Annotated in this window: 56 protein-coding genes and 2 tRNA genes (2 of these 58 only partly in view); 33 read left to right on the top strand and 25 right to left on the bottom strand. The window is 67.8% G+C overall.

Annotation, left to right across the window (positions count from 1 at the left end):
- Positions 1-1,000, top strand: the 3' portion of a protein-coding gene (locus tag ACFVJ5_RS25855) for an acetyl-CoA C-acetyltransferase (protein ID WP_379223810.1). 221 nt of this gene lie to the left of the window's left edge; 1,000 of the gene's 1,221 nt are visible here — the last part of the coding sequence; its start codon lies beyond the left edge, outside the window; its stop codon occupies positions 998-1,000.
- 56 nt (positions 1,001-1,056) lie between these two features.
- Here the strand turns inward: ACFVJ5_RS25855 and ACFVJ5_RS25860 are convergent, their stop codons facing one another.
- Both ACFVJ5_RS25860 and ACFVJ5_RS25865 read right to left on the bottom strand, forming a co-directional pair.
- Positions 1,057-1,914, bottom strand: a complete 858-nt coding sequence (locus ACFVJ5_RS25860; RefSeq protein WP_266293143.1) for a Bax inhibitor-1/YccA family protein — start codon at positions 1,912-1,914, stop codon at positions 1,057-1,059.
- Positions 1,915-2,064: 150 nt separating this feature from the next.
- Positions 2,065-3,213, bottom strand: a complete 1,149-nt coding sequence (locus ACFVJ5_RS25865) for a class I SAM-dependent methyltransferase (protein WP_379223812.1) — start codon at positions 3,211-3,213, stop codon at positions 2,065-2,067.
- Between the two features lie 402 nt (positions 3,214-3,615).
- On the opposite strand from ACFVJ5_RS25865, the gene ACFVJ5_RS25870 reads away from it, so the two are divergent.
- From ACFVJ5_RS25870 to ACFVJ5_RS25910, 9 genes are all read left to right on the top strand, one after another.
- Positions 3,616-4,197, top strand: a complete 582-nt coding sequence (locus ACFVJ5_RS25870) for a hypothetical protein (protein ID WP_379223814.1) — start codon at positions 3,616-3,618, stop codon at positions 4,195-4,197.
- Between the two features lie 48 nt (positions 4,198-4,245).
- The gene (locus ACFVJ5_RS25875) at positions 4,246-4,770 is read left to right on the top strand and encodes a hypothetical protein (RefSeq protein WP_379223816.1); all 525 of its coding nucleotides are present in this window, start codon (positions 4,246-4,248) and stop codon (positions 4,768-4,770) included.
- Positions 4,771-4,835: 65 nt separating this feature from the next.
- A complete protein-coding gene (locus ACFVJ5_RS25880; protein ID WP_379223817.1) occupies positions 4,836-5,435 on the top strand; it encodes a DUF305 domain-containing protein in 600 nt (199 codons plus the stop codon).
- Positions 5,436-5,590: 155 nt separating this feature from the next.
- Positions 5,591-6,130, top strand: a complete 540-nt coding sequence (locus ACFVJ5_RS25885) for a hypothetical protein (RefSeq protein ID WP_379223819.1) — start codon at positions 5,591-5,593, stop codon at positions 6,128-6,130.
- 108 nt (positions 6,131-6,238) lie between these two features.
- Positions 6,239-7,525, top strand: a complete 1,287-nt coding sequence (locus ACFVJ5_RS25890) for a serine hydrolase domain-containing protein (RefSeq protein ID WP_379223821.1) — start codon at positions 6,239-6,241, stop codon at positions 7,523-7,525.
- Between the two features lie 108 nt (positions 7,526-7,633).
- Positions 7,634-8,365 (top strand): GntR family transcriptional regulator, encoded by a 732-nt coding sequence (locus ACFVJ5_RS25895; RefSeq protein WP_378993109.1) that lies wholly within the window; start codon positions 7,634-7,636, stop codon positions 8,363-8,365.
- Positions 8,366-8,450: 85 nt separating this feature from the next.
- Positions 8,451-8,726 (top strand): hypothetical protein, encoded by a 276-nt coding sequence (locus ACFVJ5_RS25900; protein ID WP_379223823.1) that lies wholly within the window; start codon positions 8,451-8,453, stop codon positions 8,724-8,726.
- Positions 8,727-8,884: 158 nt separating this feature from the next.
- On the top strand, positions 8,885-9,040 hold the full coding sequence (locus tag ACFVJ5_RS25905) for a DUF6131 family protein (protein ID WP_170112138.1): 156 nt from the start codon (positions 8,885-8,887) through the stop codon (positions 9,038-9,040).
- Between the two features lie 35 nt (positions 9,041-9,075).
- Positions 9,076-9,288 carry a hypothetical protein gene (locus tag ACFVJ5_RS25910; RefSeq protein WP_378993115.1) on the top strand — a complete coding sequence of 71 codons (213 nt, stop codon included), beginning with the start codon at positions 9,076-9,078 and terminating at the stop codon, positions 9,286-9,288.
- Between the two features lie 36 nt (positions 9,289-9,324).
- On the opposite strand, the gene ACFVJ5_RS25915 is transcribed toward ACFVJ5_RS25910, so the two are convergent.
- Together ACFVJ5_RS25915 and ACFVJ5_RS25920 are read right to left on the bottom strand one after the other, a co-directional pair.
- The gene (locus ACFVJ5_RS25915; RefSeq protein ID WP_379223826.1) at positions 9,325-10,122 is read right to left on the bottom strand and encodes an MHYT domain-containing protein; all 798 of its coding nucleotides are present in this window, start codon (positions 10,120-10,122) and stop codon (positions 9,325-9,327) included.
- 187 nt (positions 10,123-10,309) lie between these two features.
- The gene (locus ACFVJ5_RS25920) at positions 10,310-10,756 is read right to left on the bottom strand and encodes an SRPBCC family protein (RefSeq protein WP_379223828.1); all 447 of its coding nucleotides are present in this window, start codon (positions 10,754-10,756) and stop codon (positions 10,310-10,312) included.
- 163 nt (positions 10,757-10,919) lie between these two features.
- Here ACFVJ5_RS25920 and ACFVJ5_RS25925 point away from each other — a divergent pair, with 163 nt between their 5' ends.
- From ACFVJ5_RS25925 to ACFVJ5_RS25950, 6 genes are all read left to right on the top strand, one after another.
- Positions 10,920-12,407, top strand: coding sequence for a peptide MFS transporter (locus ACFVJ5_RS25925; protein WP_379223830.1), 1,488 nt, complete (start codon positions 10,920-10,922; stop codon positions 12,405-12,407).
- A 51-nt stretch (positions 12,408-12,458) separates the two neighbouring features.
- A complete protein-coding gene (locus ACFVJ5_RS25930; protein WP_379223832.1) occupies positions 12,459-13,970 on the top strand; it encodes an APC family permease in 1,512 nt (503 codons plus the stop codon).
- A gap of 116 nt (positions 13,971-14,086) precedes the next feature.
- Positions 14,087-14,160 (top strand) — tRNA-Leu (locus ACFVJ5_RS25935).
- A gap of 101 nt (positions 14,161-14,261) precedes the next feature.
- Positions 14,262-14,789 carry a hypothetical protein gene (locus ACFVJ5_RS25940; RefSeq protein ID WP_379223834.1) on the top strand — a complete coding sequence of 176 codons (528 nt, stop codon included), beginning with the start codon at positions 14,262-14,264 and terminating at the stop codon, positions 14,787-14,789.
- Between the two features lie 159 nt (positions 14,790-14,948).
- Positions 14,949-15,497, top strand: coding sequence for a carboxymuconolactone decarboxylase family protein (locus tag ACFVJ5_RS25945; protein ID WP_379223836.1), 549 nt, complete (start codon positions 14,949-14,951; stop codon positions 15,495-15,497).
- 179 nt (positions 15,498-15,676) lie between these two features.
- Positions 15,677-16,921, top strand: coding sequence for a hypothetical protein (locus tag ACFVJ5_RS25950; protein ID WP_379223838.1), 1,245 nt, complete (start codon positions 15,677-15,679; stop codon positions 16,919-16,921).
- 27 nt (positions 16,922-16,948) lie between these two features.
- On the opposite strand, the gene ACFVJ5_RS25955 is transcribed toward ACFVJ5_RS25950, so the two are convergent.
- The gene (locus ACFVJ5_RS25955) at positions 16,949-17,398 is read right to left on the bottom strand and encodes a cupin domain-containing protein (protein ID WP_379223840.1); all 450 of its coding nucleotides are present in this window, start codon (positions 17,396-17,398) and stop codon (positions 16,949-16,951) included.
- Positions 17,399-17,886: 488 nt separating this feature from the next.
- Here ACFVJ5_RS25955 and ACFVJ5_RS25960 point away from each other — a divergent pair, with 488 nt between their 5' ends.
- Together ACFVJ5_RS25960 and ACFVJ5_RS25965 are read left to right on the top strand one after the other, a co-directional pair.
- Positions 17,887-18,444 (top strand): hypothetical protein, encoded by a 558-nt coding sequence (locus ACFVJ5_RS25960; RefSeq protein ID WP_379223842.1) that lies wholly within the window; start codon positions 17,887-17,889, stop codon positions 18,442-18,444.
- Positions 18,441-18,998: a hypothetical protein gene (locus ACFVJ5_RS25965; RefSeq protein ID WP_379223843.1), complete on the top strand. Its 558-nt coding sequence runs from the start codon at positions 18,441-18,443 to the stop codon at positions 18,996-18,998. The genes ACFVJ5_RS25960 and ACFVJ5_RS25965 overlap by 4 nt, the downstream gene beginning before the upstream one ends.
- Positions 18,999-19,110: 112 nt before the next feature.
- Here the strand turns inward: ACFVJ5_RS25965 and ACFVJ5_RS25970 are convergent, their stop codons facing one another.
- The 3 genes from ACFVJ5_RS25970 to ACFVJ5_RS25980 are packed head-to-tail and all read right to left on the bottom strand — an operon-like array spanning position 19,111 to position 22,241.
- Entirely contained in the window at positions 19,111-20,337 is a 1,227-nt protein-coding gene (locus tag ACFVJ5_RS25970; protein WP_378636123.1) for an acyl-CoA dehydrogenase family protein, read from the bottom strand.
- A gap of 52 nt (positions 20,338-20,389) precedes the next feature.
- The gene (locus tag ACFVJ5_RS25975; RefSeq protein WP_379223845.1) at positions 20,390-20,968 is read right to left on the bottom strand and encodes a TetR/AcrR family transcriptional regulator; all 579 of its coding nucleotides are present in this window, start codon (positions 20,966-20,968) and stop codon (positions 20,390-20,392) included.
- A 31-nt stretch (positions 20,969-20,999) separates the two neighbouring features.
- Complete coding sequence (locus ACFVJ5_RS25980) at positions 21,000-22,241, bottom strand: cytochrome P450 (RefSeq protein ID WP_379223847.1); 1,242 nt, start codon at positions 22,239-22,241, stop codon at positions 21,000-21,002.
- Positions 22,242-22,336: 95 nt separating this feature from the next.
- Here ACFVJ5_RS25980 and ACFVJ5_RS25985 point away from each other — a divergent pair, with 95 nt between their 5' ends.
- Both ACFVJ5_RS25985 and ACFVJ5_RS25990 read left to right on the top strand, forming a co-directional pair.
- Positions 22,337-22,603, top strand: a complete 267-nt coding sequence (locus ACFVJ5_RS25985) for a YdeI/OmpD-associated family protein (RefSeq protein ID WP_379223849.1) — start codon at positions 22,337-22,339, stop codon at positions 22,601-22,603.
- 60 nt (positions 22,604-22,663) lie between these two features.
- On the top strand, positions 22,664-23,680 hold the full coding sequence (locus tag ACFVJ5_RS25990) for a hypothetical protein (protein WP_379223851.1): 1,017 nt from the start codon (positions 22,664-22,666) through the stop codon (positions 23,678-23,680).
- A 62-nt stretch (positions 23,681-23,742) separates the two neighbouring features.
- On the opposite strand, the gene ACFVJ5_RS25995 is transcribed toward ACFVJ5_RS25990, so the two are convergent.
- The 8 genes from ACFVJ5_RS25995 to ACFVJ5_RS26030 all read right to left on the bottom strand — a co-directional run bounded on the left by ACFVJ5_RS25995 (position 23,743) and on the right by ACFVJ5_RS26030 (position 32,967).
- A complete protein-coding gene (locus ACFVJ5_RS25995; protein WP_379223853.1) occupies positions 23,743-24,702 on the bottom strand; it encodes an exopolyphosphatase in 960 nt (319 codons plus the stop codon).
- A 45-nt stretch (positions 24,703-24,747) separates the two neighbouring features.
- On the bottom strand, positions 24,748-25,263 hold the full coding sequence (locus tag ACFVJ5_RS26000) for a DUF501 domain-containing protein (protein ID WP_379223855.1): 516 nt from the start codon (positions 25,261-25,263) through the stop codon (positions 24,748-24,750).
- Entirely contained in the window at positions 25,260-25,835 is a 576-nt protein-coding gene (locus ACFVJ5_RS26005) for a septum formation initiator family protein (RefSeq protein WP_379223856.1), read from the bottom strand. The genes ACFVJ5_RS26000 and ACFVJ5_RS26005 overlap by 4 nt, the downstream gene beginning before the upstream one ends.
- 23 nt (positions 25,836-25,858) lie before the next feature.
- Complete coding sequence (gene eno, locus ACFVJ5_RS26010; protein ID WP_379223858.1) at positions 25,859-27,145, bottom strand: phosphopyruvate hydratase; 1,287 nt, start codon at positions 27,143-27,145, stop codon at positions 25,859-25,861.
- Positions 27,146-27,259: 114 nt separating this feature from the next.
- The gene (locus ACFVJ5_RS26015; protein ID WP_378993148.1) at positions 27,260-27,976 is read right to left on the bottom strand and encodes a lytic transglycosylase domain-containing protein; all 717 of its coding nucleotides are present in this window, start codon (positions 27,974-27,976) and stop codon (positions 27,260-27,262) included.
- 100 nt (positions 27,977-28,076) lie between these two features.
- Positions 28,077-30,530, bottom strand: coding sequence for an ATP-binding cassette domain-containing protein (locus tag ACFVJ5_RS26020; protein ID WP_379223860.1), 2,454 nt, complete (start codon positions 30,528-30,530; stop codon positions 28,077-28,079).
- The gene (locus ACFVJ5_RS26025; protein WP_379223862.1) at positions 30,527-31,456 is read right to left on the bottom strand and encodes an ABC transporter permease; all 930 of its coding nucleotides are present in this window, start codon (positions 31,454-31,456) and stop codon (positions 30,527-30,529) included. Before ACFVJ5_RS26025 ends, ACFVJ5_RS26020 begins: the two co-directional genes overlap by 4 nt.
- Positions 31,457-31,461: 5 nt before the next feature.
- Complete coding sequence (locus tag ACFVJ5_RS26030) at positions 31,462-32,967, bottom strand: ABC transporter substrate-binding protein (RefSeq protein WP_379223864.1); 1,506 nt, start codon at positions 32,965-32,967, stop codon at positions 31,462-31,464.
- Between the two features lie 304 nt (positions 32,968-33,271).
- Here ACFVJ5_RS26030 and ACFVJ5_RS26035 point away from each other — a divergent pair, with 304 nt between their 5' ends.
- From ACFVJ5_RS26035 to ACFVJ5_RS26055, 5 genes are read left to right on the top strand one after another with little or no spacing between them, the layout of a single operon-like run.
- Positions 33,272-34,372 carry a TauD/TfdA family dioxygenase gene (locus tag ACFVJ5_RS26035; protein ID WP_379223866.1) on the top strand — a complete coding sequence of 367 codons (1,101 nt, stop codon included), beginning with the start codon at positions 33,272-33,274 and terminating at the stop codon, positions 34,370-34,372.
- Positions 34,344-35,354 (top strand): ornithine cyclodeaminase family protein, encoded by a 1,011-nt coding sequence (locus tag ACFVJ5_RS26040; RefSeq protein ID WP_379223868.1) that lies wholly within the window; start codon positions 34,344-34,346, stop codon positions 35,352-35,354. Before ACFVJ5_RS26035 ends, ACFVJ5_RS26040 begins: the two co-directional genes overlap by 29 nt.
- Complete coding sequence (locus ACFVJ5_RS26045; protein WP_379223869.1) at positions 35,345-36,790, top strand: Y4yA family PLP-dependent enzyme; 1,446 nt, start codon at positions 35,345-35,347, stop codon at positions 36,788-36,790. Before ACFVJ5_RS26040 ends, ACFVJ5_RS26045 begins: the two co-directional genes overlap by 10 nt.
- Positions 36,791-36,826: 36 nt before the next feature.
- Positions 36,827-37,861 (top strand): PLP-dependent cysteine synthase family protein, encoded by a 1,035-nt coding sequence (locus ACFVJ5_RS26050; protein WP_379223871.1) that lies wholly within the window; start codon positions 36,827-36,829, stop codon positions 37,859-37,861.
- Between the two features lie 37 nt (positions 37,862-37,898).
- Positions 37,899-39,290, top strand: a complete 1,392-nt coding sequence (locus tag ACFVJ5_RS26055; protein WP_379223873.1) for an MATE family efflux transporter — start codon at positions 37,899-37,901, stop codon at positions 39,288-39,290.
- A 56-nt stretch (positions 39,291-39,346) separates the two neighbouring features.
- Here ACFVJ5_RS26055 and ACFVJ5_RS26060 read toward each other — a convergent pair whose 3' ends face one another.
- The 4 genes from ACFVJ5_RS26060 to mfd form a co-directional block, all read right to left on the bottom strand.
- On the bottom strand, positions 39,347-39,922 hold the full coding sequence (locus ACFVJ5_RS26060) for a TerD family protein (RefSeq protein WP_378636082.1): 576 nt from the start codon (positions 39,920-39,922) through the stop codon (positions 39,347-39,349).
- Between the two features lie 38 nt (positions 39,923-39,960).
- Positions 39,961-40,446, bottom strand: a complete 486-nt coding sequence (locus ACFVJ5_RS26065) for a hypothetical protein (RefSeq protein WP_379223875.1) — start codon at positions 40,444-40,446, stop codon at positions 39,961-39,963.
- Between the two features lie 203 nt (positions 40,447-40,649).
- Positions 40,650-41,345 carry a MazG family protein gene (locus ACFVJ5_RS26070; protein ID WP_379223877.1) on the bottom strand — a complete coding sequence of 232 codons (696 nt, stop codon included), beginning with the start codon at positions 41,343-41,345 and terminating at the stop codon, positions 40,650-40,652.
- 8 nt (positions 41,346-41,353) lie between these two features.
- Positions 41,354-44,968, bottom strand: a complete 3,615-nt coding sequence (gene mfd / locus ACFVJ5_RS26075) for a transcription-repair coupling factor (RefSeq protein ID WP_379223878.1) — start codon at positions 44,966-44,968, stop codon at positions 41,354-41,356.
- 217 nt (positions 44,969-45,185) lie between these two features.
- Between mfd and ACFVJ5_RS26080 the strand changes: the two genes are divergently transcribed.
- A complete protein-coding gene (locus tag ACFVJ5_RS26080) occupies positions 45,186-46,469 on the top strand; it encodes a hypothetical protein (RefSeq protein ID WP_379223880.1) in 1,284 nt (427 codons plus the stop codon).
- 90 nt (positions 46,470-46,559) lie between these two features.
- Positions 46,560-47,183 carry a TIGR03085 family metal-binding protein gene (locus ACFVJ5_RS26085; RefSeq protein WP_379223882.1) on the top strand — a complete coding sequence of 208 codons (624 nt, stop codon included), beginning with the start codon at positions 46,560-46,562 and terminating at the stop codon, positions 47,181-47,183.
- Between the two features lies 1 nt (position 47,184).
- On the opposite strand, the gene ACFVJ5_RS26090 is transcribed toward ACFVJ5_RS26085, so the two are convergent.
- Both ACFVJ5_RS26090 and ACFVJ5_RS26095 read right to left on the bottom strand, forming a co-directional pair.
- Positions 47,185-47,832, bottom strand: coding sequence for a TetR/AcrR family transcriptional regulator (locus ACFVJ5_RS26090; RefSeq protein ID WP_358071707.1), 648 nt, complete (start codon positions 47,830-47,832; stop codon positions 47,185-47,187).
- 160 nt (positions 47,833-47,992) lie between these two features.
- Positions 47,993-48,631, bottom strand: a complete 639-nt coding sequence (locus tag ACFVJ5_RS26095) for a TetR/AcrR family transcriptional regulator (protein WP_379223884.1) — start codon at positions 48,629-48,631, stop codon at positions 47,993-47,995.
- Positions 48,632-48,858: 227 nt separating this feature from the next.
- Here ACFVJ5_RS26095 and ACFVJ5_RS26100 point away from each other — a divergent pair.
- From ACFVJ5_RS26100 to ACFVJ5_RS26125, 6 genes are all read left to right on the top strand, one after another.
- A tRNA-Gln gene (locus tag ACFVJ5_RS26100) sits at positions 48,859-48,929 on the top strand.
- 93 nt (positions 48,930-49,022) lie between these two features.
- Positions 49,023-50,513: a bifunctional UDP-N-acetylglucosamine diphosphorylase/glucosamine-1-phosphate N-acetyltransferase GlmU gene (gene glmU / locus ACFVJ5_RS26105; RefSeq protein ID WP_379223886.1), complete on the top strand. Its 1,491-nt coding sequence runs from the start codon at positions 49,023-49,025 to the stop codon at positions 50,511-50,513.
- On the top strand, positions 50,510-51,490 hold the full coding sequence (locus ACFVJ5_RS26110; protein ID WP_379223888.1) for a ribose-phosphate diphosphokinase: 981 nt from the start codon (positions 50,510-50,512) through the stop codon (positions 51,488-51,490). Before glmU ends, ACFVJ5_RS26110 begins: the two co-directional genes overlap by 4 nt.
- A gap of 216 nt (positions 51,491-51,706) precedes the next feature.
- Positions 51,707-52,333 (top strand): hypothetical protein, encoded by a 627-nt coding sequence (locus ACFVJ5_RS26115; RefSeq protein ID WP_379223890.1) that lies wholly within the window; start codon positions 51,707-51,709, stop codon positions 52,331-52,333.
- Positions 52,334-52,420: 87 nt separating this feature from the next.
- Positions 52,421-53,086: a DUF2461 domain-containing protein gene (locus ACFVJ5_RS26120; protein ID WP_379223892.1), complete on the top strand. Its 666-nt coding sequence runs from the start codon at positions 52,421-52,423 to the stop codon at positions 53,084-53,086.
- A 65-nt stretch (positions 53,087-53,151) separates the two neighbouring features.
- Entirely contained in the window at positions 53,152-53,532 is a 381-nt protein-coding gene (locus tag ACFVJ5_RS26125) for a hypothetical protein (protein ID WP_379223894.1), read from the top strand.
- 60 nt (positions 53,533-53,592) lie between these two features.
- On the opposite strand, the gene egtD is transcribed toward ACFVJ5_RS26125, so the two are convergent.
- The 3 genes in view from egtD to egtB are tightly spaced (each overlapping or abutting the next) and all read right to left on the bottom strand, a layout consistent with a single transcriptional unit that may run on beyond the window.
- Positions 53,593-54,564: an L-histidine N(alpha)-methyltransferase gene (egtD, locus tag ACFVJ5_RS26130; protein WP_379223895.1), complete on the bottom strand. Its 972-nt coding sequence runs from the start codon at positions 54,562-54,564 to the stop codon at positions 53,593-53,595.
- Positions 54,561-55,403, bottom strand: a complete 843-nt coding sequence (egtC, locus tag ACFVJ5_RS26135) for an ergothioneine biosynthesis protein EgtC (protein WP_379223897.1) — start codon at positions 55,401-55,403, stop codon at positions 54,561-54,563. The genes egtD and egtC overlap by 4 nt, the downstream gene beginning before the upstream one ends.
- On the bottom strand, positions 55,403-55,831 hold the end of the coding sequence (gene egtB, locus ACFVJ5_RS26140; RefSeq protein WP_379223899.1) for an ergothioneine biosynthesis protein EgtB. The gene runs 906 nt beyond the window's last position; only the last 429 of its 1,335 coding nucleotides appear in the window; its start codon lies off the right edge, out of view; the stop codon is at positions 55,403-55,405. The genes egtC and egtB overlap by 1 nt, the downstream gene beginning before the upstream one ends.

The raw sequence follows: 55,831 nt of genomic DNA on the forward strand, positions 1-55,831 counted from the left end.
CGAGCTCGGCCTCGACGTCGTCCCCGGCACCACCGTGCAGCGCTACTGTGCGTCGTCGGTACAGACCACCCGGATGGCCTTCCACGCGATCAAGGCAGGCGAGGGTGACGTGTTCATCTCCGCCGGCGTGGAGACTGTCTCGCGCTACGCCCGTGGCTCGGCCGACAGCTCGCCCGACACCAGGAACACCATTTTCGACGAGGCCGTTGCCCGTACCGCCAAGGCCGCCGAGGGTGGCGCCGGTGTCTGGCACGACCCGCGTGAAGACGGCCTGCTCCCCGACGCCTACATCGCGATGGGCCAGACCGCCGAGAACGTCGCGTCGCTGACCGGCATCTCGCGCGAGGACCAGGACCGCTGGGGCGTGCGCTCGCAGAACCGTGCCGAAGAGGCCATCAAGGCCGGCTTCTTCGAGCGTGAGATCACCCCGGTGACCCTGCCCGACGGCACGATCGTGAGCAAGGACGACGGGCCGCGCGCCGGCGTCACCTACGAGGCGGTCAGCCAGCTCAAGCCGGTGTTCCGTCCCGACGGCACCATCACCGCCGGTAACTGCTGCGCGCTCAACGACGGCGCCGCGGCGCTGGTGATCATGAGCGACACCAAGGCCAAGGAGCTGGGCCTGACCCCGCTGGCCCGCATCGTCTCCACCGGCGTCTCCGGCCTGTCGCCCGAGATCATGGGCCTCGGCCCGGTCGAGGCCGTCAAGCGTGCGCTGGCGATCGCAGGCAAGTCGGTCTCCGACATCGACCTGTTCGAGATCAACGAGGCCTTCGCCGTGCAGGTGCTCGGTTCGGCGCGTGAGCTCAAGATCGACGAGGACAAGCTCAACGTCTCCGGTGGCGCGATCGCGCTGGGCCACCCGTTCGGCATGACCGGTGCCCGCATCACCACCACCCTGCTGAACAACCTGCAGACCTACGACAAGCAGTTCGGCGTGGAGACCATGTGCGTCGGCGGCGGCCAGGGCATGGCATTGGTCATCGAGCGTCTCAGCTGAGATAGACCGAAAAAAGCGGCCCACCTCGATGAGGTGGGCCGCTTTTCGTGCTCGGATCAGTCGCGCTGGAAGTAGCTCAGCAGGCGAAGGATCTCGATGTAAAGCCAGACCAGGGTGATGGTGAGGCCGAGGGCCACGCCCCACGCGGCCTTTTCGGGGGCCTGGGCGCGGATCAGCTGGTCGGCGGCGTCGAAGTCGAGCAGGAAGCTGAACGCGGCGATCGCGATGCAGACCAGGCTGAACACGATCGCCAGCGGGCCGCCGTCGCGCAGGCCGAAGCCGCCGTCGGTGAAGAAGCTCGCGATCAGGTTGCCGACCATCAGCACCAGCACACCGACCATCGCGCCGATCAGCATGCGGGTGAAGCGCGGGGTCACGCGGATCGCGCCGGTCTTGTAGACGACGAGCATGCCGAAGAACACGCCGAACGTGCCGAGCACCGCCTGGCCGATCAGGGCGCTACCGCCCACACCGCCGAAGGTGACGTCGGTGAACATCAGCGACAGCGCGCCGAGGAACAGACCCTCGAAGGCCGCGTACGCCAGCACGATGGCCGGGTTGTCCATCTTGCGACCGAAGGTCGCGATCAGGACGAGCACCAGGCCGATGATGCCGCCGCCGATGACGAACAGCGGGGCCAGCGACGGATTCGCGCTCGACAGCGCGAAGGAGATGATCGCCGAGACGGTCAGCACCGCGAGGGTGATGCCGGTCTTGGTCACCACGTCGTCGATGGTCATCGCGCGGGTGGCAGGGGCCTGCTGGAATTGCTGGCCGTACTGCTGCCCGTATTCGCCGTACTGCTGGTTACCGAGCTGGCCCGCGCCGGCTACGCCCGAACCGAAGTTCGCGTAACCGCCGACACCTTCCTGGCGGGGAAGGTTCTTGAACACCGGATTCGATGAGGTACGCACCGTGCGCCTTTCCTGGAGTTACGAGTCGCTACAGAAGCTCCAACTGCCCTGTTCAACGCGTCACGATCGGACAAAGTTCCCAGCGATCCGGTCCATGACCACACCGCCCGTTCGTTCGGACAAATCGGACTCTACCGCTTTCGGGTCGTCCTATCGTTGTACGTCGCGCAGACCACGAACGGACCGCGTGACCGTGAACTTCTGGTTCCGGCCGATCACATCGGTGCGCCCGACCATCCGCTCCACCACGCCGCGATAGTTCAGGTGCGAGTTGTACACCGTCCACAGTTCGCCGCCGGGGCGCAGCACGCGGCCCGTCTCGACGAACATCTTGATCGCCGAACCGGTGTGCACGGCCGCGCCGACATGGAAGGGCGGATTGCACAGCACCAGGTCGGCGCTGTTGTCGGCGGCCGAGGACATGGCGTCGTCGCGCACCACGGTCACCCGGTCGGCGACACCGTTGGCTTCGGCGGTGGCCCGCGCCGAGGCGACGGCGGCGGCCGACTGGTCGGTGCCGACCACCCGCATGTGCGGGCGCGACTTGGCCAGCGCGACCGCGAGAATGCCGGTGCCGCAACCGAGATCGACGGCATCGCGCGCGTCGGGCTTCATCCGGTCCATGTGCTCGAGCAGGAAGCGGGTGCCGATGTCGAGGCGCGAGCCCGAGAACGCCGCACCGAACGCGACGACATCGCCGTCGATCTCGATGACGTGCTCGCGCACCGGGAACCGGGGCTCGCCCACCGGCAGCGGTTCGCCGACCACGAGCACGCGCGACTTCTGCCTGCCCCGGCCCGCACGGACCTGGGCGAAGAATTCGGCGAGTACCTCGTTCATGGCCGGGGTGAGGTACTTGTCGCGACCGCCCGCGAACACCACCACGTCGTCGGCGGCGTAGCGGGCGATGGCCTCGGCGATCTCGGCGACGCCCGACAGCATCCGCGGCAACCGCATCACGACCACGCGCGCCCCGGAGAGCAGGTCGGCGTCGAGGGCGTGGGCGGTGTAGCGATCGGTGAGCCCGAGGGTCTTGGCGTTGGCCGCCAGCGCCGATTCGCCGGTGATCAGGTCCTGGTGCACGCGAATACCGGCGAGTCCGTGCCGCGCGGCGATACCGAGGGTGAGCGCGCCGTAGGCGTCGCCGATCACCGCAACCTCACCGCTACCCGCGGCCGCGAGGGCATCGGCGGCCGTGTCGAGGATCAGTCGGTCGGCGGCGTCGACGGCATAGAGGTTCGGCGCCTCCACATCCGGATACCGGCGTAGTCGGTCGAATACGTCCTCAACACTGTCCACCCGGCAAGTGTGCTAGATCGTTGCCCCACCGTCACATCCGGCCCCGGTATCGGCCGGTGGGGCGCCTCCGGAGGGGTCGTCGTGGGATGTATTTCACTGAGCAATAACAGGTTCCATCGATTTGCGACGTCCTTGCAGATCGCTCCGGATTCGCCGATCTCACGAATTCTGTTGTTCCCCAATGCTTCGGCGCAGGCCGCCGCCCGGCCCGCGCCGGAACCGATCACCGCAGGTCGCGCTAACTGCGGAACTGGTACGCGTTCACCGAAAATCCCGGCCCCGACCTGCGCGCATCGACCCCAACCGCTCCCATTTCGAAGTAATCAGCAAACTTTCGGTAGCCCGAACACACCCCGTGTTACTTCGCCCACCATGTCGCCGTCCCTGCGTAGCATCAGCCCCATGCGCAACGCCCTCGTGTTCGTGCTGATCGCCGCGGCCGCGGTGTCGGTATCCGGCTGCGGCACCGACGACGCACCGGCCGCCGCACCGCCGACAACAACGAGCACCACCAGCACGTTCGCCGATGCCACCGGCGAAGTGCCGACCGACGCGAGCCCGAAGTCCGGCGCGGCCTCCCCGGGCGCGGCACTGACCGTCACCGATATCCGGATCGGCAGGCAGCCCGGCTTCGACCGCGTGGTCTACGAGCTCGGCGGCACGGGGTCGCCCGGCTGGCAGGTGGCCTACACCGATAGCGCGGTGCAGGACGGCAGCGGCAAGACCGTCGACGTGGCAGGCCGCGCGATTCTCGAGGTGCGCATCCTCGGCTCGGCGTATCCGTTCGACTCGACCGTCCCCGCGTTCGCCGGGCCCGATCCGGTGACCGATCCGAGCGCGCCGACCATCACCGGCGTCTACAAGAAGCTGGTCTACGAGGGCGTCACCCAGTCGTTCATCGGCATCGACGCCGACCGGCCACCGTTCTCCGTCACCGCCCTCGCCGATCCCCCGCGCCTGGTCGTCGACATCGCCACCCCGTGATTCCTACCCCTACCGGGTATCACGACGGTGATCGCTAGACTGGTCGCCGTGATGGACCGTCAACCCGCGCGCGCACCCGGCATTGCCAGGGCGCTCGCCGTGTTGATGCTGCTCGCGGGGATCGTCGCCATGCACTCGGCGGTCTTCGGCACCGCGCACGCCGGCGACAGTGCGCACGGCCCGCAGGCTCCGGTCGTCACCGACCACTCCAACCCGCGTTCGGCCGCGACTCCGACCGACGAGCACGCCGCGGTCCGCACCATCGACCACTCCGCGCAGGACATCCCGGTTCTCGCCGGAGCACCGTCGACGGACTCGACACTGCCCATCGCCGCCCCCGCCGACCCGCACACGGGCTGCGGCGCGGCGGGCTGTGATGAGCACGCCGCCGTCCACGCTTGTGTTTTCGTCCTGGCCGCACTCGCCATCGCACTGACCCTGGTCCTGCTCTACCGCCTCGGCGACACCTCCGAAGCCGCCCGGCATCCATCGAGGGCATGGCGCGGCCGACGCGAACGCCCGCCACCATGGACCGTCCTCACTCTTTCCCAACTGGCGATTCTGCGGATCTGACAGGTGCGGCACCACGCGTGCCTCGCCGGTTTCGACACCTCACCCGAATCCCCAGGAGGATCACCATGTCCATCAGCCGTACCCACGTCCTCGTCGCCGCGGCCGCCGCCGTCTTGTTCGCGGCGGGTTGTAGCGACGACAGCACCACCACGCACACCACCGAGCACTCCACCACCACCGCGACCGGCGCCGCCGCGAGCACCGACTTCAACGATGCCGACGTCAGCTTCCTGCAGATGATGTACCCGCATCACGCGCAGGCCGTCGAGATGGCGAAGATGGTGCCGAGCCACACCCAGAACCAGCAGCTCATCGCACTGGCCGCCCAGGTGGAGAAGGCACAGGCCCCGGAGATGCAGCAGATCACCGATCTGCTCGCCGGTTTCGGCAAGCCCGCTCCGAGCGCGACCGAAGGACACGGCGGGCACGACATGCCCGGCATGATGACCGACGCGCAGATGAGCAGTCTGCAGGCCGCGAACGGCGCCGACTTCGATCAGCAGTGGCTGGAGATGATGATCGCCCACCACGAGGGCGCGGTCGGGATGGCCCAGACCGAGCTGAACGCCGGCGTGAATCCGCAGACGCGCCAGCTCGCGACGACGATCGTGGCCGATCAAGAGGCTGAGATCGCCACCATGCGCGGCATGCTCGGACAGAACTGATCCGGTGCGGCGCCGGGCCCGACACCCCGGCGCCGCATCTCGGTTCGTCATCGAAATCGTCACCGCGACCTGACGTCACCCGGAAGTAGCCAGTACGGTCGATATGTTCGGCTCCGGCCCAACCGGTGCCTGCAATCTCGAGGCAGGAGAGAGAAATGCGAGTACTGGAACGGCTGGGGCTCGGGACCGCGCTCGCGGCCACCGCGACCGGAGTGATCTTCATCGGCGCCTGCTCCAAGCAGGTGCCGGGCACCGCCGAGGTGAACCAGAACGAGCTCGCCTCGTACACCTCCGAGGTGGCGGCATCCTCGGCTGCCGCGTCGTCGTCGAAGGCGGCGAAGATCGAGGCGGCCAACGACACGGCGTGCGACGGCCTGCGCTCGGCCAACAAGACCTCGGTCACCTCGTTCAACGCCTACATCGCGGCGTCCAACGACCAGGCGCCCGATGCCGACGCCAAGGCCACGGACGCGGTCACCACCCTGCGCAACAGCGCCAAGGACCTCGACCGCAAGATCACCGGCGATGTGATCGCCGATCTGTCCGTGCCGCTGCGCGCCTACATCGAGAAGACCAACACCCTCGCCGACACCCTCGAGCGCAGGGCGCCCACCGACGAACTCAACGGTGTGATCGACATTTTCAACACGTCCAAGGACGAGGCGATCGCGGTGTGCACGCCGTACGGCAGCTGATCGCTCGTAACAAGAACGTGATCGTTCACGATTCCCTTCCGGACACACCATCTGGAGGGTTGCGTGCAGGGCTATCTGAAATACGTTGTGGCAGCGACGATTACCGCGATGACCCTGATTTCGGGGGCAGCGCTCCCGAGTCCGGCGAAGGCCGAACCGGTCACCGCGAAGCAGTGTGAGGTCACCACCGGCCGCACCCCGCAGTCCGCGACGCCGGCCGAAGCCGCGCTCGACCCCGCCGTGCTGGCCGCCGCCATGGCGCGGGCCACCGACGTGACCCGCTTCAACATCCAGCTGTACCGCAACAACTGCCTGATCGCGACGGGCCCGCGCAACGCCGAATCCGGTGGGGTGGCGTGGAATCTGTGGAGCGGGACCAAGAGCGTCGTGGCGCTGGTCGCCGGGGCCGCCGTCGACGAGGGGCTGCTGCGGATCGACGAGCCGATCGGCCGCTATCTGCCGCCGGGTCTCGGCGATGCCGCGCACCGGGAGATCACCGTGCGCAATCTGCTCACCGAGTCCTCCGGGATGGAAGTCGCCGTCGCGGCGGAAGGCGCGACAGGGCTGGCGCAACTCGATCCCAATGTCGTCGCGCAGGCACTCGCGATGCCGATCGAACGCCCGCAGGGCACGATGTTCCGCTACAGCCAGCGCGCGGTGGACCTGCTGGTGTACGTGGTCCAGCAGTCGGTCGGCGAGGACTTCCAGGCCTTCGCCCAGCGAAAGCTGTTCGACCCGTTGGGCATTGCCCGCGGCGACTACTACTGGGCCCGCGACCGTGCCGGAAACACCTACGGCCACGCGCATTTGATCCTGCCGCCGGACGACTTCGCGAAACTCGGTCTGCTCGTGGGCAATCGGGGGCGCTGGAACGCTCAGCAGGTGATCTCCGAGGACTACATGCGGGCGGCGGTGTCACCGTCGCCGAGCATGCCCTGCTACGGCTTCCTGTTCGTGATCAACGGCGCACCGTGTCGCCTCGAATTCCCCGGACTGCCCGACGATGCCGTGAAGATGTCGGGCATGCTGCGCAACGACAGCTTCATCGTGCCCAGCCTCGGCATGGTGCTGAATTGGACCGGCGTCGCGACGGTGGGCAGTTCGACCACCTACACCCACGACGTGATGCGCACGCTCGTCTCCGCGTTCCGCGACCAGCAGATCCCCGATCCCGGCGAGTATCGGGAACGTCCCGATGTGAGCGTGACCGATCCGATGATCGCCCGGCCGGATGCCTTCTTCGGCACGCTCGGCGTAGGCCCGTACGCCTACCCCGGTTGCAACTTCCTCGACTGCCTCGGCGAAACTCCGAAGGCCCCGTTCGCGGATTCGCCACCGGGATGCGTCATCCTGGGATGCATCGGCACCGATCCGCGCACACCGGGAATCCGCTGATCCGGGCGTAGATCTCTGGGCTCCGCGGCGCCGGTCGCGTATTCTCGTGTCAACCGGATAGGACCAGTAGGGACCGGTCGGCCTACCAGGAAAAAGGAGCCACTGGCGATGCCCGCACCGCTGCGCGACAGCGCAGTGCCCAAACACGAACAGCTGCGCGCGATCCTGCTGCAGAAGTGCACGCGCGAGCTACAGCCGGGCGACCTGCTGACCAGCGAGCGCAATCTGATGCAGGACTACGGCGTCAGCCGGATCACCGTGCGCGAGGCCGTTGGTCAACTGGTGAACGAGGGATATCTGGTCCGGGTTCGCGGCAAGGGCACGTTCGTCGCGCACCGGCCCGTGCAATCGCGGCTGCACCTGGCCTCGTTCACCGAGGAGATGCGCGCGCTCGGCCACCATCCGACCACCCTGGTGCTCGTCGCCGAGGAGGCGATCGCACCCGAGGCCACCGCCCGCGCGCTACGCCTGCCGCAGGGCGTACTCGCCTACCATGTGCGCCGATTGCGGCTGGCCGACGACGATCCGGTCAGCGTCGACGACGCCTGGTTCAACCCCGAACTGGTGCCCGGCCTGATCTCGCACGACCTCACCGGCTCGATCTACCGGACCACCGCGGACCGCTACGGCAGGCCGATCGAACGCGCCGTGCAGACGGTCGACGCCCAGGCCGCCGAAGCCGGCGTCGCGGCCCTGCTCGGCGTCAAGAAGGGCGCTCCCGTACTGCATTTCGACCGGGTGTCGTTCAGCGCGGAGGTGCCGATCGAGCACACCCAGAGCTGGTACCGAGCCGACCGCTACCGCGTCCAGATGGAAGTGGGCCAGCGGCCACAGGCTTAGCGGACCCCGCCGATCTGGTGTGAAATCAGCGTATTTCAGTTACCGTCTGGGAGCTATCACAGCGAAGCTCTCGGAGGTATCACCCATGTCCATCCGTCAATCCACCGCCGCCAGGGCAGGCCTGCTGGCCGTGCTCGCCGCGGGAACCCTGCTCGGCACCGCCGGCACCGCCAACGCGGTCGGCAGCGCCGACTGGGACCTGCTCCCCTCCGGTTCGGTCGTGATCGGCCCGCCCACCGGCAGCTCGATGGGCTCGGTCGACGTCGGTAGCGGCACCGGCTCGTTCGACGCCGACCTCGGCTCCAGCGCCCCGCCCCCGCCCTCGACGGGCTCGGCCGCGTTGCCGATCTTCGGACGCTGACCTATTCCCGAGCCGCCGTGGCCGAGTAGTCGGCCACGGCGGCCGATGCGCCGGTCGCTTGCGGCACAGCCTGTTTCGGATCGGGAAAACCGGGCATGCGGTCATTGTGGGTGCCCTCCGGCATTCCACAGTCCCGACACCCAACAAGGTGAGATCTGATGATTATTCTCGGCGCAATTCTTCTCATAGCTGGACTCGTTTTCGGCATCCCGCTCCTCAACACGGTGGGAGTCATCCTCCTCGTGGTCGGCGTCGTCCTGGCATTGGTAGGTAGCACCGGGCGTGCTATCGGTGGCCGTCGGCACTACTACTGACCATGCGCAGAATCCGTAGAAGTAGAGGACCAGTCATGGCAGGCAGTAGATCACGCATCATTTCGATCGTTGTGCTGGTGTGGTTGCTGATCGGGATCCTGGCCGCGGGTCAACGCGGCTACTACACCGAACGCGATCAGAACTGCGCGACCCTCGGCACCATCGCGGTGACGATCATCGCGGGCCCACTGAACTACGTGGGCGCCAACCCCAAGGTCGATGACTGCGACCTACCCCAGCCGAGTTGATGGATGCCGCCGTGGCCGAATATCCGGCCACGGCGGTCAGTCCGGCTGACGCGGCCAGTGCTTTCCGCTGTCGGAGAGCGTGGCCGGATCAGTGCTGTACATGCCACCCGCGCTCGTTCGCGTCGGCGTGAATTCCGACCGGCTGTCGCCGGCTTCCACTTCGGCCAGCCCGACCACGATCACCAATCCGGTGACCACCAGCGACACCGTCGCGATCAACGGCAGCAGCAACTGCACCGGCGTGACACCGTCCACCACGGTCATCGATTCACCGTGGCGCACGCGCATCGCCGCCATCGCCGTGTAGTGCATGCCGCAGACCGCAATTCCCATGACCAGCGCGGCGCCCGTCGTCATCAGCAGGCCACGCACGTGCAGCATGAACCACAGCGCCGCCGTGGCCGCTACCACCGCGATCACGAGTGACAACGCCATCAGCGTCGGCTCGTATTCGATGACGGCCTGGATGCGCATCGCCCACATCCCCAGATAGTGCATGGCAGCCACCCCGAGCCCGGTGATGGCGCCGCCCATCGGCAGCGTCACCCACTCGTTGCCGCCCCCGGTGACGATGGTGAGCCCGATCAGCACCACCACGATCGCGATGACCGCGCTGAGCAGCGTCAACGGCACGTCGTAGCGGATGGTCGCACCGTCGATGCTGAACCCGAGCATGGCCGTGAAGTGCATGACCCAGATGGCCGCTCCACCCAGCGCGACCGAGGCGGCGATGAGCCACCCGAGCGGTGCGGACGACGCTTTGGCGTGCACCGCGCACCGTAGCCCCAATACCGAACCGATGAACGACAGGCCGAAGGCCAGTACCGGATTCATCCAGCCATTGTTGAAGTGCTCGATATGAAGCACACGCGTTCCCCTGATCTACCCTACGCATTTCGATAGTGGGCTAGAGACTAATCCACATGCGCGGACAGAACATCGGGACAGAGAATTCCACGAAACTATTGCAGCGCGAAATACTCGCTATCGAGAAATACGAACCGGTCGGAATTCCCGCGAGTCATTCATTCTGCGAACGCGCACGGATCAAAGCGGCCAGCCGATCCAGGGATTCCTGGTTCCGCGCCGAGAAGAGCAGGTCTTGTGCCACGCCGGGGATCAACTGCGCGGGTCCGCGGGCGGCGCGTTCGACCATCCGGATCGTGGTGTGCCCCGGCGACTGTTCGACGAGCGTGAGCGTGATCCATGCCGAGCCGACCGACCACAGCCGCGCCTCCAACTCCAGCCGGTGCGGCGGGTCGATCGCCCGCACCACCGTCGTATCGCTGATCAGCACCGGCCACAGCCCGAATCGGTAGTGGATGCGGCTGCCGATGGCGGGCCAGCCGGGGTCGACCTCGCCGATGTGCGAGGCGCCGACCACCCAGCTCGCGTAGAGCCAGCCGTCGGCCAGGGTCGCGAACGCCCGCTCCGGCCGTACCGGCACGGTCACCTGGGCTGTCAGCACGTCTGATTTCCTCGTCCGTCGCGGGAGTCCGGTCACCACAGCCTAATTGGTGTCGGCGCCCGCCGCCGGACGTGTTCTCACCTGCCCGGCGGGTGCGGCACGCCGAACCCGCGACGATGCGGGAAAATTGCTGTCCACCGTTTCGACGTGGGATCGTTCCCTTATGTCCACGGAAGAAACACGGCTCGGCGACCCGCCGAGCCCCGCCGACACGGCGGCCGAACGCACCCTGTTCGGTCACCCCATCGGTTTGACCAACCTGTTCGGCGTCGAGCTGTGGGAGCGTTTCTCCTTCTACGGCATGCTCACCATCCTGGGCTACTACCTCTACTACTCCACCACCGAGGGCGGCCTCGGGATCGCACAGAGCACCGCGCTCGGCATCGTCGGCGCGTACGGCGGCTTGGTATACCTGTCCACCGTGCTCGGGGGCTGGATTGCCGACCGGGTGCTGGGGATGGAGCGAACGGTCTTCTACGGCGGTGTCGTGGTCGTGGCCGGGCATCTCGCGCTGGCGGTGTTGCCGGGGCTGGCCGGTGTCGGCGTGGGTCTGGTGCTGGTCGCACTGGGCAGTGGCGGGTTGAAGGCGAACGCGTCGTCATTGCTCGGCACCCTCTACGCGCCCACGGACGCGCGGGTCGACGGCGGGTTCACGCTGTTCTATCTGGGCATCAATATCGGCGCGTTCTGCGGCCCGCTGCTGACCGGCCTGTTGCAGCGCGAGTGGGGTTTCCACGTCGCCTTCGGCGCGGCGGCCATCGGCATGGCGCTCGGCCTGGCCCAGTACGTGATCTTCCGCCGCAACCTCGGCACCCACGGGCGCGAGGTGCCCAATCCCATCACCCGCCGCGAACTGACCCCGGTGCTGATCGGTGTCGCCGTCGCCGCGGTCGTGGTGCTGGTCGCCGTGCTGACGAAGCTGATCACTCTCGAGAATCTGTCCGACGTCACCACCGCCGTCATCGTGGTCGCCTCGATCATCTACTTCGCGGTGATGCTGCGCAGTGCCAAGGTGACCCAGGTCGAACGAACAAGGGTGGTCGCGTTCATCCCGCTGTTCATCGCCAACGCGGTGTTCTGGTCGCTGTTCCAGCAGATGTTCACCATGCTCGCGGTGTATTCCGACGAGCGCGTCGACTGGCGGATCTTCGGCTGGGAAGCGCCGGCGAGCTGGATCGGTTCGGTCGAGCCGGTGTGGATCATCGTGCTCTCGCCGCTGTTCGCGCTGATGTGGACCAAGCTCGGCAATCGCGCGCCGAGCACGCCGATCAAGTTCGCGCTCGGCGTCATCGGGATGGGCATCGCGTTCTGGTTGTTCGCGCTGCTCAGCGGGTTCGACGGCAAGACCGTCCCGGTGCTCGCGGTCTTCGCGATCCTCGGCGGCTTCGCGGTCTCGGAATTGCTGCTCTCGCCGATCGGTCTCGCGGTGACCACGCATCTGGCGCCCGCCGCGTTCCGCTCGCAGATGATGGCCCTGTATTTCTTCTCCGTCGGTATCGGCACGTCGATGGCGGGCACGCTGGCCCGCTTCTACAGCCCCGAGAGCGAGGCCGCCTACTTCGGCTTCAGCGGTGCCGCGGCCATCGTGGCCGGTCTCGTCGTCGTCGCGTGTGCGCCCTGGATCAAGCGCCGCATGCAGGGCGTGCACTGATTGGTTTCCGGGTAATCCCCGATTACGTTCGTGAGAAGAAGGAGAAATACCGTGCCGACACCGCAAGACGCTCCAGGCGTGGGCCGATCGCCCGGCCGAGGGAGCGGGTTGTTCCGCACCAAATCCGTCGAGCAGTCGATTCTCGACACCGACGATCCCGATTCCAAACTCCGCAAAGATCTGACGGCCTGGGATCTCACGATCTTCGGCGTCGCCGTTGTCGTCGGCGCGGGCATCTTCACACTGACCGCGCGCACCGCGGGCAATGTGGCCGGGCCTTCGGTGTCGCTGGCATTCGTTTTCGCGGCGATCGCGTGTGGGCTCACCGCGGTCTGTTACGCGGAATTCGCGTCGACCGTGCCCGTCGCCGGGAGTGCCTATACCTATTCCTATGCCACTTTCGGTGAATTGGTGGCGTGGATCATCGGCTGGGACCTGATCTTGGAATTCGCGCTCGCCGCGTCGGTGGTCGCGAAAGGCTGGTCGCAATATCTCGGCACGGTATTCGGATTCGATTCCGCCACTGTGCAATTGGGGTCGATCACCTTCGACTGGGGCGCGGTGTTACTGCTGGCCGTGCTCGGCGTGCTGCTCGCCGTCGGCACCAAGGTGTCCTCACGGGTGTCGGCCGTCGCGGTGGCGATCAAGCTCGCCGTCATCGCGCTGGTGCTCGTGCTCGGCATCACCTACTTCAAGGCATCCAACCTGAGCCCGTACATCCCGCCGTCGCAGCCCGCCGAGGAAAGCGCCAGCGGCCTGCACCAGACGCTGTTCCAGTTCATCACCGGCGCGGGTGACACCAACTTCGGCTGGTACGGCCTGCTCGCCGCGGCCAGCATCGTGTTCTTCGCGTTCATCGGTTTCGACGTGGTGGCGACCGCCGCCGAGGAGACCAAGAACCCGCAGAAGGCGGTGCCGCGCGGCATTCTCGGTTCGCTGCTGATCGTCACCGTGCTCTACGTGGCGGTGACGCTGGTGCTCACCGGCATGGTGCCCTACACCGAGCTGTCCGGTGAGAACGCCACGCTGGCAACGGCATTCCAGATCCACGGCGTGGACTGGGCCAAGAACGTCATCTCCATCGGCGCCCTGGCCGGCCTCACCACCGTGGTGATGGTGCTGTTCCTCGGGCAGACCCGCGTGCTGTTCGCGATGTCGCGCGACGGTCTGCTGCCCCGCGGACTGGCCCACACCGGCAAGCGCGGCACACCGGTGCGGCTCACCGCCATCGTCGGCGTGATCTGCTGCGTGCTGGCCGGTTTCGTCGACTTCGGCACGCTGGAAGAAATGGTGAACATCGGCACGCTGTTCGCCTTCGTCCTGGTCTCGGTCGGCGTCATCATCCTGCGCCGCACCCGCCCCGACCTGCCCCGCGGCTTCCGCGTCCCCCTGGTCCCCCTCATCCCCATCCTGGCCGTCGCGGCCTGCCTGTGGCTGATGGTGAACCTCTCGGTGGAAACCTGGCTGCGCTTCGTGATCTGGATGGCCATCGGCTTCGCCGTCTACTTCGCCTACGGCCGCCGCCACTCGGTCCTCGGCAAAAAGGCCGCGAGTGACGACTGACCAGCCCCTTCGATGACATGATCGGTCCCGGCGTGGTCTGTTCCGACACGCCGGGCCGACCTTGTCGACCAACAGGATTCCGGTACACCCGTACGATTCGCTACGCTATCCGGGACGCCCCTATAGCCCAATTGGCAGAGGCAGCGGACTTAAAATCCGCACAGTCAGGGTTCGAGTCCCTGTGGGGGCACACAATAAGGGCTGCTAGAGGCCCTGAATTCGTGCGGATCAGGATCAAAATGCCTGTTCAGCCCGCAATAAGTCCGCAGATAGCAAGACCGGGGGAACACCGTGAACCGACCGCTGCTGTTCCTCGACGTGGACGGTCCACTCAATCCCTACGCGGCCCAGCCGGAGAGGCGTCCCGACGGCTACACCACACTCAGAGTTCCTCGGGATGACGCCCATGAGGACGACAGGGGCCTATCGTCGCGACGACGCCCCCTGCGTCTCTGGCTCAACCCAGAGCACGGCGGAATTCTGCTCCGGCTCGGCTTCGAGCTGTGCTGGGCCACCACGTGGATGGACGACGCCAACCGGTGGATCGCACCGGTTCTCGGCCTCCCGGAACTTCCCTTCGTCGACTTCGGCGACGCCCTCCTCCAGGAGCGCCCTGATGGAGTCCACTGGAAGACCGGGCCGCTGGTGGACTATGCGGGCGGTCGCCCTTTCGCCTGGGTGGACGACGAGCAGAGTGAGCTGGATCAGACGTATGTGACCGCCCACCATCAAGGGCCCGGGCTCCTGCACCATGTCAACCCGCGGATCGGCCTCCGGGAGAACGACTTCCGCACGCTAGCCGACTTCGCCAGTCACTGAGCAGCCCGTCCTGAGCAACACGGTTCGCCCACCCCACCTTCGGGCGTAGACGCTTTCCGTGCGTCGCGCCGGGTGAGTAAGGCGGATCACCCTGGGGGTTCAGTGGGATCGGGCGGAGGTTCATGGGCAGGGAATCGTCGGCACGAAGGGGTGTTATCGATGCGGGTGGTCACGCGGGTTCGGGGATACGTCAAGGTGATGGGGCAGGCTCGGCGCCATCGTGGGGATCTGGTGGGGTGGCTCGGGCGGCGGCCGCAGATCGCGGCGGCGACCGTGGCGTATGAGACGGCGTTGTTGTTCAGTAACAAGCTGGATCCTCGGCTCAAGGAGTTGGCCGAGCTCAAGACGGCGGGGCTGGTGGCTTGTCAGTTCTGTCTCGATATCGGGTCGGCGCTGGCGCATACGGCGGGGCTGACCGAGCAGCAGCTCGTCGATCTGCCTCGGTATCGGACCAGTGATGCCTACACCGAGTTGGAGAAGTTGGTGATCGCGTTCGCGGAGGCGATGACGGTGACGCCGGCGGTCGATATCGAGGAACTGCGCGAAACTCTGCTCACCCATCTGTCGAAGGCGCAGCTGGCCGAGTTGGCGGCGAGCATCGCGTGGGAGAACCAGCGGGCCAGGCTCAATCAAGGTCTCGGTGTGCAGCCGACCGGGATGGCCGACGGGCTGGCGTGCGCGATGCCGGAACCACGGCGGGCCCCGTAAACGGCCGGGTGCGGGACGTCGACGGCCCCGCCTGGATATGACGTGGGGTAGGGATACGAGTAGCCCGTGGGTGTTCGCTGCCATGCAGTGCACTACGTTGATCGCGAGCCGACCACGGTGACGTGGACGCGCGGGATTCTTCGATAGTTCGCCGGTTCGAGCGCAGCGAGGGGATCGTCATGCATTCGGTTGGGGCTTTGATCGTTCGCGTCGGTTGCGTGGTGGCAACGGTGCTGGCCGCGGTGGGGTTCGCCGCGCCCGCCTCCGCGGATCCACCGGACTCGGCGCTGTGCGCGTGGCGGTTCATGTCCAACAGCACTGTGCTGAATGTGGCTTTCCCCGATGCGAATTCGACGTATTGGCTGATGCCCTACGCGCTGGGACCGGGTGACTCGATCGAGTTGTCCGGCACCTATCCGGCCGCCCGGTATTTCTCGTTGAACACCTACGGGACCGACCTCGACACCGTGGACACGTTGCGCGACGACCAGATCGTCGCCGACCCCGGCAGCGCCAATCCGTTCGTCGACGCCGCCGCCGCGTCACTGCCCGCCGCGCAGCGGCGCTGGCATGCCACCCTTGTCAACGGTCCGGCCGACCACAGCCGCAACGAGATCCAGGCTGTCGCGAGCGGGCAGAGCACACCGATCGGCTTCGTCATCGTCCGTGTCTATGTCCCGACCGACCCGGGCTCACTCAGCGGCGGCGTCCCGCTGCCCGATGTGAAGCTCTCGATCGCGGGCGCCGACGTGCCTGCCCAGCCCTGCGCGCAGCCCTTCGATCCGGCCACCTACACCGGCCCAGTCGCCGACGTCGCCAAGGCCGCCTTCGACCGGGCGATCGCTGGGGCGGCCTCGGGCGCGTTCCCCGGCAACACCCCGGAGGCGACATTCCGGAACCCGGCCAGCACCTCCGGGCTCTTCCCGAACGGCGACAACAAATACATCGGGACACGGATCAGCTATCAGCCCGGACGTCTGCTCGTGGTGCGAGGCAAGGCGCCGACCTACCCGAATACCCGTGCGGGACAATCGCCTACCGATCCGAGCCAGCAGGTGCGGTATTGGTCGATGTGCCAGAACGATCTGCGCTCGCCCTACCCCGTTGTCGCCTGCGCGGCCGACTTCCAGACCGCGATCGACGCGTCCGGCTACTACACCTATGTGGTTGCCGCACCCGCGGACGTGCCTGCGAACCTCGACCCGAGCGTGACGGTGATTCCCTGGGGCAGCACCGACGTGGACAAGGTCCTGTTCCTGCGGAACATGACCCCGAGCGCGGCGTTCTATCCGAATTCGATCCAGGCGTCCCAGGACTCCGGCGGCGACCCGGCCGACACGATGGGCCCGTATTACCCGAGTACCACCTATTGCAGCACCGACACCTTCGCCGCAGGCGGCGCCGAAGCCTGCCTCGGCACCTGATCGAATCGAGCTACGTGCGAAAAGCGGCTACGGGCAGCCCGGGGCAGGGGCGTCCACGAACAGCGGTTCATTCGCACGGTTGACATACGCGACGTACAGCACCGCCGGCTCGCTGCCGAGATTACGGCCGACATGGACGTGATCCGGTCCGACAGTCTCGGACAAGCCCTGACCGGCGGAGTACGTCGTCCCCACGCAGTCCGACTCATATCGGGTCACCTGCCCCGCGGTGACCACAGCGAGAACATTCCCGTCGTGATAATGCCACCCGAGCGTCCCCCCGGGCTCGATGGTGATCCGCCGGAAGGTGAACTTGCTCGGCAACGAGGCGAACGGACTGAACGCACTGACATCGACCTGGCTCAGCGGTTCGACGCTCACGCCGGACGGCGGCGTACCCGAAGCCGACGGCGCCAGCGCGACGACCGCGGCGGCGATCACCACGGCGCCGGCAAAAGCATTCCGATGGATTCGCATCTTCACAGTATACGAGCCCACTACCTGCTCGAATAGCCGAAAATAAACCCGCAACCTCGCTCCCTCGTACCGCACGGCACACACTGCGCAGATCTACACCGATCCCGGGATCGTCCGCGATCTCAGCGGACCTTTCGAGCGCACGAACGGCTAGATCCGTAACCGCCCGCCTGGGTGCCCGATCGGCCGCTAGGGGCAGTCCATCTCGTAGCGGGTCACCTGGCTCGCGGTGATCACCGCGAGAACCTTGCCGTCGTGGTAGTGCCAGGCGCGTGTACGCGGTATTTCACGCGAAATGCCAGACCGCAATGGCGGCAACAGATTTGGACCATCCCAAAACTACACCAAACATTCACTGGCGCAGGGCGAACGCGGGCGCGTTCGGCGCCGGTACCAGTGGGCCGGGCCCGGAGACCGAGCGGGCCCACTGTTTGAAAAGTGATTTTCGAGGCACTACCGGGGCAAGAGGCTCGTAGAAGGAGAAACCCGTGTCTTCCGGAATCCTGGTAGTTGCCATCGTCATCGTGGTCGCACTCGTAGGTGCGGCTCTTCTGGTGCCGCCATATCTACGCCGGAAGCGTCTACGCGACCGTTTCGGGCCCGAGTACGACCGGGCCGTCGAGCAGACCGAGGATCGCCGCGCCGCCGAACGCGAACTGGCGGAGCGAGAGCGCAGACACCACTCGCTCGACCTGCGTGAACTGACGCCCGAACGCAAGAATGAGTTCACCATGGACTGGGCGAGCGTGCAGGAGCGCTTCGTCGACGAGCCCGCCGACGCCGTCGGCGAGGCCGACCGGCTCGTGACGACTGTCATGGCCGAACGTGGCTACCCCACAGAAGGTTTCGACCAGCAGGTCGCCGACCTCTCCGTCGAGCACGCCTCGACGCTCGGGCACTATCGCGACGCTCACGGCATCGCGGTCGAGCACGCGAAGGGCAAGGCGAGCACCGAGGACCTTCGGACCGCCCTCGTGCACTATCGCGCCCTGTTCCTCGATCTGACGAACGGCCACACCACGCACAAGAAGGACACCGTGTCATGAGCACCGAATACGACCGAGCCGAAACCGATTCGCGCACCGACGATATCGAGCGCGACAACCTCGGCGAGCACGACCGCGTCGCGGCCGAGAAGCGCGGCGAGCACCGCGTGATCGACGCCGAGGTCATCGAACCCGATTCCGGACGCGATCCCAAGACCTCCTCCACCGTGGACGGCAGTTCCGATACGACCTTCATCGCGGGCAGAGACGCGGATACCGCGGGCGGCACCGAGCCCGAGCCGGTCGTCCAGCAGCAGAGCCCGGCCACCGACGCGGAGGATGACGTCGTCCCGCTGTTCGACGAGAAGTCTCTGGAACAGCTGCGCGGACGCTGGCGCGATCTGCAGGGCAGCTTCGTCGACGATCCCCATGATGCCGTCTTCAAGGCCGACGAGCTGGTCACCGAACTGATCCACGAGCTCACCAGCACCTACGCCGCGCGCAAGGGGATCATCGCGGACCGGTGGTCGGAGAGCCCGGACACCGAGTCGTTGCGGCGCGCGCTGCGCAGCTACCGCTCGTTCTTCAACCAACTCCTCACCCCCACCGCCTGACCTCTTTCGTCGGCGACCGCTGAACCGTACGAGCACGACACCCAGCCTCGCTCGTACGGTTCTGCCGTGTTCGAGGTGAGATCAGATGTGCGGGTCTGCGCGATTCGGGCGTTTACCCGCTGATCAGGCCCTTGGCGATGTGGGTGACCTGGATTTCGTTGCTGCCCGCGTAGATCATCAGCGACTTGGCGTCACGGGCCAGCTGTTCGACCTTGTACTCGGCCATGTACCCGTTGCCGCCGAACAGCTGCACGGCCTCCATCGCGACCTCGGTGGCGGCGCGGGAGGAGTAGAGCTTCATCGCCGAGGCTTCGGCGAGGGTCACCTTGTCACCCGCGGCGGTGCGCTCGATGGCGTTGAACACCATGTTCTGCACATTGATTCGCGCGATCTCCATCTCGGCCAGCTTCAGCTGGATGAGCTGGAACTGCGCGATCTCCTTGCCCCACAGCGTGCGGGACTTGGCGTAATCCACGCACAGGCGGTGACATTCGTTGATGATGCCCAGCGCGAGGGAGGCGATGCCGATGCGTTCGGCCGCGAAAGATTCCTTGGCACTGTCTTTCCCGTCGCCCTTGGCCGGGTTCTCGGTTTCGCCGAGCAACCGGTCGGGAGTGATGCGGACGTTCTCGAAGAACAGTTCGCCGGTGGGCGAGGAGTTCATGCCCATCTTCTTGAACGCGGGACTCTGCACGAAGCCGGGCATGCCCTTGTCCAGCACGAACGTCAGCACCTTGCGGTCGCGGCGGTCGGTGCCGTCCTCTTCGTCCAGCTTGGCGTAGACGATGGTGACGTCGGCGTGCGGGCCGTTGGTGATGAACGTCTTGCGGCCGTTGAGGATGTAGTCCTCGCCGTCGCGGCGGACGTAGGACTTCATGCCGCCGAACGCGTCCGAGCCCGAATCGGGTTCGGTGATGGCCCAGGCGCCGACCTTCGCCATGGTGACCAGCTCGGGCAGCCAGCGCTTCTTCTGCGCGAGGGTGCCGCGGCTGCGGATGGTGCCCACGGCGAGACCGAGGCTCACGCCCATGGAGGCCACCAGACCCAGGCTCACGCCGGCGAGCTCACTGTTGAGGACCACACCCATGCTGCCCGCGCCGCTGAAACCACCGCCCGGCTTGCCCGAGCCGGTGGTACCCGCCTCTTCGCGGGCGAGCGCCTTCTCGAGGCCGTCGCGCGCCATCTCGTCGAGCCCGAAGGTGGCGTACAGCTTGCGGATGATGTCGAACGGCGGCAGCGCACCGCTCTCCAGCTGGTCGACGTGCGGGGTGACCTCCTTCGCGATGAAGCCGCGCACAGCGTCGCGGAACATCAGGTCTTCGTCTGACCACTGGTACATATCTGGACTCCCGAGGGATCGCCGGAACTTTCCCTCGAATATAGAACACGTTCTAATTCGGTGAGGCGAAGGTGCGGGTGACGACCGGGGCGACGAACTCCTCGAGCATGGCGCGTTCGTCGGCAGCGTCGCGACCGGGAGCCGACAGCAGCGAGACGATGACGCGGGTGAGCCAGCGGGCCAGGCGGCTTCGCTCCGGGTCGGTCAGGTCCGTGGGCGCGAAGATGGTCGCGGCCAGGGACTCGATAACGTCGGAGTCCTGGCTGATCCGGCCCGCCGTGCCCGAGTCGGCGGGGCGGAACCAGGCGATGAGCAGGGGGTTGGCGCGAACTTCCTCGACCGCGCCGAGCATCGCGGCGACGATGCGTTCTCCCGGGTCGGTGATGTCGCGGAACCGCTCGTCGAGCTGGGCGACGATGCGGCGGGTCTCGCGGTGCACGAAGGCGAGCCGCACCGCGTGCCGATTGTCGAAGTAGCGATACAGGGTGGCGCGGGAGCATCCCGCGGCCTTGGCGATCTCGGCCATGCCGACCGCGGCCACCCCGTGTTCGGCGAACAGTTCGGCGGCCGCGTCGACGATGCGTTCGGCAGCCAGGTCCGCCCGATCGGTGGCCAGCCAGTCACCGCTCATACTGTTTCCCCTCCCACTGCCTCCGGCAGGTTCATGCCGAATCCTGCGCACGGAACGGCACCGAGACGGGCCAGCGCACGTAATTGCCCTGCGACCATTGCACCGCATCGAGGTCGACGGTGAAATTCGGGCACCGCGAGAGGAGTTCCTCGAGCGCCACCCGCGCCTGCATGCGGGCGGCGGCCGCGCCGAGGCAGTGGTGGTGGCCGTGGCTGAAGGTGAGAATGCGCTTGGGATTGCGGCGAACGTCGAGTTCAGCTGCGGTGGAGCCGAACTCGCGCTCGTCGCGGTTGGCGGAGCCGTAGAGCAGCAGCACGCGACGACCGGCCGGGATGGTGGTGTCGTGCAGTTCGACATCGCGCGTGGTGGTGCGGGCCAGACCCTGCACCGGAGAGGTCATCCGGAGGAACTCCTCGATGGAGTCCGGAATCAGGGACGGGTCTTCGGCGAGCAGCCCGCGCTGGTCGGGATTCGCGGTGAGCAGCTGGACCGCGCCCCCCAGATTGCCGGTGGTGGTGTCGTTGCCGCCGGTGATCATCGTGAACGCGAAGCCGAGAATCGCGATCAGGCCGTCGTTGTCGCCGTCGGCGCCGAGGCCGGAGGCCAGCAGGTGCGAAATGGTGTCGTCGCCCGGTTCCACGCGGCGGCGGGCGATCAGTTCGGTGAAGTAGCCGACCAGTTCACCGACGGCGGTGAAGGCGTTCTGGTCGCCCGCGGCCAGTCCGGCGCCCGCGACCGCACCGCCGACGATGTTCTCGGTCCACTCGTCGAACTTGCCGTGATCGTGTTCCGGCACGCCGAGGTAATGCGCGACCACCATGGTGGGCAGCGGTTTGAACAGCTCTTTGACGATATCGCCGCCGCCCTCCGCGCGCAGTCGCTCGATGCGTTCGACGACGAATCGGCGCACGGCAGGCTCGACCGAATTCACTTGGCGTGGGGTGAATCCCGGCGCCACCCTGCGGCGGAAGTCGGTGTGTTCCGGCGGATCCATGAAGACGAACGGTTTGACGCCACCGAACCCGGCGGCCGCCAGGTCGACGTAGTCGACGGTCAGGCCCGATGCCGAGGAGAAGGTCTCGGGGTCGCGGGCGGCCGTCCACACGTCGGGGTGCCGCGACAGCACGTAGAAGTCGTTGGATTCCAGACCGTCGGGGATCACCCGATGGACCGGATCATGTTCGCGCAGTGCGGAATACATGGACCAGGGATCACGCCAAGTGTCTCCGGAGCGAAGTTCGAACCGCACCGAATGAGACGTCGTTGTACTCATGACTCCATAGTGAGACATATAGGCCATTTTGTCTAGCATCTCTGGTGAAGCTCGCGATACCCGCAGGTCGAACGCTTGCGCGCTACCGTGGACTGATGAGCAGTCGACAAGTATCCGGGGGCGTTGTGCACGAGTTGCCTGCCGATCTGCGTGCGGCGCTGCTCGCCAACTCGGTGGCGCTGGGCGCCTGGCAGGACATCACGCCGCTGGCCCGCAACGAGTTCATCTGCTGGGTCGAGGACGCCAAGCAGGACGCGACCCGCGCACGGCGGATTCGGCGCACCCAGGAGGAACTCGAGGAAGGTCAGCGGCGGCCGTGCTGCTGGCCCGGATGCCGGCATCGCGAGCGCACCGGGAGCTGAGCCGGGAGATTCCAAGAATCCGGCAAGCTTTCTGTCGGCGACACCTGCGAACATCGCGGCATGGATGGGGAGGATTTCGGGAGCTGGGGAGCCGCGTTCATCTGGGCACTACTCGCCTGGTCGATCGCGGGGCCACTGTGGTTGTGGACCGGCGAGGACGCCTGGCTGATAGTCCTGGTGATACCCGGCATCGGGTTCACGGGCGTCGGCCGGGGCATCGTGTGGATGGCACTGGCCACCCTGCCCACTCGCGGAACCCTCTTCGCCGGATGGTTCTTCGTGTCGGTCGCCGCAGCGGACGCGGTGGCGATATCGGTGTGGAAGTTGTCGCCCTCGGGGTGGACCTGGCCGGTCGCCGCAGCCGGGGCGCTGTTCCTCGGCGCGGTGACCTATCTCGCGGTCGCCTCCGAGGTGGCCGACGGCTGGCTGCTCGCCCACGGGACCGCGCTGCGGCACGTCGAACAGGAGCTCGCTCTGGCGTCGGCGGACCCGGAGCAGACGCCGCGTATCGAGCGGTCGTCGATGTATGCCTCGGGGCCCACGCTAGGGCTCCGGCCACCGCCGTTCGCGATCGGGGCGCACGGGATCAACGACAAGCTCGGCGAGTACCACGCCAGGATGGCGCGCCGATACTGGATCAGCGCCCACGCCGACCTGGCCTTGATGCACGCGGCGGAATCGTCGGCGGCACGCCGCGAGCTGGTCAGCGGGCCGCTGGGGCACGCGAAGATGCTCGACTTGGCGCAGTCGCTCTACGAGGAGGCGTTCTACCTCGACGAACTCCGTCGTAGGCGCGAAGCCGTCGAGGTGAGAGCAGAAGAGATCGACCTGCGTCGCCAGCTCGTCCGCCGCTTCGACAAGCGGTTTCCGGCACTGGTCGCGAAAGCCACTCGACCCCGGGCGAAAACCGAGACGAAGCAGCGGGCGGTGGCGGTTCAGCTGCTCGGACAGAGCTTGAAGGCGTCGCTCGTAACCACGCTGACTACCCAGACCGCCGGATTGACGGCATTGGAGCGAACCGCCGAGGCGGCCGAACTCCGGGCCGAGGCCGAGGCGCTCGCAGCCTCGGACACCTGACCCGCTCCGCACACCCGCGACTCGAACCCCGTTGCCGGCTCGGCTCGTCCGGGAGCCGGCAGTCAGGCGGGTGCGTCGAGGATCGACATGGCGATACCGTCGAGGATGTCGTGTTCGCTGACGACGAGTTCGGAAACTCCCGCGCGGCCGGCCAATTCGTCGGCGAGGACTTCGGTGATCACCGCGCCGCCGCCGATCACATCGACCCGGCCGGGGTGCATCGGGCCGAGGGCGGCGCGTTCGTCGTGGTTCATGCCGATCAGGCGGTCGCAGACCTGGTGGACCTCGGCGAGGCTCAGTCGGGTCAGATGCACACGCGCGGAGTCGTATTCGGGGAGGTCGAGGGCGACGGCGGTGATCGTGGTCATCGTGCCTGCCACCCCGACCCAGGTGTGCACCTTGTCGACGGGCACCTTCGCGAAGGCCTCGTCGAGCTTCTCCTGGGCGAATTCTCGTGCGGCAGCGACCTGTTCGGCGGTCGGCGGGTTGCCCGCCAGGCAGCGTTCGGTGATGCGGACGCAGCCGATATCCGCGGAATAGGCCGCCTGGACGCCGTTCTCGTCGCCGACGACCAGTTCGGTCGAGCCGCCACCGAGATCGACCACGACGAAAGGTCCCGCATCAGCGGACAATTCACCGACGGCACCGGCGAAGGACAGCCGCGCTTCCTCGTCACCGGTGATCACCTCGGCGACCGCGTCCGGCACGACGCGGCCGAGTTCGGTGCGGGTCATCGAGAAGAAATCGTCGCGGTTGGCGGCATCGCGGGTGGCGGAGGTGGCGACCATGCGGACGCGCGAAACACCCTGCGCCACCATCACGTCCACGTAATCGGCCAGGGCGAGGCGCGTGCGTTCGATGGCTTCGGGCGCGAGGCGGCCGGTGGCGTCCACACCCTGACCGAGCCGCACGATGCTCATCTCCCGATGCACGTCGGTGAGGCCGCCGTCGGCCCCGACCTCGGCGATCAGCAGGCGGATCGAGTTGGTGCCGCAGTCGACTGCGGCGATGCGCTCACTCATGGTGTCCTCCAGAGGTCTCGACCCACGTACGGGCACTGCCCGCGATTATGCCTGTTCGTCAGGTGCGGCGGGCCAGTCGGCGGGGATCGCGGTCCCCCGGAAGCCCGCGGCGGCGGCCAGCGCGACAGCCTCGTCACCGAAGGGATTCAGACCGGGCCCCTTGGCGAGGGAGTGCGCGATCAGCACGTGCAAGCACTTCACCCGGTCGGGCATGCCACCACCGGTGAAATCGGTGCCGAGGGACTCGATCTCGTTGCGTTCGGCCAGGTAGCTCTCGTGCGCGCGACGGTAGGCGGCGGCCAGTTCGGGGTCGGTGGCGAGGCGTTCGGTCATCTCGCGCATCACCCCGGCCGACTCCTGCCTGCTCGCCTCGGCGGTGAGCCGGGGATCGGTCAGGTAGTAGAGCGTGGGAAACGGGGTGCCGTCGGGCAGGCGGGGCGCGGTCTTCACCACGGCGGGCAGGCCGTCGGGGGTGCGGTAGGCGACTTCGAGCACACCGCGAGGCTCGCGGCCCAACTGCTTCGCGATGATCTCGAGGTCGTGCTCGTTCGGTGTCGTCACCGTGGTCCTTCCGGGGCTGGTTCGGAGATGCTGCGCCACAGGTCGGTGTACCAGGGGTCGGGCGCCGCGGTGCGGGTGCTCATCGGCGGCGGCGCTGGTGCTTCGATGCCGGGAATCTGCACGATGTAGGGGGTTTCGCCGGGCATCACCAGACGCAGGCGGTCGCGTGCCTCGGAACGGATGTAGGCCGGATCCTGTTGTTGCGCACGACGATCGCGCAAGCCCGCCAGGTCGGCTTCGAGTTCGGTCCGCTGTTTGGCCAGTGCCACGGCCTCGGCGCGCTGACTGAAATAGGTGCGCGTCGGCACCGCCAAGGTCAGCGCGAGGCCGCACAGCACCGCCGCCAGGATCACCGCTTTACCGGTCGAGAGACCGAGGATGGTGTGTTCGCTGCGCTCGAGCTTGCCGCTGGGCTTGCGCGAGGTGGCCGCATCCGGGCGACGGCGGGTGGGGCGCTTGGCCGCGGTGGGGCGGCTCGGCGTGTCGAGACGGGGTCGGGAGCGCGCGGCCCGCGACGTGCGCCTGTCACCTCGTCCACCAGGACTGGTTCCACGCGCACGTCGCTCGGTCATTCGCTACCGCCCCTGTACTGCTTTCAGAATTCGCCGGTGAAACGCGGGAAGGCCACGTCACCCGCGTAGCGTGCCGAATCACCGAGGGCGTCCTCGATGCGCAGCAGCTGGTTGTACTTGGCGACCCGCTCGGAACGCGCGGGAGCGCCGGTCTTGATCTGGCCCGAGCCCACGGCGACCGCGAGGTCGGCGATGGTGGTGTCCTCGGTCTCGCCCGAACGGTGCGACATCATGGTCTTGTAACCGTTGCGGTGCGCCAGCTCGACAGCGTCGAGAGTCTCGGTCAGCGTGCCGATCTGGTTGACCTTCACCAGCAGCGCGTTGGCCGCGCCCTTGGCGATGCCCTCTTCGAGGCGCTCGGGGTTGGTGACGAACAGGTCGTCGCCGACCAGCTGCACCTTGTCGCCGATGGCGTCGGTCAGTGCGACCCAGCCGTCCCAGTCGTCTTCCGACAGCGGGTCCTCGATGGAGACCAGCGGGTACTTGGTGAGCAGGTCAGCGTAGAAATCGCCCATCTCGGCGGCGGTGCGGACCTTGCCCTCGAACTTGTAGCCCTCGCCCTCGGTGTGGAACTCGGTGGCGGCCACGTCGAGCGCCAGCGCGATATCGGTGCCCAGCTTGTAGCCGGCGCGCTCGATGGCGATGCTGATCAGGTCGAGGGCTTCGATGGTGCCCGCGACGTCGGGGGCGAAGCCACCCTCGTCACCGAGACCGGTGGCCAGGCCCTTCTCCTTCAGCACGGCCTTGAGCGTGTGGTACACCTCGGTGCCCCAGCGCAGCGCCTCGCGGAAGGTGGGCGCGCCGATCGGGGCGATCATGAATTCCTGCACGTCCACACCGGTGTCGGCGTGTGCGCCACCGTTGAGGATGTTCATCATCGGCACCGGCAGCACGTGGGCGTTCGGGCCGCCCAGGTAGCGGAACAGCTCGAGACCCGAGGACTCGGCGGCACCGCGTGCCACGGCCAGCGACACACCCAGCAGGGCGTTCGCGCCGAGGCGGGACTTGTCGGGGGTGCCGTCCAGATCCAGCAGGACCTGGTCGACGGTGCGCTGCTCCACGGCGTCGAGGCCGATGATGGCGGGCGCGATCTCGTCGAGGACACCCTCGACGGCCTTGGTCACACCCTTGCCGCCGTAGCGGTCGCCGCCGTCACGCAGCTCGACGGCCTCGTGCTCGCCGGTGGACGCACCGGAAGGTACGTCTGCCCTGGTCAGGGTGCCGTCGTCGAGGGCGATCTCGACCTCGACGGTGGGATTGCCGCGCGAATCCAGAATCTCGCGAGCTCCGACCTGTTCGATAATGGCCACGAAAACTGCTCCTTACGACGGAAGGCACGGTAGGTATCACGGGAAGGGCCGTGCGGTGCCGAGCCTATCGTCTCGGCGGAGTGTGGAGTAACCGGCACTCCGGGCCGTGGGCAACTACACGCGGCGGCCGATGCTGTATATGGCGGCACGATCGCGGACCACATGCATGTACTTGTTCGACTGGTTGTAGGCGAACAGGGCGCGCTGCCAACCGTCGGCCGAGGTCAGATCGCCGCCGCGGGTGCAGAGGTAGCGGGCGGCGGTGAGCGCGGCGTCATCGATGTTCTGCGGGTCGGCCACGCCGTCGCCGTTGGCGTCGACGCCCCAGCGCTTCCAGGTTTCGGGAATGAACTGCAGCGGGCCGACGGCGCGGTCGTAGGTGGTGTCGCCGTCGAGGCTGCCGCCGTCGGTGTCGCGGATGTCGGCGTTGCCTCTGGTGCCGTCGAGCGCGACGCCGATGATCGCCGGGCGCACCGTTCCGTCGGCGTCGACGCCGGCGCCGCGGTGGGTGCCGTGCCCGCTCTCCACGCTGGCGATGCCGGCGATGGTGGTCCAGGCGATTCCGCATTCGGGCTTCGACTTCGCCAGCACGGCGGCGGCGTAACCGTAGGCCTCGAGCGCGACCGGTTGGATGCCGATCGCGTCGGACTGCTCGTCGGCCCAGCCGCGTAACTGTTCGGCCGCGCGGCCGGGTGCGTCGACATCGATCAGCGGCAGCGCGACCCCCGGCCCCGGCGGCATGTCATCGGGGATCGACGCGAGCGAACTGCACCCCGCTAACAGGGCGCTGATCGCGACTGCGGCGGCCACGCCGACCTTCTGCACTGACATCTTTTCAATCATCCAGATCCAGCACTGTTTACGCACATCTCACAGGGAGTTCTCAGAGAAAGTCGCAGTAGACCGCCGATTCCGCGGCCCGCACGAGGCGTCAGCCGAGCAGGTCGGCGGTGGCCTGGTGAGAGGGTGCGGCGAGAACGGTTGCCGGGGTGCCTGATTCGACTATTCGGCCGTGATCGAGGACGACAAGGTCGGTGCAGTGGCCGCGGACCAGGGTCATGTCGTGGCTGATCAGGATGATCGCGGTGGCTCGGTCGGCGCGGAGGCGGTCGAGCAGGGACATGATCGCCGCGGCGGTGTCGGTGTCGAGGGCGGTGGTGATCTCGTCGCAGATCAGGACGGCGGGGTCGGCGGCGAGAGCCCGAGCCAGGGCCACTCGTTGACGTTGGCCGCCGGAGAGCTGATGGGGGCGGCGGGCGGCGAGGTCGGCGGGGAGGTCGACAGCGGCGAGCAGGGCGGTGACGCGGGTGCGGATTTCAGGTCTGGGGACCCGTGCGATGCGGCGCAAAGGGCGTGCCAGGGTCTGCTCGACGGTGCGTCGCGGGTTCAATGCCGCGCGCGGGTTCTGGGTGACGAGTTGGATCCCGTTGGCACCGACCCCGATCCGCCGTCTGCTCCCCACCGGAACGCGCACACCACCGACATCCAGCGATCCGACGGCGTCGGTGTGCAAACCCGCGATCACCCGCGCGAGCGTGGTCTTACCCGCCCCGGACGGCCCCACGACAGCGAGGGCCGCGCCTGTGGGCAGGCTGAAACCGATATTCTCGAGCACCCTGTGGCCGCCCGCGTCAGCGTTGATCGCCTCGGCGTGCAGGGCGATCTCCTCGCCCGCAACCGCCTGGCCGTCGGTGCGAGATGCGTTCTCGCTCCCCTGAACCCCGCCGGGCGGGTCGACAGGTCGACGTCCGGTCGCCGCCCAGTGCCCGTTGGACAGTTGTTCGGCTCGCACCGAATCAGCCACCACAGCAGCGACATTCACCGAACGATCACCGGGTGGGTGGAGCCCGATCACGGTGTCGGCGATGGCGTTGATCGCGTCGGTATCGTGGCCGGAGAGAAGGACGGCCGTGCGGTTCTCGGTGGCGAGAGTCGAGATCAGCTGGGCTATTTCGGTGCGGAGAGTGCTGTGCAGACCTGCGAGTGGTTCGTCGAGGACGAGGATTCGGGGTCGGCGGAGAATGGCTCGGGCCAGGGCGACACGGCGTTGCTGTCCGCCCGAGAGGCGGACGCAGCGACGGCGGAGATGGGTGGGCTCGAGGCCCACCCGCGCGAGGACGGCGAGGCGGTCGGCGTCGGAGGTGCCGGGCGCCGCCTCGGCCAGGACTGCCCGGACGCGAAGCAGCGGGTTGAGTTCGGAGCCGGGATCCTGGCCGACGTAGGCGATCTGTTCACGACGGAATGCGCGCAGCGCGCCCGCGTCGAGCGCGAACACATCGTGCCCCGCGACGAGCACGGTGCCCTGCCCGCGAGCGCCTGCGGGCAGTTGTCCGAGCAGCGCACGCATCGCCGTCGATTTCCCCGCACCCGATGCACCGGTGAGCGCGGTGACCGTCCCCGACTTCAGCCGAAACGACAACGGCGCCAGCAGCACCGCCCCGCTGTCAGCGACAACGCTGAACCCGTCCACCGCCACCGCCTCCCCCGAATCCACCACCGAGATCCCACATCCAGCTCCCGCCGGCGCAACCCCGCCCGCGTCGACCACCTCCGATGTGGTTGCCGGGGCCTGACGGGTCCTGGGCGCACTGGTCACCACCAGATTCACACCGACCGCCACGATGGCGATGGCAGCGCTCGGTGCCAGCACCGCCCAGGGATTCAAGAGCAGCCCGGAGGCATTGTCTCGGACCATGATCGCCCAGTTGTCGGGGTCGAGCGCGGAGACGCCGAGGAAGGCGATGGTGCTGACGAGATACACGGCCACGACGAAGCGGAGGCCGAGCTGGGTGGTGAAGACGGCGCGGAGGTTGGGCAGGATTTCGCGGAAGACCAGGTGGGCCAGGGATTCTCCGCTGGCGACGGCGGCTTCGACGTAGCCGGAGGCGGCGACGGTCGAAGCGGCGGCCGCGAAGATCCTGGCGCAGTAGGGAACTCCGAAGATGAGCGACACCACGATCAGCGCGGTGACGCCACCCTGCGGCCATGCGGTGAGCACCAGCAGGATGCCAAGGACCGCGGGCAGCAGGATCACGAGGTCGCCGCAGAGTTCGATGACCTTGCCCGCGCGCGGGCGCACGGCGGCGATCGCGCCGAGGACGGCCGACAGCACGGTCACCGCCACCGCGATCACCGCGGAGACGGCCAGCAACTGCGTGCCGCCGGTGAGCAGATGGCTGAGCACATCCCGGCCGAGCCGATCCGTCCCGAGCAACGCTCCCCCACCCGGCTGCGCGAACGGCATCCCGACGGCTTTGTCCCCCGGGTAGGGCGCCAAGAGCGGCCCGGCCACCGCGAGCAGCGCAACCAGCCCCACACCGGCCGACACCGAGTACGCGCCCCACCTGGACAGCACCGCTCGACCTCCCGAGTTCGGCTTGCTCATCGCGCACTCCTCGACGCCCACGCCCGGACGATGTCGGCGATCGCGAGCAGCACCATGATGACGATCGCCGTCAGGGCGACCACCGCGGCGACCATGGTGGAGTCACGGTCGGCGACGGACCCGGCGAGAACGGCGCCGACACCGGGATAGTTGAAGAGCGTCTCGACCACGAGCGCGCCACCGAACAGCATCCCGACAGAGGTGGCGTATCCGGCGACGATGGTCGGCGCAGCGAACGGCAGCATGTGCCGGAGCAGAATCGTTCGTGCCGATAGTCCTTCCAGCACAGCACTTTCCACATGTGGAGCCACCGCGACATCGAGCAGCGCCGAGCGCACGACCCGGGCGTTCCAGCCGATCTGCGGAATCGCCAACGCCAGCACCGGAAGCACCAGCATCTCGGGGCCGACCGGAAAACCGGAACGGCCGGTAATGGTCACGGCCGGAAGCCATCCGGTGGCCAGGGAGAACACCAGGATCAGCATCGTGCCACCGACGAACTCCGGTACCGCCACGGCGACAGTGCTGACGGGCTGCAGAATTCGTGCTCCGAGCGCGGTGGGACGCATCGCCCACCAGCAGCCCAGTCCCAGCGACACCGCGATGGTCAGGAGCAACGCGATCCCACCGAGCAGCAGCGTCTGCGGGAACTTGTCGGCCAGCAGCGCACCGATCGAATTCCCGCGGGCGGTCTGCCCGAAGTCTCCGGTGAGCACCCCGGAGATCCAGTCCAGGAACTGCGCCGGCAGCGCGCGATCCAGGCCGAGCTCGTGCTCCTTCGCCGCCAGCGTGGCCGGATCCGCGTCCCTGCCGAGCGCCGAACGTGCCGCGTTGCCCGGCAGCAGATCCACCGCGACGAACACGATGGCCAGCAAGGTCACCAGGAGCGCGATCCGCCGCACCATCGGCAGGGCAAAGGTTTTCATGACACTCACGCCAGCCAGGCACGTTCCAGCTGAACGCGCGCGAAGCCACCGAGGGTCGGCAGATCACGCACCGTCGACGCGGCGATGTCGACACCGTCGGCCATGCCCCACACCAGATAACCGCCGCGCTCGAACTCGATGCGCTGCAGCTCGCGCACCGCACGCGTGTAGTCATCACCCGACGCGGCGAGGGCTTTGGCGTCGGCCGCGTCGAATTCCGGGTCACGGAAGGCGGTTTCGTTGCGGTTGGTGCCCGAGGTCATCAGCTTGTCGGCCAGGAACAGCACCGAGTCGTTGGTCCCCCACGACACTGTGTACAGCGGCGCGTTGAGCCAGGTCCGGTCGTAGAACGCGGCCGATTCGACCACTTGCACGTCGAGCCGGACGCCGATCTCGGCGAGCTGGGTGGCGATCACCTTCGCCGATTCGACCTCGCCCGGCACTTCGGCCTTCGTCACGAACGGGTAGCTGCGGCCGGTGTCGAATCCGGCTTCGCGCAGCAGGGTTTTCGCGCGCTCGACGTCGCGGTCGCGGCGCAGCGCGGTGTCGTAGAGCGGGTCGGCGGTGCCGAGAACGTCGGCGGCGACGGTGCCGTAGCCGGAGTGCACCTGGTTGACCAGCGCGGTCCGGTCGACACCGAGGCGCAGCGCCGTGCGCACCCTGGCATCGGCGAACGGGCCGTCGGCGGCACGCATCGCCACTCCCAGCATGGTGTCGTCGGCGCGCCGGATCACCTGCAGGTCGCCGCGTCCCGCGGCGGTGCGCCCAGCGATGGCGCCCACATTGGAGGCGAGGTCGATCTGCCCGCCCAGCGCCGCGTTACCCAGGGCGGTGACGCTGTCGAACATCGTCACCTCGATGGCGTCGAGCAGCGGCGGTGTGCCGTGCCAGCGCTCGTTGCGTACCAGCCGGGCGTTTCCGCCCTGGTAGGACTCGAGCCGGAACGGGCCGGTGCCGATCGCGGCGGTGAAGTCGGTGGTGCCCTTCGGCACAGTGAACGTCATCAGCCGAAGCAGCAGCGGCAGTTGGGTATTGGGTGCGGGCATGGTGAACACGACACGGTTCGGGCCGTCGGCGACGATGTCGTTCTCGGCCACCGGCATCTTGGACGCGCCGCCGACCGAGCGCAGGCGTCGCATCGACCACACCACGTCGTCGGCGGTCACCGGCGCGCCGTTGTGGAAGGTCGCGCCGTCGGCGATGGTGAAGGTCCAGCTGCGGTTGTCCGCGCTGGGCTCCCAGCGCGAGGCGAGGCGCGGGGCGACGGTCGGGTCGGCGCCGGGAACGGTGAGCGCGTCGTAGACGAGCGAGGCGATGAGGAAGTCGCTGTCGTTGCTGAGGTTGGCGTGCGGGTCGCGTTCGCTGCGGCCGGCGGTACCGAGCGCGCCGACGCGTAGTGTGCCGCCGCGCTGCGCGGTGGCGGACCGATCATCGGTGCCGCACGCCGCGGCCAGAAGTAGTGCCGTGACGCCGATGCCGGATCGGAAGAGCTGCCTGCGAGTGAAACTCATTGTGTTGCCTCCTCGAACCGCCTGCGCCGGAATCCCTTTCCCGACGCCGCAAACTAGGCGAGGCTAGCCTAAAATCCTCCCCGAGTGGGGAGCTTCACATCGACCGTCACCGAACCGCAGCGACCCGACGACACCCCGGTCAGCGTTCTCTTCGGTAGCTCGGGTACAACGCTATGTTATTTGGATCGGCTATTTTCCTAGCCGACACGTTAGGTAAGTCTTGCCTAATCAGATGGTAGGCACTACCTTCGCACATCGAGCCTGAAGATCACCCACGTTCGACTGATGCGAAGAAGGGAAGCCGGTGAAAAGCGTTCTCTCCGAACGTCTGACGATTCACCAGCACGACATCGAATATCGCGAGCTGGATCCCCGTGCCGCCACGGCGCTGCGATCGCTCGCGACCGACATCCGCCACCGATTAGGTGACGCACCACACACTGCCACTCTGTGCGACCCCGCGCTGATCGCCCAGATCGCCGAGCGCGTAGGCGAGCTGCCCGACAGCGTGAGCCGCGCCGTTCGACCACCCGCCACCACCGCGGGCGCGACCGTGGTGCGCGGATTACCCCTCGACGACGCCGATTTCGGTCCCACCCCGGCGCACTGGCAGGCCGCGGCCGAGCACACGCATCCCGGCTCGCTCGAACTCGACATCGTGATGTTGCTGCTCGGCCGTTGTGCCGGTGAGCCGTTCGGCTGGCAGGGCCAGCAGAACGGCAGGCTGGTCAACAACATCGTGCCCGCCGCGGGCCACGAGGACGAGCAGTCGGGCGCGAGCAGTTCCACCCTGCTCAGCCCGCACACCGAGGACGCCTTCCACGCTCAGCGCGCGAACCTGCTCATGCTGACCTGCCTGCGCAACCCCGACCGGGTCGCCACCACGGTGTCCTCGGTGCGCGAAGTGCGCTTGTCCGACGACGATCTGCGGACCCTCACCACCCCCACGTTGCCGATCCTGCCCGATGTCTCCTACGGCACCGGTTTCGATCAGCTCGCACCGTTGCCTACGCTGTGGCTCGACGAAAACGACGCTGTCACAGCGCGTTACGATCCCGCCTACACCCCGATCGACGATGCGGACGCGGTCTTCCGCGCCGCCTACGCCGGGCTCACCGCCGAACTGGCCAGGGTCAGTCACGCCCCCGCGCTGGCCCCCGGCGAGATCCTGCTGGTGGACAACGACGTGGCCGTGCACGGGCGCGTTCCGTTCCGCGCGCGCTACGACGGCACCGACCGCTGGCTCAAACGCATCAACATCCGGCTGCCCGAACGTCGCCGGCGCGCGCAGGAGTCGTCCGAGAATGGGTATGGCCAACGAGTGGTCGCGCCGTTCCGGGCGACCGCTGATCGGACAGCAGAGCGGGGCATTGCAGATGAACGAGGATCCGTTGAACAACCGTGACCGCGGCATCGGGCTGCGCGTACTCTCCCGCAGCGACCTGGCCGACGTGCCGATCAGCCCCGCCGAAGTGGTGCGCGCCGTCGAGGAGGCCTATCTCGCCTTCGCGGCGGGCGAATCCGACAATCCGCGCAAGCTGAGCGTCGCCGACCCCGGCGGCTCGTCGGTGTCCTACGCCATGCTGGGCCGCGACGGGCGCCGGCGCGTGGTGGCCATGAAGACTTCCTACAAATTCGATCCCGGTCACGACCGCAGCACCAAGCGCTATTACACGACCATCACGCTCTACGACGACACCACCGGCGCCCCCATCGCGATGATGGACTGCGCGCGGGTCGGCGCGTTGCGCACGCCCGCCGTGTCGGCGCTGCTGGTGCGCGAGACGGTGCGGCGCGGAGCGGAGAGCGTGCTGCTCATCGGCACCGGTACTCAGGGACGTAACGCGTTGCCGCACTTGCTCGCCGCGAACCCACAGTTGCGCAAGCTGATGGTGTACGGCACCCATCCCGAAGGGCTGGCCGCCGTGCATTCGCACCTGGCCGACGCGGCGCCCCACGCGCTGCTCGATGTGGTCGACGACCCGTACGCGGCGGCGGCGTCCGCCGATGTGGTGCTGGCCACGGCCGGACCCGGCACCGAGGTGGCGCTCGAATCCTCGCATCTGGCACCGGGTTCGGTGGCGGTGCTGGTGGGCTACGGTCTGGCGCCGTCGACGCTGGTCGAGGCCGATCGGGTCGTCGCCACCAGCGCGGCGCAGATGGCGCTGACGGGCACCGACATGGTCGGACCCGACGGAACGCTGCGTTCGGTGGATGCCGAACTGCCGCAGGTACTCACCCGCAGCGCCGTGGCCCGCCGTACCGAGGACGAGAAGATCTTCGTCTACAACAGCGGGCTGGTGCTCACCGATATCGCGGTCGCGCACGCGCTGGCCACCAGGGCGATCGCCGAAGGACGTGGCACGGAGGTGCCGCTGTGGGACTGACGGGTGCGCGGCCCGGGGTCACCGGGGACAGCGCCCCACTCGCCGCGCCGCGACCCGACGCGCGGGTGCCGCCGAGTCCGCCGCACATCGAGGACCGCGTGGTCGACCCGGCGACCACCGAGCGGCTGACGCACTGCGCACCACCGATGCCGGCCCATACCGACATTCTGGAACAGCGGCTACTCGCCGATCCCCGCCTGCTCGGGGATATCGCCGACGCGGTCGGTGGACCGTTTCATGTGCTGTTCCCCGAGCGGGTCTCGGTGAACATCAGGGCGTTTCAGTCGGTCTTCACCGAGGCTGGCATCGACGGGTTCGTCTACTTCGGGAAGAAGGCGAACAAGGCGGCGTGCGTGGCTCGTGCGTGCGCGGAGAACGGTGCGGGGATCGATGTCGCCAGCATCGGCGAACTCGTCGCGGCGTTGGGGCAGGGGGTGCGCGGCGAGGACCTGATGGTCACCGGGCCCGCGAAGTCCGACGAGCTGTTGTGGTTGGCGGCTCGGCATCGGTCGTTGATCGCGATCGACGCGCTCGACGAACTCGACCGGCTCGCCGCGCTCGAACTGCCGGTGCGGGTGCTGCTTCGGGTCCTGCCCGACGGCTCGACCAGTCGGTTCGGGCTCGATCCGATGGAGCTCGAACAGGCGATCCAGGCCATCGGCGCGCCGATCACGCTGTCGGGCTTCAGTTTCCACCTGTCCGGCTACGACGCTGTCGCCCGCTCCGAACAGGCGGCCGCGCTGGTCGGGCATTGCCGCCGCGCACGAGCCAACGGCCACCCGGCGGACACGATGTCGATCGGTGGCGGGTTCGGCGTCGACTATCTCGATTCCTCGGCCTGGACCGAGTTCCAGAACACCGTCAGCGACAACTGGTTCCACACGAACCCGCCCGGCGACTACTACCCCTATCACTTCCCGGCTCCCGGCGCGGCCATGCTCGACGCCGTTCTATCCCACAACGACCTCGCCGGACTGTTGCGCGACAACGGAATACGACTCGCGGTCGAGCCCGGCCGCGCCCTGCTCGACCGGGCGGGCAGTTCCGTCTTTCGGATCCAGGGCGTGAAAACGCGCACCGCACAGGGCAACCCGTACGACATCCTCACCGTCGACGGCACCAGCCTCAGTCTGTCCGAACAGTGGTTCGACAGTGAATACCTGCCCGATCCGGTGCTGTGGCCCGAAAGCACCGGCCACCTCACCCCCACCTGCGTCGGCGCCACCACCTGTCTGGAGTCCGACCTGCTGAGCAGGCGGCGCATCCCGCTGCCCCGCCGCGCACGAACCGGCGACCTGCTCGTCTACCCGAACACCGCCGGGTATCAGATGGATTCCAACGAGTCCCCCTTCCACGAACTCCCGCTCCCGCCGAAGGTGGTGCTGCGCGCAGGCGCGGACCGACTGCGCTGGAGTCTGGACAGCACTGCCCGCTGACCCACCCGAGATACCGATCCGATGGAGGAACACCCCATGGCTCTCGTCACGCGCGTGACGGACCTGATCGGCCGCACCCCCCTGTTCGAACTCGCTGTCACCGACACCGGCACGCGGCTGCTGCTCAAGCTCGAGCAGTTCAATCCGACCGGCGCCGCCAAGATCAGAATGGCCCGTTCGATGGTGCTCGACGCGGAGCGGCGAGGTTTGCTGCGCGATGGCGGGCATATCATCGAGTCGACGTCCGGTAACACCGGACTCGGCTTGGCGGTGGTCGCGGCCGAACGTGGCTATCGATTCACCGCCGTGGTCGACAACCACGCCTGTAAGGACAAGTTGCGCGCGATGCGAGCCATGGGCACCGACCTGGTGTTCGTCGCCGACGACGGTGACGACGAGCTGGCCACCTCGGCCCGGGAAGACCTCGCCGAGGCGATGGCGGCCGCCCGCGACGACGCGTACTTCACCGAACAGCACAACAACGACGCCAACGCCGTCGGCTACTACGCGGTCGCCGACGAATTGCTGGCCGATGTGGAGCGGGTCGACATCCTGCTCTCCGCGGTCGGTACCGGCGGCTCCCTGTTCGGCACCGCCACCCGGCTGCGCGACCTCGGCCTGCCCGCCCGGGTGATCGGGATCGAGCCGGTGGGATCCATCGCCTTCGGCGGCGAGGGCGGACCGTACTGGCAGTCGGGCACCGGCACCCCACCCGGCGCGACCATCGGCACCGCCGTCGACTACGCCCTGCTCGACGAGGGCGTGAAGGTGAGCGACGTCGACGCCTTCGCCACCACGCGCGCCGTCGCCAGGACACACGGTCTGCTGATCGGTGGTTCGGCGGGCGGTTCGGTGCACAATGCCTTGGCGCGGCTCGAGGAGTTCCCGGCCGGGTCCACCGTGGTGACCATCGTGTGTGATGGTGGCGAGAAGTATCTCGACACCGTGTTCGACGACGACTGGATGAGCGCCCGCGACCTGCTCGATCCCGCCGCCGAAGCGGCAGTGACCACACTGCTGCGCCGCTATTCACCGCTGCGGCGCCAGGACGAATTGATGGAGGTCAGGTGAGCGCGATCGCGCGCGAGACGAACCCCGGAGTGGGTGGGTGAACGGCACAGCGACCGACAGCAGCGCGCTGGCCAGGCTGGCGACGCCGATCGCGCTCACCCAACTGGCGCAGATCGCGGTCTCGACGACCAATCTCGCGCTGATGGGCACGCTCGGTGTGCGCGAGGTCGCCGCGGGCGGGCTGGCGCTGGTGCTGTTCAACCAGATCCGCACCATGTGCGTCGGGCTGATCACCGGCACCGGGAATCAGATCGCCGGCGCGCTCGGCGCGGCAGGCAAGCGCGGCGACTCGGCCGACGACGAGGTGCGCGCGGTGGTGCGGGCCGCGTTCGTCATCGCGACGATCGCCGGACTGCTCGGCGGGGCGCTGTTGATCGGGCTCGGCTGGGTGTTGCCATGGCTCGGCCAGGATGCCGGCGTGCTCGAGGCGGCGCGGCCGATGATGATCGCCCTCGCGCCGGGGTTGCTGCCGTGTCTGTGGTTCCAGGTGCTGCGCCAGTACACCGTCGGCATGCAGCGGCCGCAGGCGTTGCTGCTGGTCACGCTCGGTTCGGTGGCCTTGAACCTGGTGCTGGCGCTGGCCTTCATCCACGGCTGGGCGGGTATTCCGGCGATGGGTCTGACCGGTGTCGGCATCGCGACCTCGCTGGTCTTCCTGATCACCTTCGGGGTGTTCTGGGCGATGGTGCGCCACGACGAACAACTCGGCCGCACACTGCCCTCGACGCCGTGGCCGGTGCGCTGGGCGACCGTGCGCGAGGAACTGCGCCTCGGCACGCCGATCGCGCTCACCTACGGTTCGGAAGCGGGCATGTTCTCGGTGCTCGCGCTGGTGATGGGCAGTTTCGGGCCCGCCGCGCTGGCCGCGCACAATGTGGTCTACCAGATCATCTACATCGTGTTCCAGATGGCGATCGGACTGTCCCACGGAGCGTCGATCCTGGTGAGCGATGCGGTCGCGCGCGATGAGTTCGGCCACGCGCGGGCACTGGCCTGGCTGGCGTTGCGGATGGCCGCGGTGATCGCGATCGTCACCGGCGCTGTCTACGTGCTCGCCCCGGACCTGGTGCTCGCGCCGTTCCTCGATACCACCGACACCGACACGGTCGCCATCGCGCACACCCTGCTGCTCATCGGCATCGTGCTGCAATTCTTCGACGCCGCCCAGAACATCGGCACCGGGCTCCTGCGCGGTCTGAAGGAGACCTCCGCGGGCTTCCGGCTGTCGCTGGTCGGTTACTGGGGCGTGGGCCTGCCCTCGGCGCTCCTGCTCGCGTTCCCGCTACATCTGGGTGCGGCCGGGGTCTGGTGGGGCTTGACGGCCGGCCTGGCCACCACGGCCGTGCTGATGCTGCGCAAATACTTCGCGCTGCTCGATCAGGCCGGCGTGGTCCCGCCACGACGGGTGCCGGTCACCCAATCACGATGACGACGAGCACGACAGAGGCGGGCGACACGTAGTCGCCCGCCTCATGTCGTGGTTCGTCAGAGATTCACGCCGTAGTCGCGGGCGATGCCCGCCAGGCCCGAGGCGTAACCCTGGCCGACCGCGCGGAACTTCCACTCGTTGTTGTGGCGGTAGAGCTCGCCGAACACCATCGCGGTCTCCGTGGACGCGTCCTCGGACAGGTCGTAGCGCGCCAGTTCCACGCCGGTGTTCGCGTCGGTGACGCGGATGTAGGCGTTGCGGATCTGGCCGAACGACTGGCCACGGGCCTGGGCGTCGTGGATCGACACGGGGAAGAAGATATTGGTGATCGTCGGCGGGGTGGCGGCCAGATCGACGTTGATGATCTCGTCGTCGCCGTCGCCCTCACCGGTCAGGTTGTCGCCGGTGTGCTCGATGGTGCCTTCCGGCGAGCGCAGGTTGTTGTAGAAGACGAAGTGCTGATCCGAGAGCACCTTCAGGTTCGTGCCGGTGGCCAACGCGCTGGCGTCCAAGTCGTGGTCGGCACCGGTGGTGGTGCGCACGTCCCAGCCGAGACCGACCGCCACCTTGGTGAGGTTGTCGGTCTGCTTCGACAGCGAGACATTGCCGCCCTTGGCGAGTGTGACGCTCATGAAAACCCTTCTGTCCAGATGGTGTGCCGTAGAGGAACTTACGCTGCGGGCCCGTTGTCGGCCCAGGATCGCAGGGTCTCGACCCGCCCCTCCAGCGCCCGCAATTCGGTGTCGTCGAGAACGGTGCGCTGGATGCCACGGTCGACGGCGAACGCGGACTGTCGATGATCGTCGATCACGTCGACGTCCAGCTGCACCGCGGTGTAATCCTGCGCCGAGGGCATCTGCTCGGCGATGACCGTCGCCCGGCCGCGCGCACACAGCGCCACATTGCCGCCGCCCAGAATCAGCAACGCCACCTCCGGCTGCGCCCGCAACCGTGCCAGCGACCCACGATCGGACTTCAAACTGAGGAGAATCCGCCGGTCACCCGCGCGCACCGGCCACGACACCGGGATCGCGTGCGGCCCCGCATCGGTGGTCACCAGCACCGCGATGGTTTCCTGCGGCCATACCGGCAACACGTCCAGCTCAGGATGGTCGGTCATCACATCCTGTCCTGCCGGTTCTACCTCTGTACCCATCAACCTCACCTCGACGATCGCCGGTTCCCCTGCCCCGCCGCGGACGGCGAGCTGCTTCGAGTCTAAAGCTGTGTGGCCCTTGCCCGCTGGCGCGCGCACGATTGTCCACAAGATCTCAGCAACGTCTCAGCCGCCGACGCCGTGCGCCGCCCCCCGCGGAGCATCGTTAGCTCAGCGGTAGCCGACGCAGTCGGCGGTGATGTTCAGCGCGGCCAGAAGGTATGCCAGTCGTCCGCGTCGAGCGGCGACCGAGCGCCTCGTTCGGCTTCGGCGGCGTCCTCGGCGGCGCGGATGGCGGCGGCGAAGTCGACGGCCGCTGTGCGGAGCCGTTCCTCGGCCGAATCAGGACCGCCCAGTTCCACCACGCGCAGGGTGTCCGGGACGAGGTCGGCGGGCAGACCCGCGGTGGCGCTGCGGGTGCGGATCTTCTCGGCGAGAGCGAGGGCGGGCTGGGCCATGGCGATGCCGTCGAGGCAGGAGCGGCGGGACTTCTCCGCGGATTTGCGCTCCTCCCAGGCCTTCTCCTGCGCCGCGATCTTGGCGGCCACCGAGGTACCCGAGGAGAAATCGGCATCGGTGAGGTAGGGGCTGCGGTGGACGAGTTTGTCGACCAGGGTCGCCGCCACGTCGTCGACGGTGAATTCGCCCGCGTGTTCGGCGATTCGGGAGTGGAACAGCACCTGCAACAGCAGGTCGCCGAGTTCTTCCTTGATGGTTTCGGCATCGCCCGCCTGGATGGCGTCGAGGAGTTCGTAGGTCTCCTCGAGGAGATAGGGGCGCAGCGAATCGTGGGTCTGGGTGCGCTCCCAGCCGCCGAAATGCCAGAGGCGATCCATCACCTCGACGGCGTCGGACAGTCCCGCGGCGACGACCGCGGTGTCGGCCTGTTCCTGGGACATCTCCGGGCTCATCGCGCCGCCGCGGCTTCCGTCGGCACCGAAAGATCCACCATCCCTTGGGGTTTACCGTCCAGCACCAGCAGAAGATCGGCGACGAATTGCAGCACCGCCACATCGCGCACCCGGTCGGCGCCGACACTGTCGGTGATCCGCGGCAGCGGCAGGGTGATCAGCCCGCTCGCCGGGCGATAGTTGGCCGCGGGGTAGATCCGCTTGAGCCGAAGTTGTTTGGAATCGGGAAGATTCAGCGGCGCGATCTTGAGCGACGAGCCGGTGACCACGATCTCGGACACGTCGTACTCGCGCGCCAGCAGGCGCAGCTTGGCCACCGCCACCAGTCGCCCGACCTCCACCGGCAGCGGACCGTAGCGGTCCACGAGCTCCTCGACGACCGCGGCCAGGGCCGAATCGTCCTGGGCGGAGGCGAGTTTGCGATAGCCCTCGAGCCGCAGGCGGTCGCTGGCGATGTAGTCGGGCGGGATGTGCGCGTCGACGGGCAGATCGATGCGCACCTCCTTGTTCTCCTCGGTGACGATCGGCTTGCCGTCGGCGGCCGCGCGGTAGGCCTCCACGGCCTCGCCGACCAGTCGCACATACAGATCGAAGCCGACACCGGCGACGTGACCGGACTGTTCGGCGCCGAGCACGTTGCCCGCGCCACGGATCTCGAGGTCCTTCATCGCCACGGCCATACCCGCACCCAGATCGGAGTTCTGCGCGATGGTGGCCAGGCGGTCGTAGGCGGTCTCGGTGAGCGGCTTCTCCGGCGGATACAGGAAGTACGCGTAGCCGCGCTCACGAGAACGCCCGACGCGTCCACGCAACTGATGCAGCTGCGAAAGACCGAGGGAGTCGGCACGTTCCACGATCAACGTGTTCGCGTTGGAGATGTCGAGGCCGGTCTCGATGATCGTGGTGCAGACGAGCACGTCGTATTCGCGCTCCCAGAATCCCTGCACGGTCTTCTCGAGCTGGTCCTCGTTCATCTGACCGTGCGCGACGACGACGCGCGCCTCCGGCACCAGATCGCGAATCTTCTTGGCGGCCTTGTCGATCGAAGACACCCGGTTGTGCACGTAGAACACCTGGCCGTCGCGCATCAGCTCGCGGCGGATGGCGGCGGTGACCTGCTTGTCGTTGTAGGCGCCCACATAGGTGAGCACTGGGTGGCGTTCCTCGGGCGGGGTGAGGATGGTCGACATCTCGCGGATGCCGGCCAGGCTCATCTCCAGGGTGCGCGGGATCGGGGTGGCCGACATGGTGAGCACGTCGACGTGGGTGCGCAGCGCCTTGATGTGTTCCTTGTGCTCCACACCGAAGCGCTGCTCCTCGTCGACCACCACCAGGCCGAGGTCCTTCCAGCGCACGCCGGTCTGCAACAGCCGGTGGGTGCCGACCACGATGTCGACCGAGCCGTCGGCCAGGCCTGCCAGGATCTCCTTGGAATCGGAAGCATCGGTGAACCGGGACAGGCCCTTCACCGTCACCGGGAAACCCGCGACACGTTCGGTGAAGGTCTGCAGGTGCTGCTGCGCGAGCAGCGTGGTGGGCACCAGCACGGCGACCTGCTTACCGTCCTGCACCGCCTTGAACGCGGCGCGCACGGCGATCTCGGTCTTGCCGTAGCCCACGTCGCCGCAGACCACGCGGTCCATCGGCACCGCCTTCTCCATGTCCGACTTCACGTCGGTGATGGCGGTCATCTGGTCGACGGTCTCGGTGAACGCGAACGCGTCCTCCATCTCCTGCTGCCACGGAGTGTCCGGGGCGAAGGCGTGGCCCGGCGCGGCCTGGCGCGCGGCGTAGAGCTGCACCAGTTCGCCCGCGATCTCGCGAACGGCCTTGCGCGCCTTGCGTTTCGTGTTCGCCCAATCGGAGCCGCCGAGCTTGGACAGGCTCGGCAGTTCGCCGCCGACGTAGCGGGAGAGCTGGTCCAGCGATTCCATCGGCACGAACAGGCGGTCACCGGGCTGGCCGCGCTTGCTCGGCGCGTATTCGATCACCAGGTACTCGCGGCGCGCGCCGCCGATGGTGCGCTCGATCATCTCGACGAACCGGCCGATGCCGTGCTGGTCGTGCACCACCATGTCGCCCGAGGTGAGGGCGAGCGGGTCGACCTGGTTGCGGCGCTTGGCCGGCAGCCGCTTGCCCTCGGTGGGCGCGGTGACCCGGTTGCCGGTGAGGTCGGATTCGGCGACGACCACCAGTCCGGCATCGTCGAAGATCAGCCCGTCGTGCAGCGAACCACACAGCACGCCGACCACTCCCGGCTCCGGCACCGCACCGGCGGGCAGCAGCGCGGCGGGCACTTCGGCCTCGCCGAGCCGTTCCAGCACTCGTTGCGCCGTACCGTGACCGGTGACCACGACGACCGCGCGACCGCCGGTGGCGACGTGCGCGCGCAGCGACGCGAAGATGGTGGCGACCAGTTCCTCGGACCCGCGGGCGGTGGGCCCCGCGGCCACCGGCAGGTTCACCTCGATCGGGTCGCCGGAGCTGAGCGGGCTCAGCGTCCACCACGGCAGGCCGAGTTCGTCTGCGCTGGTGTGCAATTCGGGCAGGCTACGGTATCCGGAGGCGGCCAGGTCGAGGCCGTTGGCGCCCAGCGGCGCGTCGCTACCGAAAGAGGCGGCGGTCCAGGAGGCTTCGAGGAACTCCTCGCCGGTGCGCACGAGATCGGCTGCGCGGGTGCGGATCTTCTCCGGGTCACACAGCAGCAACTGGGTGCCCGCGGGCAGCGCCTCGGTGAGCAGGCTGAGCTTGCCCGGCGCGAGGACCGGCAGCAGGGCCTCCATGCCGTCGACGGGGATGCCCTCGGCGATCTTGTTCAGCATCTCGACCAGGGAGGCGTCGGCCTCGTTGTCGGCGGCGACCGCGGTGGCGCGTTCGCGCACCGGCGTGGTGAGCAGCAACTCGCGACACGGCGGCGCGACCACCATCTCGACGGTGCCCTCGGTGAGCGAACGTTGATCGGCGACCGAGAACGGGCGGATCTCGGTGACCTCGTCGCCCCAGAACTCCACGCGCACCGGATGATCCGCCGTCGGCGCGAACAGATCGAGAATGCCGCCGCGCACCGCGAACTCGCCACGCTTACCGACCATGTCGACGCGGGTGTACGCGAATTCCACCAGGCGAGTGAGCAATTCGTCGAAATCGTAGTCGCCGCCGACACGCAGCACGACCGGCTCGATATCACCGAGCCCGGCCGTCATCGGCTGCATCAGCGAACGCACCGTGGTGACCACGACCCGCAGCGGTTCGGGGTAGACGGGGTCGTCGGGATGGGCCAGCCTGCGCAGTACCTCCAGCCTGCGCCCGACCGTGTCCGGGCCGGGCGAGAGCCGTTCGTGCGGCAGGGTCTCCCAGGACGGGAACATGGCTACCGACGGGCCGAGCATCTCGGTGAGTTCCACGGTCAGATCGTCGGCCTCGCGACCGGTCGCGGTCACCACCACCAGCGGACGCTGATCGGCGATCGTCGCGGCGACGAACGGCCGCACGGCCGATGGTGCCACCAGTTCCACCCCGGATTTGCCGACCAGGTCGGTGACCGTCCGCAGCGCGGCGTCACCGGCGACCACTTCGGCCAGACCGGCGAGCGGAGGACGAAGGGAGGACATTGTTCGCTCCTGAATGCGCAGACGGGATAGGCGAGGTAGCCGTCTCGAAGTCTAGATGAGTGATTCCGGGCGGTCGGCCCGCGGCTGACCCCGGGTGTGGGTCGGCTCAGGGGCGGCAGCCGACCTGTGAGAGACATCACAGTCGACGTATCGACCAATCGCCGAACGCATGCGCCACGAACCTCCGAAAGCTATACGTCTATCGAGTGGGTGATCCATGACGACCACGGTCGGAATATCAGCGGAACGCAATGTCGTCCGGGGGGTGCTCCTGTCCAGCGCACCGGGAAAACAACCCGAGGTGCTTCAGGCAGTCGAGCAGCGATCCGAAGACGGGGGCTCGATCGTCGGCGCACTCGACGCCCTCGCCGCGGCAGCGCCGGACATCGCGGATGTCGCGGATGTCGCCGTGGCGTACCACACGGCGCAGGACCGGCAGCGGATCGTCTCGGAACTCGCGGCCGGGCAGTGGCGGACATCATCGCTGGTTTCGACCCGATCGGCACTGTTCGCGCTGGTCGGTGCCATGCCGGAACTCGATGAGTTCGGAACCGTGGTGATGCTGAGCCTCGCCGATCGCATCGCGACCGCCGTGGTGGTCGGGCCGGATCATCGGCAGGTCCTGGCGTCGGATGCCTGGACCTCCGGTTTCGCCGAGAGCGCCTCGGCCGACGGTCCCGCGGAAGCGTTCGATGCCGACGCGATGACCGAGACGATCGATCGCGTGCGGTCGATGCTGGCGTCGATCCCGGCGCAGCCCGACGCGGTTGTCGTCTGTGGTTCGTCGGCCGCCGATCCCGAGATCGCGGGCGCCTTGCGCTACGAACTCACCGCGCGTGTGGTCCTCGTGCCGGACTTCGCGCAGGCAACGGCGCGCGGAGCCGCGCTGATCGCCGCCGACCAGGTGCGAAAGCAATCCGGGGAACCACGGCGCGCGCCTCGGCGCCCCAGGCGGCTACTGCTGACCGCAGCGGCCCTCGCCGCCGTTCTCGGCGTCGCCGGATTCGCCGCGTCGCGGGTACTGGACGAGAGCTCGCCTGCCACGAACGCGGGTTCCCCCGACACGACCAGCCTTTCTCCGCCGTCGAGCTCAGCGCCTACCACCGTCAAGGCCCCCACTGATTCCCAGCTGCCGACCTCGCCGCAGGGTCCCGCCCAACCTTTGACACCTGCTCCGGCGGCGGCACCGAACCCCGCCACACCCTCGGCCGCTGCGCCCGCGCCGCCGCCGACTGCTACTGCCCCCACCACCGCCGTGCCCCGTGATCCAGAACCACCCACCTGGGTTCCGGCACCTGAAGCCGACCCGTCCACACCGGCGAGCGCACCGGAAGCGGCACCCAGCGCCCCTCCGACCCCGGCAAAGGTCGGCGCCCCAGGTCCGCAGGGGCTGTTTCCAGGTGAATCACCACCCCCGGCGGCAGGCTCGGACCCCGCGGCGGAACAGGCGTGGTGGGCCAATCATTGGAACCTCAAGCGACAGTGGATGAACGGCGGCTGATTCGCACCGCGAGCCGGGATCGCTCGGGGGGGCGGCTGTGTGTCGACAGGCTGGGCACTGTGGACGTCGCGACACGCGTAGGGTCGAGGCGTGAGTCTGGCTCGACGTGAACGCCACGCCCTCGTGGAAACGATGACCGAGGCCGGCCCTGCCGCGCCGACCCTGTGCGGCACCTGGACGGTGCACGACCTCGCGGCCCACCTGGTGGTCCGCGAACGCAGGCCCGACGCGTCGGTGGGCATCGTCTTCCGGCCGATGGCCGGCTACCTGGAGGCCAAGCAGGCGCAGATCGCGCAGCGGCCGTTCGCCGAACTGCTCGAGCTGGTCCGCACCGGCCCGCCGTGGTGGTCGCCGCTGCGCCCGGTCGACGCGGTGGCCAATCTCAGCGAGATGTTCGTCCACCACGAAGATGTGCGCAGGTCCGAACCGGGCTGGGAGCCAAGGCAATTGGCGGCGCGCGACGAGGACCGCCTGTGGACCGCACTGCGCACCGTCGCCCGCGCGGCCTACCGCAAGTCGCCGGTCCCGGTCGTCCTCGCGACCCCGCAGGGAGCCCGGATCACGGCACACCGTGGCGACGACGCCGAAGTGGTGCTCACCGGCACGCCGTCGGAGCTGCTCCTGCATGCCTTCGGCCGCGACGAAGTCCGGATCACCCCGACCGGAGCCGAGGCCGATGTGCGGGCGGTCCTCGCCACCGACCGCAGCGTGTGAACTAGACGACGTAGCGGCGCAGCCTGCGCGCCGCGAACTCCCGGAAGTACGACAGCTTCTCCGGCGGCACCAGCGAGGGCAGCAGGAAATACCAGGCCCGCTCCATCCGCGCCGCCATCTGCTCCATCGACTCGGTGCCGACCGCGACGATGTGCACGCCCGCGGTCAGTTCCTGGAGCAGCACACCGACCACCTCCGGATCGAGGTCGGCGATCAGGTCGCCCTGGGCGATGGCCCGCTCCGACAGCAACCGGTAGGTCTCGCCCCAGGTCTTGGCAATGTTGTCGCCCTGCGCACCGCGGTAGTCACCGATTTGGTGGGTGAGCTTGAGCATCGCGCCCACCATCGGATCGTTCATCGACAGATCGGCCACCACATAGGTGATCCCGACGGCCGCCTCGAGCGCGGGCACCCGGGAATCGAAGAAACCCTGACAGGATCCGGTCAGGCGCTCGTTGCCCTGATCGACCACCGCCCTGGCCAGCTCCTCCTTGGAGCCGAAGTGAAAGTACAAGGCGCCCTTGGTCACATTGGACTGCGCGATGATTTCGCTGAGGCTCGCGTTGGCGTAGCCCAAACGGAGAAAGACATCGGCAGCGCCAGCAAGGACGGAGTCGCGGGTGATCTCCGCGCGTGCTTGCCTAGCCATCAGATCCGCCTGTCATCCAATAATCCAGCCATCCTGAAGTAGACCGACATCCCGAAATTTGCTCGACATACCGCCCGGCAGCACCCAAAAGGATGGGTGAACCGTACCACCAGGCTGCAAAGTGGCAGCCGAATCATGGATTCGGTCCACGCCGCTTGCGCTAACGTCCGGTTACCCCACCGCTGGTCGGCGTAGTCCCCGTATTCCATTCGGAGCTGAGCCCCGGTTCGGCTTCCAAATGACTCAAACCGTTCCAACACAGGTTGACCAGGTGCGCCGCGACCACCTCTTTGGGCGGGGTGCGCTCGTCGAGCCACCAGGTGGCGGTGGTCGAGACCATGCCGACCAGAGCTTGGGCGTAGAGCGGGGCGAGGCTGGTGTCGAGATCGCGACGACCGAAATCACCGGCGAGCAGGTGCGCCACCTGATTGACGGCCTCGTTGAGCAGGCTCGAGTAGCGCCCGTCGGAGTTGGCGGCGGGCTGGTCGCGGACCAGGATCCGAAAACCGTCGGTCCGCTCCTCGATATAGGTGAGCAAGGCCAGCGCCACCTGCTCTAATCGCACCCGCGATCGATTGCGGGTGAGCGAGGAGGTGACCATCTCCAGCAGCATCGACATCTCGCGATCGACGACCACCGCGTAGAGGCCTTCCTTGCCACCGAAATGCTCGTAGACCACCGGCTTCGACACCTGCGCTCGCTGCGCGATCTCCTCGATCGATGTCGCGTCGTACCCCCGCTCCGCGAACAACGCGCGGCCGATCTCGATCAACTGCTGTCTGCGCTGCGTACCCGTCATCCTGGGCCTGGTGGCCCGCCCCGGCTCACTGGACGACATACGTGCCCCCGCCTCTCCGCGTTTCGACTCACGAGAAATCAGTACGTGCGTTCCAGAAGGCTAACAACGACATCCGAGCACGGACGCGACAGGCGTACACAAGATTCGCCCGAGGACGGGATCGTGTGCGAGGATCACTGGCGTGCCGTAGCACAGTGGTGGGCCTTCGCGGCCCACTGGTGTGGCGATCCGCCGTAGTGTAATGGCAGCACCTCTGATTTTGGTTCAGATAGTTCAGGTTCGAGTCCTGGCGGCGGAGCACACGGACACACAGTGACGTATCGTCGGCCCGCACCGTCTACCGACCGAACCCGCCACAGCACACTCGCTGACAGGCAGCCGAGGGAGATCCATGTCACCGCAGACCGCCGTCGTCGTTCTCGCAGCAGGTGCTGGGACGCGAATGCGGTCGAAGACTCCGAAAGTGCTGCACCCGTTAGCAGGCCGGTCGATGCTCTCACACGCGTTGCACGCCGCCGCCGAGATCGATCCGACCCACCTGATCACCGTTGTCGGGCACGACCGGGAGAAGGTCGGCGCCGCCGTGGCGGACGTGGGTAAGGAACTCGGCCGCGAGATCGTGTGCGCGGTGCAGGAGCAGCAGCTCGGAACCGGCCACGCGGTGCAGTGCGCACTGGGTTCCATCCCGGCGGACTTCGACGGCGACCTTCTCGTCACCTCGGCCGATGTGCCGCTGCTCGACGGGCACACTCTTTCCGCGCTGCTCGACGAGCACCGCAGCTACGCCGAGCGGCCCGCCGTGACGGTGCTGACCTTCGTACCCGACGACGCCAACGGCTACGGCCGGATCGTGCGCGACGACGACGGTCAGGTCGCCGAGATCGTGGAGCACGCCGACGCGACTCCCGAGCAGGCCAAGATCAAAGAGGTCAACTCCGGCGTCTACGCGTTCGACGCGTCGGTGCTGCGCACCATGATCGGGCGGCTGTCCACCGCCAACGCCCAGCACGAGCTCTACCTCACCGATGTGCTGCGGCTGGCCCGCGAAGCCGGTCATCCGGTGCACGGCGCGCGGCTGATCGACTCCAACAAGGTCACCGGCGTGAACGACCGGGTGCAGCTGTCGCAGGCCGGCGCCACCCTCAATCGCTACATTCTCGAACGCCACATGCGCGCGGGCGTCACCATCATCGACCCGGCGACCACCTGGATCGACGCGAGTGTGCGAATCGGGCGCGACGCCGTGCTGCGGCCCGGCACCCAGCTCTTCGGCAGCACCGAGATCGGCGAGGACGCCGAGATCGGGCCCGACACCACGCTCACCGACGTGCTCGTCGGAGTCGGCGCGAGTGTGATCCGAACGCACGGGACGCACGCCCAGATCGGCGACGGCGCGTCCATCGGCCCGTTCAGCTACCTCCGCCCCGGCACCGTCGTGGGTGAGGAAGGCAAGCTCGGCGCGTTCGTCGAGACCAAGAACGCCTCGATCGGCGCGCACTCGAAGGTGCCGCATCTCACCTACGTCGGCGACGCGACGATCGGCGAACACAGCAACATCGGCGCTTCCAGCGTTTTTGTGAACTATGACGGGGTGAACAAGCACCACACTGTGGTCGGTTCCCATGTGCGCACCGGTAGCGACACCATGTTCATCGCGCCGGTCACCGTGGGTGACGGCGCCTATACGGGTGCGGGTACTGTACTGCGCAGAAGCGTTCCACCGGGTGCACTTGCTGTGTCGGGTGGGCCACAGCGCACTTTTGAAAACTGGGTGCAGCGCTACCGTCCAGGAACCGCTGCGGCGCGCGCGGCGGCGGAAGCCATCGCGGCAGACGAGACGTCTTCGAAGACAATCGAGCAAAAGGATGGCAACCAGCAGTGACCGCGTTCTCGATCGACAACCAGAAGAACTTGATGCTCTTCGCCGGCCGGTCACATCCTGAGCTGGCCGAGCAGGTCGCCAAGGAACTCGACGTCGACATCACCCCGCAGACCGCGCGTGACTTCGCCAACGGTGAGATCTTCGTCCGGTTCGAGGAGTCGGTCCGCGGTTCCGACGCCTTCGTGCTGCAGAGCTTCCCGGCGCCGCTCAACCAGTGGCTGATGGAACAGCTCATCATGATCGACGCGCTCAAGCGCGGTTCGGCCAAGCGGATCACCGCGGTACTGCCGTTCTACCCGTACGCGCGCCAGGACAAGAAGCACCGCGGCCGCGAGCCGATCTCGGCCCGCCTCGTCGCCGACCTGCTCAAGACCGCGGGCGCCGACCGCATCATCAGCGTCGACCTACACACCGACCAGATCCAGGGCTTCTTCGACGGCCCCGTCGATCACATGCACGCGCTGGTGCAGCTGTCGGATTACATCCGCACCAACTACCCGTCGGACAACCTCGCGGTCGTCTCCCCCGACGCCGGCCGCGTGAAGGTCGCCGAGAAGTGGGCCGACGCGCTCGGTGGCACGCCGCTGGCGTTCATCCACAAGACCCGCGACCCGCTGGTGCCCAACCAGGTGAAGTCCAACCGCGTCGTCGGTGACGTCGAAGGCCGCACCTGCGTGCTGATCGACGACATGATCGACACCGGTGGCACCATCGCCGGTGCGGTGAAGGTGCTCAAGGAAGCCGGCGCGGGCGACGTCATCATCGCGGCCACCCACGGTGTGCTCAGCGATCCGGCCGCCGAGCGCCTCGCCAACTGTGGTGCCAAGGAGGTCGTCATCACCAACACGCTGCCGATCAGCGAGGACAAGAAGTTCCCGACGCTGACCGTGCTGTCGATCGCGCCGCTGCTGGCCCGCACCATCCGCGAGGTCTTCGAGAACGGCTCGGTCACCGGCCTCTTCAACGGCAACGCCTGAGCTGGGCTCCGCCGCCACTCCGTGACTTCTAGCCAGATCGCGGTGCGGGGCGGGTTGGGGACGCGGCAAGCCTTCAGAGGTTGAGGGTTAGCCCGTGCCCGGTGAGTTACCCATGTTCTCTCGGGATCAGTCGGTGCGTTTGTCCTCGGACAATGGCGCACCGGCTGGTCTTTGGTGCATGGTGGTCCTGTAATTCGGGACGTGACAGGGGGCGGCATGGGGACTGAGCCGGAGCGGCGGGTCGAACTCGGTAAGGATCACGTTGTGCCGCGGGTGCAGGACGCGCCGGAGGTGTCCGATCCGGCGGGCGGGGAACCATGGGGTGGGATCGCCAATCCGGTAGCCCCTGACGATGCGACGTCGTATCCCCCACCGCCCGCCGCTCAGCCCTGGGGTGGGGTCGCGAATCCGGCTGTCGATCTGCCGCCGTATCCGCCGCCACCGCCGGGGCCGATGTTTCCCGCACCCGGCTATCCCGCTGTCGGCAATGTCTCGCCGATATATCCCGCTCCGGGCTATCCGCCGCCTGGTCGGGCGCCCTACGGTGCGCCGCAATACCCGGGGCAGTTCCCCTCGCCGCCCCCGCCGGGGTACGGCTACCGGGACGACACTCCGGTGTGGTCGATCATCAGCTTCTGTTGTGTCGCGGCATCGGTGCTCGGTGGGGCGATGCTGTGCGGGCTGCCGGTGCTCGTCACCGCGCCGACGGGAATCGTGCTCGGGCTGGTCGGACACGCCAAGGGCGAGCCGATGGGCAAGTGGGCGGCAATCGCCAACGGGGCGGTCGCGGCACTCGCCGCGGCTCTGGTGCTCGTGTTCGTGGCACTGATCGGCGGCGTGTGAGCCTCGGCGGGCGATACTGGTAGGCGGTAGTCTGCCCGATCGCTCCGAGGCCCTGATCCCCGAACAGAACTGAGAAACGCCGCACCGATGGACGCTTTCACCGGATTCCCGCTCGCTGGACTCGACTTCTACGAAGACCTGGAGGCCGACAACTCGAAGGCCTTCTGGAACACGCACAAACACCTCTACGACGAGGCCGTGCGCGCCCCGATGACCGCGCTCACCGCCGAACTCGCGGCGGAATTCGGCCAGGCCAAGATCTTTCGGCCCTACCGTGACGTCCGATTCTCCGCCGACAAGCTGCCCTACAAGACGCATCAGGGCGCGGTAGCGGGAGTGGCGCCGGGCGTCGGCTGGTATGTGCAGATCGGCGCCGCGGGGTTGTTCGTCGCGGGCGGTTGCTTCCGGCCCTCACCCACCGCGTTGGCCGTCCTGCGCGCGACGATCGACGACGACGTGCGCGGCGCGGAACTGGAGAAGATTCTGGCCGCGACGACGGCAGCCGGCTTCACCCTCGGCGGCGACAAGCTCAAAACCAAGCCGAAGGGCTACGCCATCGACCATCCACGCATCGACCTGCTGCGCCACAAGTCACTGACCGTGCACCGCGAGTTCGGCGCACCGGAGTGGCTCACCACCCCGGCCGCGGCCACCGAGATCCGCCGCGCCTGGAACGACCTGCGGCCGCTCGTCGAATGGTTCGCCGCCGTCCTCCAGGGCGTCCCGGAGGACACCAGCGGCAGGCGCCCGTAGCCGACGACCGCCCCGCCCGAGCGTGGTTCGTGACGGACGGCCGTCGGAGGCCGATACTGGAAACCATGAGCCGTGAACCGTTGGACATGGACATGGACATGGGCGATGACGATCAAGCCGACGACATCGTCGAATACGAACGCTATGTGGAAGACCCGCCCGCCGACTACGTGATCCGCAATCACGAAGCCGACGCCGACGGCTTCCTCGGCATCAACGAGGAAGTCTCCGAGGAGTACACCGAGCGCGGGTCCCGCCACGAGGCGAGGGAAGAGGACGAACGCCCCGCCGAGGAAAGCGCGATGCGGGTGGTCGGCGAGGACGATGTCGACGGCGACCTCTTCGACGACGACGCCGTCAACGGCGAGGAAGGCGTCGAAAAGGACCTCGAGGGCGACGAGAACCTCACCAGCGGCGAATACCTCGCCGACGAACTCGACCTCTGACCACGCATCCCGCTCGATGACGTCGCCGCCGACGTGCTCGTAGCGACCGGGAGCCGGGACTCAGCGGCGTTCGGCCAGGGCCAGGGTGAAGCGGTTGTCGGGATCGGTCCAGGAGTGGGTGGGGGTGAAGCCCGCTTTGTCGAGTTCGGCGGCGAGGGATTCGGGGCGGAACTTGGCGGAGATCTCGGTGCGCATTTCCTCGCCTGCCGCGAAGTCGACCGTCAGGTTCAGGCCGGCGACGGTGGCTGTCATCGCTTCGGTGGCGCGCAGGCGCATTTCGATCCACTCGTTCTCGGCGTCCCAGAGGGCGACGTGGTCGAACTTCTCGGGGGCGAAGTCGGCGTCGAGACGGTTGTTGAGGACGTACAGGACGTTGCGGTTGAATTCGGCGGTGACGCCCGCGGCGTCGTCGTAGGCGGGGACCAGGATCGCCGGGTCGATGACCAGGCCCGCGCCGAGCAGGAGCAACTCGCCGGGTTCGAGGACCTCGTTGATGCCCGCCAGGAATTCGGCGCGTTCGGCGGGGACCAGGTTGCCGATGGTGCCGCCGAGGAAGGCGATCATGCGGCGGCCGCCGCGGGGCAGGTTGTGCAGGGTGTCGGTGAAGTCGCTGACCACGCCGTGCACGGACAGGTTCGGGTACTCGGCCGCGATCTCGTCGGCCGCGCCGCGCAGCGCCGAGGCCGAGACATCCTGCGGAACATAGGTTTTCAGCGAACCTTCGGCGGTGAGCGCATCCAGCAGCAGGCGGGTCTTGGCGGCCGAGCCCGAGCCGAGCTCCACCAGCACCTCGGCGCGAGCGGCCGCGGCGATCTCGCCGACGACCCGCTCGAGCAGGGCTCGCTCGGTGCGGGTCGGGTAGTACTCGGGCAGTTCGGTGATCCGCTCGAAGAGCTCGCTACCGCGCGCGTCGTAGAACCACTTGGGCGGCAGGGACTTCGGGTCGGCGGTCAGACCGGTGCGGGCGTCGGTGCGCAAGGCCGCGGTGAGATCGTCGTCGGTCAGGTGGATGTCCAGCAGCGGCGCGGTCATGAACGGACCCTTTCGGTAGCGGGGAGTTCGAGAGCGGTGATGGTGCAGTGGCCGGGTGTGGCGGTGACCAGTTGGTGGTCGACAACGGATTGCCAGCGTGGGTCCGCGTCGTAGGGTTCGGACGAGAGCACGGCGTAGTCGTCGGTGACGAGCACCGACAGCGCATGCCGGCAGGTGGTGGCCCACAGCTGGACTCCGTTGCCGAGCAACAGGTTCAGGCGAGCGCTCGGCTGATGACGGAGCACGGTCGCGATCAGCAGCTGTAGGGCGTCGGCCGGGGACGTGACGGGACCGACCGGGTCGATCGCCCCGAGCAGGCCACGCAGCAGCACCCACAGTGCGGCGGAATCGGTGAGCGCCTCCGCCTGCAGCAGCACCGCGGGCGAATCGAACAGTGTTGCGGTGGTGACGACTTCACGCAGATCCGCGAGGACGGCGACGAGAGTGGTTCGCCAGTCCGGGACGACGCCGTTGTGGCTGAAGGCCCAGTGCTCGTCGATGAAGGGGGCGCAGGCGGGCCGCTCCACCGGCATGCCGACGGTGGCCGAGCGGACGGCGGCGAGGATCGAGCGGGATTCGAGTTGGCCGAGCACTTCGGCGACGGCGGGGTCGGTCCAGATCGGGGCGTGGTTGCGGTAGCGGGTGACCGCGTCGCGGGCGCCCTCCGTGCCCACATCGGCGCGGCGCCACCAGGCCACGCCGAAGCCGTCGGCGTTGATGGTGCCGCCCGCGCGCATGTCGACCGGCGCCCAGGACTGGGTGTAGAGCGAGTGCGGGCCGCGCAGAACCAGTTCGCCGACCCCCACCGGTGGACCGACGTAACCGAGGTGCCTGCACATCAGCGCTCGTCCTCGCGCAGATCTCTGGCGAGCCGGAACCCGGCGAAGATCTGCCTGCGGATCGGATGGTCCCAGTTGCGGAAGGTGGCGCGGCAGGCGACCTCGTCGGTGCCGAAGGATCCGCCGCGCAGGATGCGGTAGTCGCCGCCGAAGAAGACCTCCGAGTATTCGCGGTAGGGGAACGCGCGGAACCCGGGGTAGGCCTCGAAACCCGAGGAGCACCATTCCCAGACGTCACCGATGAGCTGGTGCACGCCGGTGGCCGACGCACCGGCCGGATAGGCGCCGATCTCGGCGGGTTCCAGGTGTCGCTGGCCCAGGTTGGCCTGATGCGCGTCCGGTTGGTCCTCGCCCCACGGATAGCGCCGCGACGCACCGGTTTCCGGGTCGAAGCGGGCCGCCTTCTCCCATTCGGCCTCGGTCGGCAA

Source organism: Nocardia sp. NPDC127606 (assembly GCF_042671725.1).
In the GTDB taxonomy this organism is placed as follows: domain Bacteria; phylum Actinomycetota; class Actinomycetes; order Mycobacteriales; family Mycobacteriaceae; genus Nocardia.

What these genes read in the sequence shown, in the direction of transcription:
- ACFVJ5_RS26115 (WP_379223890.1), top strand. Translation starts at nt 51,707, where the DNA reads ATGGGGACTGAGCCGGAGCGGCGGGTCGAACTCGGTAAGGATCACGTT.
- ACFVJ5_RS25990 (WP_379223851.1), top strand. Translation starts at nt 22,664, where the DNA reads ATGGATGGGGAGGATTTCGGGAGCTGGGGAGCCGCGTTCATCTGGGCA.
- ACFVJ5_RS25910 (WP_378993115.1), top strand. Translation starts at nt 9,076, where the DNA reads ATGGCAGGCAGTAGATCACGCATCATTTCGATCGTTGTGCTGGTGTGG.
- ACFVJ5_RS25880 (WP_379223817.1), top strand. Translation starts at nt 4,836, where the DNA reads ATGTCCATCAGCCGTACCCACGTCCTCGTCGCCGCGGCCGCCGCCGTC.
- ACFVJ5_RS25925 (WP_379223830.1), top strand. Translation starts at nt 10,920, where the DNA reads ATGTCCACGGAAGAAACACGGCTCGGCGACCCGCCGAGCCCCGCCGAC.
- ACFVJ5_RS25915 (WP_379223826.1), bottom strand. Translation starts at nt 10,122, where the DNA reads ATGAATCCGGTACTGGCCTTCGGCCTGTCGTTCATCGGTTCGGTATTG.
- ACFVJ5_RS25885 (WP_379223819.1), top strand. Translation starts at nt 5,591, where the DNA reads ATGCGAGTACTGGAACGGCTGGGGCTCGGGACCGCGCTCGCGGCCACC.
- ACFVJ5_RS25980 (WP_379223847.1), bottom strand. Translation starts at nt 22,241, where the DNA reads ATGAGTACAACGACGTCTCATTCGGTGCGGTTCGAACTTCGCTCCGGA.
- ACFVJ5_RS25975 (WP_379223845.1), bottom strand. Translation starts at nt 20,968, where the DNA reads ATGAGCGGTGACTGGCTGGCCACCGATCGGGCGGACCTGGCTGCCGAA.
- ACFVJ5_RS26005 (WP_379223856.1), bottom strand. Translation starts at nt 25,835, where the DNA reads ATGACCGAGCGACGTGCGCGTGGAACCAGTCCTGGTGGACGAGGTGAC.
- egtC (WP_379223897.1), bottom strand. Translation starts at nt 55,403, where the DNA reads ATGTGCAGGCACCTCGGTTACGTCGGTCCACCGGTGGGGGTCGGCGAA.
- ACFVJ5_RS26025 (WP_379223862.1), bottom strand. Translation starts at nt 31,456, where the DNA reads ATGAAAACCTTTGCCCTGCCGATGGTGCGGCGGATCGCGCTCCTGGTG.
- ACFVJ5_RS26030 (WP_379223864.1), bottom strand. Translation starts at nt 32,967, where the DNA reads ATGAGTTTCACTCGCAGGCAGCTCTTCCGATCCGGCATCGGCGTCACG.
- ACFVJ5_RS25965 (WP_379223843.1), top strand. Translation starts at nt 18,441, where the DNA reads ATGAGCACCGAATACGACCGAGCCGAAACCGATTCGCGCACCGACGAT.
- ACFVJ5_RS26070 (WP_379223877.1), bottom strand. Translation starts at nt 41,345, where the DNA reads ATGTCCCAGGAACAGGCCGACACCGCGGTCGTCGCCGCGGGACTGTCC.
- ACFVJ5_RS26020 (WP_379223860.1), bottom strand. Translation starts at nt 30,530, where the DNA reads ATGAGCAAGCCGAACTCGGGAGGTCGAGCGGTGCTGTCCAGGTGGGGC.
- ACFVJ5_RS26060 (WP_378636082.1), bottom strand. Translation starts at nt 39,922, where the DNA reads ATGAGCGTCACACTCGCCAAGGGCGGCAATGTCTCGCTGTCGAAGCAG.
- ACFVJ5_RS26120 (WP_379223892.1), top strand. Translation starts at nt 52,421, where the DNA reads ATGGACGCTTTCACCGGATTCCCGCTCGCTGGACTCGACTTCTACGAA.
- ACFVJ5_RS25905 (WP_170112138.1), top strand. Translation starts at nt 8,885, where the DNA reads ATGATTATTCTCGGCGCAATTCTTCTCATAGCTGGACTCGTTTTCGGC.
- ACFVJ5_RS25870 (WP_379223814.1), top strand. Translation starts at nt 3,616, where the DNA reads ATGCGCAACGCCCTCGTGTTCGTGCTGATCGCCGCGGCCGCGGTGTCG.
- ACFVJ5_RS25985 (WP_379223849.1), top strand. Translation starts at nt 22,337, where the DNA reads ATGAGCAGTCGACAAGTATCCGGGGGCGTTGTGCACGAGTTGCCTGCC.
- ACFVJ5_RS26050 (WP_379223871.1), top strand. Translation starts at nt 36,827, where the DNA reads ATGGCTCTCGTCACGCGCGTGACGGACCTGATCGGCCGCACCCCCCTG.
- ACFVJ5_RS25895 (WP_378993109.1), top strand. Translation starts at nt 7,634, where the DNA reads ATGCCCGCACCGCTGCGCGACAGCGCAGTGCCCAAACACGAACAGCTG.
- ACFVJ5_RS26095 (WP_379223884.1), bottom strand. Translation starts at nt 48,631, where the DNA reads ATGACGGGTACGCAGCGCAGACAGCAGTTGATCGAGATCGGCCGCGCG.
- ACFVJ5_RS25995 (WP_379223853.1), bottom strand. Translation starts at nt 24,702, where the DNA reads ATGAGTGAGCGCATCGCCGCAGTCGACTGCGGCACCAACTCGATCCGC.
- mfd (WP_379223878.1), bottom strand. Translation starts at nt 44,968, where the DNA reads ATGTCCTCCCTTCGTCCTCCGCTCGCCGGTCTGGCCGAAGTGGTCGCC.
- egtD (WP_379223895.1), bottom strand. Translation starts at nt 54,564, where the DNA reads ATGACCGCGCCGCTGCTGGACATCCACCTGACCGACGACGATCTCACC.
- ACFVJ5_RS25970 (WP_378636123.1), bottom strand. Translation starts at nt 20,337, where the DNA reads ATGTACCAGTGGTCAGACGAAGACCTGATGTTCCGCGACGCTGTGCGC.
- ACFVJ5_RS25890 (WP_379223821.1), top strand. Translation starts at nt 6,239, where the DNA reads ATGACCCTGATTTCGGGGGCAGCGCTCCCGAGTCCGGCGAAGGCCGAA.
- glmU (WP_379223886.1), top strand. Translation starts at nt 49,023, where the DNA reads ATGTCACCGCAGACCGCCGTCGTCGTTCTCGCAGCAGGTGCTGGGACG.
- ACFVJ5_RS25950 (WP_379223838.1), top strand. Translation starts at nt 15,677, where the DNA reads ATGCATTCGGTTGGGGCTTTGATCGTTCGCGTCGGTTGCGTGGTGGCA.
- ACFVJ5_RS25945 (WP_379223836.1), top strand. Translation starts at nt 14,949, where the DNA reads ATGCGGGTGGTCACGCGGGTTCGGGGATACGTCAAGGTGATGGGGCAG.
- ACFVJ5_RS25955 (WP_379223840.1), bottom strand. Translation starts at nt 17,398, where the DNA reads ATGCGAATCCATCGGAATGCTTTTGCCGGCGCCGTGGTGATCGCCGCC.
- ACFVJ5_RS26015 (WP_378993148.1), bottom strand. Translation starts at nt 27,976, where the DNA reads ATGTCAGTGCAGAAGGTCGGCGTGGCCGCCGCAGTCGCGATCAGCGCC.
- ACFVJ5_RS26040 (WP_379223868.1), top strand. Translation starts at nt 34,344, where the DNA reads ATGAACGAGGATCCGTTGAACAACCGTGACCGCGGCATCGGGCTGCGC.
- ACFVJ5_RS26125 (WP_379223894.1), top strand. Translation starts at nt 53,152, where the DNA reads ATGAGCCGTGAACCGTTGGACATGGACATGGACATGGGCGATGACGAT.
- ACFVJ5_RS26090 (WP_358071707.1), bottom strand. Translation starts at nt 47,832, where the DNA reads ATGGCTAGGCAAGCACGCGCGGAGATCACCCGCGACTCCGTCCTTGCT.
- ACFVJ5_RS26080 (WP_379223880.1), top strand. Translation starts at nt 45,186, where the DNA reads ATGACGACCACGGTCGGAATATCAGCGGAACGCAATGTCGTCCGGGGG.
- ACFVJ5_RS26065 (WP_379223875.1), bottom strand. Translation starts at nt 40,446, where the DNA reads ATGGGTACAGAGGTAGAACCGGCAGGACAGGATGTGATGACCGACCAT.
- ACFVJ5_RS25900 (WP_379223823.1), top strand. Translation starts at nt 8,451, where the DNA reads ATGTCCATCCGTCAATCCACCGCCGCCAGGGCAGGCCTGCTGGCCGTG.